54 protein-coding genes and 1 pseudogene (2 of these 55 running past the window's edge) are annotated in these 55,725 nt (G+C 72.5%); 25 read left to right on the top strand and 30 right to left on the bottom strand.

Annotation, left to right across the window (positions count from 1 at the left end):
- The 4 genes from ABD665_RS01870 to ABD665_RS01885 form a co-directional block, all read right to left on the bottom strand.
- Positions 1 to 668: the 5' portion of a Gfo/Idh/MocA family oxidoreductase gene (locus tag ABD665_RS01870; protein WP_204912500.1), read on the bottom strand. It extends 379 nt beyond the left edge of the window; the window shows 668 of its 1,047 coding nt (coding positions 1-668); the start codon lies at positions 666 to 668; its stop codon lies off the left edge, out of view.
- Complete coding sequence (locus tag ABD665_RS01875; protein WP_204912499.1) at positions 665 to 1,567, bottom strand: TIM barrel protein; 903 nt, start codon at positions 1,565 to 1,567, stop codon at positions 665 to 667. Before ABD665_RS01875 ends, ABD665_RS01870 begins: the two co-directional genes overlap by 4 nt.
- Complete coding sequence (locus ABD665_RS01880) at positions 1,560 to 2,561, bottom strand: Gfo/Idh/MocA family protein (RefSeq protein ID WP_204912498.1); 1,002 nt, start codon at positions 2,559 to 2,561, stop codon at positions 1,560 to 1,562. Before ABD665_RS01880 ends, ABD665_RS01875 begins: the two co-directional genes overlap by 8 nt.
- 113 nt (positions 2,562 to 2,674) lie before the next feature.
- Positions 2,675 to 3,910 (bottom strand): phytanoyl-CoA dioxygenase family protein, encoded by a 1,236-nt coding sequence (locus ABD665_RS01885; RefSeq protein WP_204912497.1) that lies wholly within the window; start codon positions 3,908 to 3,910, stop codon positions 2,675 to 2,677.
- A 155-nt stretch (positions 3,911 to 4,065) separates the two neighbouring features.
- On the opposite strand from ABD665_RS01885, the gene ABD665_RS01890 reads away from it, so the two are divergent.
- Entirely contained in the window at positions 4,066 to 5,097 is a 1,032-nt protein-coding gene (locus ABD665_RS01890; RefSeq protein WP_204912496.1) for a substrate-binding domain-containing protein, read from the top strand.
- Between the two features lie 9 nt (positions 5,098 to 5,106).
- Here ABD665_RS01890 and ABD665_RS01895 read toward each other — a convergent pair whose 3' ends face one another.
- From ABD665_RS01895 to ABD665_RS01910, 4 genes are all read right to left on the bottom strand, one after another.
- A complete protein-coding gene (locus ABD665_RS01895) occupies positions 5,107 to 5,748 on the bottom strand; it encodes a DUF1345 domain-containing protein (protein WP_344740853.1) in 642 nt (213 codons plus the stop codon).
- 106 nt (positions 5,749 to 5,854) lie between these two features.
- Positions 5,855 to 7,015, bottom strand: coding sequence for an alcohol dehydrogenase catalytic domain-containing protein (locus ABD665_RS01900; RefSeq protein WP_204912495.1), 1,161 nt, complete (start codon positions 7,013 to 7,015; stop codon positions 5,855 to 5,857).
- 43 nt (positions 7,016 to 7,058) lie between these two features.
- Positions 7,059 to 8,234, bottom strand: coding sequence for an alcohol dehydrogenase catalytic domain-containing protein (locus tag ABD665_RS01905; RefSeq protein ID WP_204912494.1), 1,176 nt, complete (start codon positions 8,232 to 8,234; stop codon positions 7,059 to 7,061).
- The gene (locus ABD665_RS01910; protein WP_204912493.1) at positions 8,231 to 8,719 is read right to left on the bottom strand and encodes an SRPBCC family protein; all 489 of its coding nucleotides are present in this window, start codon (positions 8,717 to 8,719) and stop codon (positions 8,231 to 8,233) included. The genes ABD665_RS01905 and ABD665_RS01910 overlap by 4 nt, the downstream gene beginning before the upstream one ends.
- Before the next feature lie 244 nt (positions 8,720 to 8,963).
- On the opposite strand from ABD665_RS01910, the gene ABD665_RS01915 reads away from it, so the two are divergent.
- Together ABD665_RS01915 and ABD665_RS01920 are read left to right on the top strand one after the other, a co-directional pair.
- Positions 8,964 to 9,869 carry a LysR family transcriptional regulator gene (locus ABD665_RS01915; RefSeq protein WP_204912492.1) on the top strand — a complete coding sequence of 302 codons (906 nt, stop codon included), beginning with the start codon at positions 8,964 to 8,966 and terminating at the stop codon, positions 9,867 to 9,869.
- Between the two features lie 82 nt (positions 9,870 to 9,951).
- Positions 9,952 to 11,607, top strand: a complete 1,656-nt coding sequence (locus ABD665_RS01920; protein ID WP_204912491.1) for a bifunctional 3'-5' exonuclease/DNA polymerase — start codon at positions 9,952 to 9,954, stop codon at positions 11,605 to 11,607.
- Between the two features lie 43 nt (positions 11,608 to 11,650).
- Here the strand turns inward: ABD665_RS01920 and ABD665_RS01925 are convergent, their stop codons facing one another.
- The 5 genes from ABD665_RS01925 to ABD665_RS01945 form a co-directional block, all read right to left on the bottom strand.
- Positions 11,651 to 12,787: an NAD(P)-binding domain-containing protein gene (locus ABD665_RS01925; protein ID WP_344740862.1), complete on the bottom strand. Its 1,137-nt coding sequence runs from the start codon at positions 12,785 to 12,787 to the stop codon at positions 11,651 to 11,653.
- Positions 12,788 to 12,829: 42 nt separating this feature from the next.
- On the bottom strand, positions 12,830 to 13,567 hold the full coding sequence (locus ABD665_RS01930; protein ID WP_204912490.1) for a DUF5995 family protein: 738 nt from the start codon (positions 13,565 to 13,567) through the stop codon (positions 12,830 to 12,832).
- Positions 13,564 to 16,137: a DUF4062 domain-containing protein gene (locus ABD665_RS01935; RefSeq protein WP_204912489.1), complete on the bottom strand. Its 2,574-nt coding sequence runs from the start codon at positions 16,135 to 16,137 to the stop codon at positions 13,564 to 13,566. The genes ABD665_RS01930 and ABD665_RS01935 overlap by 4 nt, the downstream gene beginning before the upstream one ends.
- Positions 16,134 to 17,021 carry a hypothetical protein gene (locus ABD665_RS01940; RefSeq protein ID WP_204912488.1) on the bottom strand — a complete coding sequence of 296 codons (888 nt, stop codon included), beginning with the start codon at positions 17,019 to 17,021 and terminating at the stop codon, positions 16,134 to 16,136. Before ABD665_RS01940 ends, ABD665_RS01935 begins: the two co-directional genes overlap by 4 nt.
- 196 nt (positions 17,022 to 17,217) lie before the next feature.
- Positions 17,218 to 17,961: an alpha/beta fold hydrolase gene (locus ABD665_RS01945; protein WP_204912487.1), complete on the bottom strand. Its 744-nt coding sequence runs from the start codon at positions 17,959 to 17,961 to the stop codon at positions 17,218 to 17,220.
- A gap of 284 nt (positions 17,962 to 18,245) precedes the next feature.
- Here ABD665_RS01945 and ABD665_RS01950 point away from each other — a divergent pair, with 284 nt between their 5' ends.
- Both ABD665_RS01950 and ABD665_RS01955 read left to right on the top strand, forming a co-directional pair.
- Entirely contained in the window at positions 18,246 to 18,431 is a 186-nt protein-coding gene (locus tag ABD665_RS01950; protein ID WP_204912486.1) for a hypothetical protein, read from the top strand.
- A 409-nt stretch (positions 18,432 to 18,840) separates the two neighbouring features.
- On the top strand, positions 18,841 to 19,245 hold the full coding sequence (locus tag ABD665_RS01955) for a MarR family transcriptional regulator (RefSeq protein ID WP_204912485.1): 405 nt from the start codon (positions 18,841 to 18,843) through the stop codon (positions 19,243 to 19,245).
- Between the two features lie 31 nt (positions 19,246 to 19,276).
- On the opposite strand, the gene ABD665_RS01960 is transcribed toward ABD665_RS01955, so the two are convergent.
- Together ABD665_RS01960 and ABD665_RS01965 are read right to left on the bottom strand one after the other, a co-directional pair.
- Positions 19,277 to 19,912, bottom strand: coding sequence for an isochorismatase family protein (locus ABD665_RS01960; protein WP_204912484.1), 636 nt, complete (start codon positions 19,910 to 19,912; stop codon positions 19,277 to 19,279).
- A gap of 73 nt (positions 19,913 to 19,985) precedes the next feature.
- The gene (locus tag ABD665_RS01965; protein ID WP_204912483.1) at positions 19,986 to 20,897 is read right to left on the bottom strand and encodes a LysR substrate-binding domain-containing protein; all 912 of its coding nucleotides are present in this window, start codon (positions 20,895 to 20,897) and stop codon (positions 19,986 to 19,988) included.
- An 88-nt stretch (positions 20,898 to 20,985) separates the two neighbouring features.
- Here ABD665_RS01965 and ABD665_RS01970 point away from each other — a divergent pair, with 88 nt between their 5' ends.
- Positions 20,986 to 21,822, top strand: a complete 837-nt coding sequence (locus ABD665_RS01970) for an SDR family NAD(P)-dependent oxidoreductase (protein WP_204912482.1) — start codon at positions 20,986 to 20,988, stop codon at positions 21,820 to 21,822.
- Positions 21,823 to 21,832: 10 nt separating this feature from the next.
- On the opposite strand, the gene ABD665_RS01975 is transcribed toward ABD665_RS01970, so the two are convergent.
- Complete coding sequence (locus tag ABD665_RS01975; RefSeq protein ID WP_204912481.1) at positions 21,833 to 22,627, bottom strand: transglycosylase family protein; 795 nt, start codon at positions 22,625 to 22,627, stop codon at positions 21,833 to 21,835.
- A 209-nt stretch (positions 22,628 to 22,836) separates the two neighbouring features.
- Between ABD665_RS01975 and ABD665_RS01980 the strand changes: the two genes are divergently transcribed.
- The 4 genes from ABD665_RS01980 to ABD665_RS01995 all read left to right on the top strand — a co-directional run bounded on the left by ABD665_RS01980 (position 22,837) and on the right by ABD665_RS01995 (position 27,473).
- Complete coding sequence (locus tag ABD665_RS01980) at positions 22,837 to 23,721, top strand: aldo/keto reductase (protein ID WP_204912480.1); 885 nt, start codon at positions 22,837 to 22,839, stop codon at positions 23,719 to 23,721.
- Positions 23,722 to 23,866: 145 nt separating this feature from the next.
- Positions 23,867 to 24,259, top strand: a complete 393-nt coding sequence (locus tag ABD665_RS01985; protein WP_204914496.1) for a DUF2510 domain-containing protein — start codon at positions 23,867 to 23,869, stop codon at positions 24,257 to 24,259.
- 475 nt (positions 24,260 to 24,734) lie between these two features.
- Positions 24,735 to 26,237: an integrin alpha gene (locus ABD665_RS01990; protein ID WP_204912479.1), complete on the top strand. Its 1,503-nt coding sequence runs from the start codon at positions 24,735 to 24,737 to the stop codon at positions 26,235 to 26,237.
- 336 nt (positions 26,238 to 26,573) lie between these two features.
- On the top strand, positions 26,574 to 27,473 hold the full coding sequence (locus ABD665_RS01995) for an excalibur calcium-binding domain-containing protein (protein ID WP_204912478.1): 900 nt from the start codon (positions 26,574 to 26,576) through the stop codon (positions 27,471 to 27,473).
- A gap of 157 nt (positions 27,474 to 27,630) precedes the next feature.
- On the opposite strand, the pseudogene ABD665_RS21645 reads toward ABD665_RS01995, so the two are convergent.
- Positions 27,631 to 27,954: pseudogene (locus ABD665_RS21645) on the bottom strand (DUF2750 domain-containing protein); the annotation flags it as partial.
- 107 nt (positions 27,955 to 28,061) lie between these two features.
- Positions 28,062 to 28,622, bottom strand: coding sequence for a hypothetical protein (locus tag ABD665_RS02000; protein WP_204912477.1), 561 nt, complete (start codon positions 28,620 to 28,622; stop codon positions 28,062 to 28,064).
- A 296-nt stretch (positions 28,623 to 28,918) separates the two neighbouring features.
- Here ABD665_RS02000 and ABD665_RS02005 point away from each other — a divergent pair, with 296 nt between their 5' ends.
- The 3 genes from ABD665_RS02005 (at position 28,919) to ABD665_RS02015 (ending at position 31,110) form a co-directional block, all read left to right on the top strand.
- Positions 28,919 to 29,380 (top strand): DUF2550 family protein, encoded by a 462-nt coding sequence (locus ABD665_RS02005; RefSeq protein WP_204912476.1) that lies wholly within the window; start codon positions 28,919 to 28,921, stop codon positions 29,378 to 29,380.
- A 133-nt stretch (positions 29,381 to 29,513) separates the two neighbouring features.
- On the top strand, positions 29,514 to 30,122 hold the full coding sequence (locus tag ABD665_RS02010) for a hypothetical protein (protein ID WP_204912475.1): 609 nt from the start codon (positions 29,514 to 29,516) through the stop codon (positions 30,120 to 30,122).
- 130 nt (positions 30,123 to 30,252) lie between these two features.
- Positions 30,253 to 31,110, top strand: coding sequence for a phosphotransferase (locus ABD665_RS02015; RefSeq protein WP_204912474.1), 858 nt, complete (start codon positions 30,253 to 30,255; stop codon positions 31,108 to 31,110).
- 123 nt (positions 31,111 to 31,233) lie between these two features.
- Here the strand turns inward: ABD665_RS02015 and ABD665_RS02020 are convergent, their stop codons facing one another.
- A complete protein-coding gene (locus tag ABD665_RS02020; protein ID WP_204912473.1) occupies positions 31,234 to 31,560 on the bottom strand; it encodes a hypothetical protein in 327 nt (108 codons plus the stop codon).
- Between the two features lie 398 nt (positions 31,561 to 31,958).
- On the opposite strand from ABD665_RS02020, the gene ABD665_RS02025 reads away from it, so the two are divergent.
- Complete coding sequence (locus ABD665_RS02025; RefSeq protein WP_204912472.1) at positions 31,959 to 32,396, top strand: Rid family hydrolase; 438 nt, start codon at positions 31,959 to 31,961, stop codon at positions 32,394 to 32,396.
- A gap of 297 nt (positions 32,397 to 32,693) precedes the next feature.
- Here ABD665_RS02025 and ABD665_RS02030 read toward each other — a convergent pair whose 3' ends face one another.
- Complete coding sequence (locus ABD665_RS02030) at positions 32,694 to 34,535, bottom strand: WD40 repeat domain-containing protein (protein WP_204912471.1); 1,842 nt, start codon at positions 34,533 to 34,535, stop codon at positions 32,694 to 32,696.
- 607 nt (positions 34,536 to 35,142) lie between these two features.
- On the opposite strand from ABD665_RS02030, the gene ABD665_RS02035 reads away from it, so the two are divergent.
- On the top strand, positions 35,143 to 36,093 hold the full coding sequence (locus ABD665_RS02035; RefSeq protein ID WP_204912470.1) for a hypothetical protein: 951 nt from the start codon (positions 35,143 to 35,145) through the stop codon (positions 36,091 to 36,093).
- An 89-nt stretch (positions 36,094 to 36,182) separates the two neighbouring features.
- Here ABD665_RS02035 and ABD665_RS02040 read toward each other — a convergent pair whose 3' ends face one another.
- From ABD665_RS02040 to ABD665_RS02055, 4 genes are all read right to left on the bottom strand, one after another.
- On the bottom strand, positions 36,183 to 37,151 hold the full coding sequence (locus ABD665_RS02040) for a hypothetical protein (protein ID WP_204912469.1): 969 nt from the start codon (positions 37,149 to 37,151) through the stop codon (positions 36,183 to 36,185).
- A 98-nt stretch (positions 37,152 to 37,249) separates the two neighbouring features.
- The gene (locus ABD665_RS02045) at positions 37,250 to 38,161 is read right to left on the bottom strand and encodes an excalibur calcium-binding domain-containing protein (protein ID WP_204912468.1); all 912 of its coding nucleotides are present in this window, start codon (positions 38,159 to 38,161) and stop codon (positions 37,250 to 37,252) included.
- Positions 38,162 to 38,291: 130 nt separating this feature from the next.
- Positions 38,292 to 38,870, bottom strand: a complete 579-nt coding sequence (locus tag ABD665_RS02050) for a hypothetical protein (protein ID WP_204912467.1) — start codon at positions 38,868 to 38,870, stop codon at positions 38,292 to 38,294.
- Between the two features lie 333 nt (positions 38,871 to 39,203).
- Positions 39,204 to 39,836, bottom strand: coding sequence for a DUF2625 family protein (locus ABD665_RS02055; protein ID WP_204912466.1), 633 nt, complete (start codon positions 39,834 to 39,836; stop codon positions 39,204 to 39,206).
- Between the two features lie 271 nt (positions 39,837 to 40,107).
- On the opposite strand from ABD665_RS02055, the gene ABD665_RS02060 reads away from it, so the two are divergent.
- Positions 40,108 to 40,533 carry a hypothetical protein gene (locus ABD665_RS02060; RefSeq protein ID WP_204912465.1) on the top strand — a complete coding sequence of 142 codons (426 nt, stop codon included), beginning with the start codon at positions 40,108 to 40,110 and terminating at the stop codon, positions 40,531 to 40,533.
- Between the two features lie 91 nt (positions 40,534 to 40,624).
- Here the strand turns inward: ABD665_RS02060 and ABD665_RS02065 are convergent, their stop codons facing one another.
- Entirely contained in the window at positions 40,625 to 41,155 is a 531-nt protein-coding gene (locus ABD665_RS02065; protein ID WP_204912464.1) for a hypothetical protein, read from the bottom strand.
- 99 nt (positions 41,156 to 41,254) lie between these two features.
- Between ABD665_RS02065 and ABD665_RS02070 the strand changes: the two genes are divergently transcribed.
- Complete coding sequence (locus tag ABD665_RS02070; protein ID WP_204912463.1) at positions 41,255 to 41,863, top strand: hypothetical protein; 609 nt, start codon at positions 41,255 to 41,257, stop codon at positions 41,861 to 41,863.
- Positions 41,864 to 41,900: 37 nt separating this feature from the next.
- Here ABD665_RS02070 and ABD665_RS02075 read toward each other — a convergent pair whose 3' ends face one another.
- Positions 41,901 to 43,139, bottom strand: a complete 1,239-nt coding sequence (locus ABD665_RS02075; RefSeq protein WP_204912462.1) for an MFS transporter — start codon at positions 43,137 to 43,139, stop codon at positions 41,901 to 41,903.
- A gap of 267 nt (positions 43,140 to 43,406) precedes the next feature.
- On the opposite strand from ABD665_RS02075, the gene ABD665_RS02080 reads away from it, so the two are divergent.
- Together ABD665_RS02080 and ABD665_RS02085 are read left to right on the top strand one after the other, a co-directional pair.
- Positions 43,407 to 44,684, top strand: a complete 1,278-nt coding sequence (locus ABD665_RS02080) for an MFS transporter (RefSeq protein WP_344740875.1) — start codon at positions 43,407 to 43,409, stop codon at positions 44,682 to 44,684.
- A gap of 267 nt (positions 44,685 to 44,951) precedes the next feature.
- Positions 44,952 to 45,245, top strand: a complete 294-nt coding sequence (locus ABD665_RS02085; protein ID WP_204912461.1) for an antibiotic biosynthesis monooxygenase — start codon at positions 44,952 to 44,954, stop codon at positions 45,243 to 45,245.
- 67 nt (positions 45,246 to 45,312) lie between these two features.
- Here the strand turns inward: ABD665_RS02085 and ABD665_RS02090 are convergent, their stop codons facing one another.
- On the bottom strand, positions 45,313 to 46,302 hold the full coding sequence (locus ABD665_RS02090) for an alpha/beta hydrolase (protein ID WP_344740876.1): 990 nt from the start codon (positions 46,300 to 46,302) through the stop codon (positions 45,313 to 45,315).
- 173 nt (positions 46,303 to 46,475) lie between these two features.
- Positions 46,476 to 46,691: a hypothetical protein gene (locus ABD665_RS02095; protein ID WP_204912460.1), complete on the bottom strand. Its 216-nt coding sequence runs from the start codon at positions 46,689 to 46,691 to the stop codon at positions 46,476 to 46,478.
- 186 nt (positions 46,692 to 46,877) lie between these two features.
- On the opposite strand from ABD665_RS02095, the gene ABD665_RS02100 reads away from it, so the two are divergent.
- Entirely contained in the window at positions 46,878 to 48,743 is a 1,866-nt protein-coding gene (locus ABD665_RS02100; RefSeq protein WP_204912459.1) for a SpoIVB peptidase S55 domain-containing protein, read from the top strand.
- An 81-nt stretch (positions 48,744 to 48,824) separates the two neighbouring features.
- Here the strand turns inward: ABD665_RS02100 and ABD665_RS02105 are convergent, their stop codons facing one another.
- A complete protein-coding gene (locus tag ABD665_RS02105) occupies positions 48,825 to 49,742 on the bottom strand; it encodes an NAD(P)-dependent oxidoreductase (protein ID WP_204912458.1) in 918 nt (305 codons plus the stop codon).
- Entirely contained in the window at positions 49,739 to 50,707 is a 969-nt protein-coding gene (locus tag ABD665_RS02110) for a TIM barrel protein (RefSeq protein ID WP_204912457.1), read from the bottom strand. Before ABD665_RS02110 ends, ABD665_RS02105 begins: the two co-directional genes overlap by 4 nt.
- A 267-nt stretch (positions 50,708 to 50,974) precedes the next feature.
- Here ABD665_RS02110 and ABD665_RS02115 point away from each other — a divergent pair, with 267 nt between their 5' ends.
- The 5 genes in view from ABD665_RS02115 to ABD665_RS02135 are tightly spaced (each overlapping or abutting the next) and all read left to right on the top strand, a layout consistent with a single transcriptional unit that may run on beyond the window.
- Positions 50,975 to 51,898 carry an SMP-30/gluconolactonase/LRE family protein gene (locus ABD665_RS02115; protein WP_204912456.1) on the top strand — a complete coding sequence of 308 codons (924 nt, stop codon included), beginning with the start codon at positions 50,975 to 50,977 and terminating at the stop codon, positions 51,896 to 51,898.
- Positions 51,895 to 52,737: an IclR family transcriptional regulator domain-containing protein gene (locus ABD665_RS02120; protein ID WP_204912455.1), complete on the top strand. Its 843-nt coding sequence runs from the start codon at positions 51,895 to 51,897 to the stop codon at positions 52,735 to 52,737. The genes ABD665_RS02115 and ABD665_RS02120 overlap by 4 nt, the downstream gene beginning before the upstream one ends.
- Positions 52,734 to 54,278, top strand: a complete 1,545-nt coding sequence (locus ABD665_RS02125; protein ID WP_204912454.1) for an ATP-binding cassette domain-containing protein — start codon at positions 52,734 to 52,736, stop codon at positions 54,276 to 54,278. Before ABD665_RS02120 ends, ABD665_RS02125 begins: the two co-directional genes overlap by 4 nt.
- Positions 54,275 to 55,444, top strand: coding sequence for an ABC transporter permease subunit (locus ABD665_RS02130; RefSeq protein WP_204912453.1), 1,170 nt, complete (start codon positions 54,275 to 54,277; stop codon positions 55,442 to 55,444). Before ABD665_RS02125 ends, ABD665_RS02130 begins: the two co-directional genes overlap by 4 nt.
- A protein-coding gene (locus ABD665_RS02135; RefSeq protein ID WP_204912452.1) for a substrate-binding domain-containing protein crosses the window boundary here: on the top strand, positions 55,441 to 55,725 show its 5' portion. The gene runs 921 nt beyond the window's last position; 285 of the gene's 1,206 nt are visible here — the first part of the coding sequence; it begins with the start codon at positions 55,441 to 55,443; the stop codon falls past the right edge of the window. Before ABD665_RS02130 ends, ABD665_RS02135 begins: the two co-directional genes overlap by 4 nt.

Genomic DNA, 55,725 nt, shown 5'->3' on the forward strand with positions numbered 1-55,725 from the left:
CCCGGCGTGCCCTCGCCCTCGACGGCGCGCGCGGAGACCGGCTCCGCGAACCCCCCGAGCTCGGCCGCCACGGTCGACATCACGTTCAGCGCGTAGCAGCCGAGGTCCATCAGGACGCCGCCGGCGAGGGGCAGCGACCAGCGCAGGTCGTCCTCACCCGGGGGCGGCATGACCATCTGCACCCGGACGGTCCGCAGCGTCCCGAGCTCGCCGCTCGCCATGACCTCGAGCAGCCGCGCGAACACCGGGTGGTAGCGGTGGTGGAAGGCGTCGAAGACGACGAGGCCTGACGCTTCCGCCGCCTCGGCGACGGTCCGCGCCTCCTCGGCGTTGCTCGCGAACGGCTTCTCCGTCAGCACGTGCTTGCCCGCCGCGAGGGCGGCGAGGTTCCAGGGTCCGTGCAGGCTGTTCGGCAGCGCGTTGTAGACGACCTCGACCTCGGGGTCGGCGAGCAGCGCCTCGTAGTCGGCGACGACGCGCTCGACGCCGTGCTCGGCGGCGAACTCCTCCGCCCGCCGCGGGTCGCGGGCGGCCACGGCCACGAGCCGGGCGCCTCCGTCGTGGGCGGGGACGACGAGGGACTCGACGGCGATGCGGCTCGCCCCGAGCAGGCCGATCCGCAGCGGTTCGTCGGCCGTGCTGGTGGAGGCCGTGCTGGTGGTGGTCATGCGGCGATCCTCTCGTCCGCCTGCGCGATGCACGACGCGGCGGCCTCGCGGGCCTCGCGGAGCACCACCTCGACCGGCCGCCTGCGGTCGGTCTCGGACATGTGCTCGATGCCCCAGACGCCGTCCCAGCCGAGCCGCCGGACGACCTCGACGAAGGAGACGACGTCGAAGTCCCCGGTCCCGCAGAACAGCCGGTTGTCGAACGTGTCCTCGATCTGCGTGCCGACCACCTCGGCGGCGCCGTCGTCCAGCTCCACCCCGAACAGCCGCTCGGGCGCGAGCCGGAGCAGGGCGTCGTACGGGGTGCCGCCCCGGTAGGCGTGCCAGACGTCGAGCATGAGCCCGCCGTTGGCGTTCCCGACGTCGGTGACGAGGTCGATCGCCTGCTCGGTGGTGCGGATCGGCGGCGGCGAGAAGGGCGTGTTCTCGTACGCGATCCTGACCCCGGCCTCGCGGCCCGCGTCGGCGAGCGCGTCGAACCCGGCGCACAGCTCGTCGTAGGTCACCGGCTCGCCGTCGTCGTCGGCCCCGATCTTGATGTTGTCCACGCCGAGCACTGCGCAGGCGTCGAACAGGTCCTGCCGGAGCGCGTCGGACCGGGCCCTGCGCTCACCGGTGGTCCACCAGTCGACGACGCGTTCCAGCTGGACCGTCGTCAGCCCGTTGTCGCGCAGCAGCTGCGCCACCGTCGGCAGCCCCACGGTCTCGCGCGCCACCCGCAGGTCCGCGTGCGTCAGCCCGAAGCCGGTGTAGCCGGCCCGGGACACCGCCTCGATGCGGGTGCGGACGTCCAGCGGGCTCGTGTCGGGCCCGCGCAGCGGCATCACGTCGCCGGCCGAGGTCCAGCAGGCCGCGACGAACTCCAGCGGGGTGGGCACGGCGGCGCGCCCGTCAGCCACGGACGTCGTCGAGCCGGACGGGACGGTGCTCCTGCAGCGAGCGCGCGGCCGCCTCGGCGACCCAGCTCGCCTCGAGGCCCTCGGCGATGGTGCACGGCGACACCCGGCGACCGGCGGCCACGTCGAGGAACGTCGACAGCTCGACCTGGAACGCCGTGGCGAACCGGTCCATGAAGAAGCTGTGCGCCGGGCCGGCGGGGAACGCGAGGTCGGGGTCCGCCGAACGGAACGGCAGGCCGTCGTCGAGCCCGGCGGAGATCGACCCCGCGGAACCGTGCAGCTCGAGCCGGACGTCGTAGCCCTGGCCGTTGTAGCGCGTGTTCGAGACGACGCCGAGCGTGCCGTCGTCGAAGGTCAGCAGCGTCGACGCGGTGTCGACGTCGCCGGCCTCCACGAAGAGCGCGTCCCCGCGGTTGCCGCCGGTGGCGTAGACCTCGACGACGTCGCGCCCGGTCACCCAGCGCACCGCGTCGAAGTCGTGGATCGCGCAGTCGCGGAAGATGCCGCCCGAGCTCGCCACGTACGCGGCGGGCGGGGGAGCCGGGTCCATCGTGGTCGAGCGGACCGTCGTCAGCCAGCCGAGCTCGCCGGCGTCGAACGCGGCCTTGGCGGCGACGAACGCAGGGTCGAAGCGGCGCGGGAAGCCGATCTGCACCGGCACCCCGGAACGCTCCACCTCGGCGACCAGGTCCGCGACCGCGTACGGGTCCTCGGCGACCGGCTTCTCGCAGAAGGTGGGGACGCCGGCGGCGACCGCGGCCCGCAGCAGGGCGAGGTGCGTCGTCGTGGACGACGCGATCACCACGCCGTCCAGCTGAGCAGCGAGCAGCGCCTCGGCGTCCACGACCGGCGTCGCCCCGAGCCGCTCGGCCGCCGCCTCGGCGACCCCGGGCATCGCGTCGGTGACGACGAGCTCGTCGACGAGGTCGTGGCGGTTCAGGGTGTCCGCGTGGAACGCCCCGATCCGGCCGAGCCCGATGAGTCCGATGCGCATGGGTGCTGTCTCCTTCGACGACGTGCTGGTGGTGGGTGCTGCTGGTGGGGCAGCCGTGGCCGAGCCCGGACCGCCGGAGCGGTGCCAGGCCCGGACGGTCGGGGTCTCGTCGGTCAGATCTCGTCGGTGCGGTGCCGGGTCGCGTACGCGTCCAGTGCCGCCGACAGGCGCTCATCGTCCCAGTCCTCGTCCAGCGCCTGCTGCAGCAGGGCGGACTGGGCCAGCGGGGTCAGCCCGCCGACGTTCTCGTCGAGGTCGAGGTTGCTGGGGAACGGGTAGCCCTCGGCGGCGCTGGCGAGGGCGTTGGCCAGCGACGCCGGGTCGGCGCCGGCGGAGCGGCGGGCGCGGAGCACCGGGTAGACGGCCTTGGACACCTTGGTCCGGTCGACGGTCTCCATCGCCCGTCCGAAGGCCGAGCTCACCTGGAGCAGGTTCGCCATCCGCTGGACGTCGGCGGAGACGTTGTTGCCGGCCCCGTGGAACAGCGCCGGGTTGAAGAAGGCGGCGTCGCCCTTCTCCAGCGGCAGCTGCACGTGACGCTCGGCGAAGAACGCCCGGAACTCCGGCAGCCGCCAGGCGAGGTAGCCGGGCGCGTACTGGTGGGAGTACGGCAGGTACATCGTCGGGCCGCTCTCGACCGGCATGTCGGAGTGCGCGACGGCGCCCTGCAGGGTCAGGACGGGGGAGAGCAGGTGCACGTGGGCCGGGTAGCCGGCGGCGACCTCGTTGGACAGGAAGCCGAGGTGGTAGTCGCGGTGCGGGTCCTGGGCCTTGCCGCCGGGGCGGACGACGTTGACCTGCGAGGTCACCTGGTAGCCCGGGCCGAGCCAGGCGGTGCTGATCAGCGCGAGGATGTCGTTGCCGTAGTAGTCGACGAACGTCCCGGGGTCCCGGACGGCGAGCTTCTCCAGCGCGTTCCAGACGCGGCTGTTGGCGCCGGCCTTGGCGAAGTGGTCGTTGTGGCCCCCGCCCGCGGCCTTCTCCGCCGCGATGATCTCGTCGAAGCTCGCGGTGGCGCGGTCGACGACGGCGGTGTCGGGGAACGCGCCCTTGAAGGCGACGACGCCCGGACCCTCGGTCAGCGCGCGGACCAGCTCGGCCTCGACCTCGATGCGGTCCTGCTCGGAGGTGATCGAGGCCCGCAGCGCGGCCGCGTCGTAGACCAGCACGTTCAGCTGGACGTCCGCGGCGTGCGGGTAGTCGGCCAGCTCGGTGACCTGGTCGACGAGGGCGGCGAAGTCCTCGACCCGGCAGTCGGCCTCGGTGAAGCGGCCCGGACGCGCGGGGGCCGGGCTGCTGGTCGCTGCGGTGCCTGGGGCGGCGCTGCGGGGTGCGGCGGTGGTGGTCATGGCTCCTCCTTCTGCGGGGCCTCCGGCCGGTCGCCGCTCGTCGCGGGGAGGGGAGGTCCAGGGCTGTCGTGGTGCTCTTCTGTCCGCGACACTAGTAGAGATCGAGGGGGCGTAGACCTCCGGAAACCATCAAAAAGACCTCAGAGGACGGGCCCGTGCACCGCTACCGGATCCAGGAGATCGCCGACCAGGCGGGCCTGAGCCAGGCGACCGTCGACCGGGTGCTGAACCAGCGCGCGGGGGTCCGGTCGAGCACGGCGGACCAGGTGCGGCGGGCCGTCGAGGAGCTCGACCGGCAGCGCGACCAGGTGCAGCTCGGCGGGCGGACGTTCCGGATCGACCTGGTGATGCAGGCTCCCGCGCGGTTCAGCTCGTCGGTGCGGGCGGCGCTGGAGGCCGAGCTGCCGGGGCTGCGGCCCGCAGTCATCCGCAGCCGCTTCCACCTTCGCGAGGAGGGGCCCGTCGCGGACCTGGTCCAGGTCCTCGACGACGTCGGCCGGCGCGGCTCGGCCGGGGTGCTGCTCAAGGCCCCCGACCACCCGGCGGTCACCGAGGCGGTCGTCCGGCTGCACGGGCAGGGCATCCCGGTGGTCACCCTCGTGACGGACCTCCCGCTCAGCCCGCGCGTCGCGTACGTCGGCATCGACAACCGCGCCGCGGGCGCGACTGCCGCCTACCTGGTCGCCCTCATGTCGCAGGACCCGTCGGCCCCGGTGCTCGTCACGCTGAGCAGCAGCAGCTTCCGCGGCGAGGAGGAGCGCGAGAGCGGGTTCCGCTCGGCGATGCGCACGCTGGCGCCCGACCGCACGGTCGTCGAGGTCTCCGAGACCGACGGGCTCGACGCCTCGATGTTCGCGGCGGTCGCGCGGGTCCTGGAGCTCCACCCCGACCTCGGCGCGGTCTACTCGATCGGTGGCGGCAACACGGCGACCATCGACGCGTTCCGGCAGGCCGGGCGTACGCCGGCGCCCTTCATCGCGCACGACCTGGACGGGGACAACACGACCCTGCTGCGCCGCCAGGCGATCACCGCCGTGCTGCACCACGACCTGCGGGCGGACCTCCGGAGGGCGTGCCAGCTGGTCCTGCAGGCCCACGGCGCGCTCCCCGGACCGCCGCGGACGACGCCCTCGCAGGTGCAGGTGATCACGCCGTTCAACCAGCCCGCGCCGGGCTCCTCGGGCTGAGCGGGAGCCTCACCCCTGGCCGAGGTTCGTGACGAGGTTGATGGCCACGGCGATCAGGACGGTGCCGAAGAAGTAGGACAGCAGCGCGTGCGGCAGCGTCTTGCGGCGCGCCGCGGTGCACGCGGGCTCGACGTCGGAGACGGCGTACGACATCCCGACGGTGAAGGCGAGGCAGGCGAAGTCGCTGTAGGTCGGCGGTGCGTCCTGCTTGACGTCGAAACCCTCTTCGTGGAGGTCGACGTAGTGCAGGCGCGCGTACTTCAGGGCGTAGACGGTGTTGACGAGGGCCCAGGCGACCATCGTCCCGAGCACGCCCAGGACGACCAGGGCCACGGACGTCGCTTCCGTCGCCCCGCCGCCGGCCTGCGCCAGGGCCACGACCACGGCGACGATGCTGGCCAGGCACGCCACGACGATCGCGTCGTCCGTCACGCGCGAGGAGGACTCCTCGCGCGCCAGCCGCTCGGTGGTCCCGGGGTCGGCCGGCCAGCAGGTCCGCCAGACCGCGACCAGGGCGACGACGCCCGCCGTGCACCAGCCGACGAGCGGACCGAGGTGGGGCTCGACCAGCACCGCGGCACCCACGCCGGCCACGACCCCTACCGCGAGGCAGCCGAGCGCCGGGCGGGCCGACAGCAGCCGGTCGGTCATCGTTCTCCTTCCGTGGGTGCAGGCGTGCACCTGGACCCCTGCCCGGCCGCCGAGGGGGCGTCGACGGCGGCCGGGCAGGGCAGCTCAGGCGTTCGCGGTGCCCGTGTCAGGCCCGCGCGTGGACGTCGCCGGGGTGCAGGACGATCTTGGTCCAGCCCGGCTCGCGGGCGTCGAAGTGCTCGTAGCCCTCGGGTGCCTGGTCGAGCGGCAGCTCGTGGCTGACGATCCACGACGGCGTCGCCTTCCCGCCGGCGATGAGGTCACGCAGGGCTCGGTTGTACTTCTTCACCGGGCACTGCCCGCTGCCCATCGTCTGGCCGCGGAACCAGAACTGCCCGAAGTCGAAGGCGACCTCGCCCTGCTTCGCCAGCTCGTCCTTCGCCCCGGGGTCCTGGGGGACGTAGACCCCGACGACGCCGATGGTCCCGGTGAAGCGGACCGACCGGACGAGGTTGTTCAGCGTCATGTTCGGGTGCTCCTCGCCCTGCGGGTCGTGAGCCTGGTACCCCACGCACTCGCACCCGTTGTCGGCGCCCAGCCCCATCGTCAGCTCGTTGACGGCCTCGACCGGGTCGACCTTCGAGTCGTCGATGGGGATGGCCCCGATCTCCGCCGCCTTCGCCAGGCGGTCGGGGTGCCGGTCGACGACCATGACCCTGCTCGCACCCTTGAGGACGGCGGAGTACGCGGCCATGCAGCCGACCGGACCGGCACCGTAGATCACGGTCTGGTCGCCCGGCTTCACGTGGGCCAGCTCGGTCGCGTGGTAGCCGGTCGGGAAGATGTCGGCGAGCATCACGTAGTCGTTCTGACGCTCCTCGGCGTCCTCGCCGAGCCGCAGGCAGTTGAAGTCGCCCCAGGGCACGCGCAGCAGCTCCGCCTGCCCTCCGGCCCACGGGCCCATGTCCGCGAACCCGTACGCGGCCCCGGCCCACTCCGGCACCGGCTGCGCGGTGAGGCAGTAGTTCGTGAGCCCGCACTCGCAGTTCTTGCAGTGCCCGCAGGCCACGTTGAACGGCAGGACGACGAAGTCGCCCACCTGCACCTTGTCGACGCCGGACCCGACCTCGACCACCTGGCCGAGGTTCTCGTGGCCGAACCAGCGACCCGGCTCGAAGTCGGTGCGGCCCTCGTACATGTGCAGGTCCGAGCCGCAGATGTTCGTCGTGGTGATCCGCACCAGGACGTCGGTCGGCCGCTCGATGCGGGCGTCCGGGACCTCCTTGACGCTGACCTTGCGCGGTCCCTCGTAGACCACGGCCTTCATGGGTGCCTCCTCCGGGTTCGGGTGGGTCGGATCGTGGTGATCATCAGGAGCCGGGGCGGAAGACGGCGCGGACGCAGCCGTCCTCCTTGTTCTTGAACATGCGGTAGCCCTCGGGGCCACGGTCGAGGGGCATGACGTGGGTCGCGAGGTGCTCGGTGCTGATCTCCTCGGCCGCGATGCGGTCCAAGATCATCGGGATGTAGCGGTGCCCGTGCTGCTGCGCGCCGCGCACGGTCATGCCCTTGTTCATGATCGCGCCGAACGGGAACTTGTCGACGAGCCCGCCGAACACGCCGAGCGAGAACAGGCTGCCGCCCTTGCGGCAGGCGTAGATCGCCTCCCGCAGCGCGGTGGGCCGGTCCGACTGCAGCCGCAGCTGCTGCTTGAGCTGGTCGTACAGGTACTGCGGGCCGGTGCTGTGCGCCTCCATCCCGACGGCCTCGATGCACACGTCCGGCCCACGCCCGCCGGTGCGTTCCTTCAGCTCGGCGATGACGCTGTCGGAGGTGTAGTCGAGCGTCTCCGCACCGATGTGGCGGCGGACCTGCTCGAGCCGTTCCGGGAGCCGGTCGATCACCACGACCTGCTCCGCTCCCAGCAGCATCGCCGCCCGGGCCGCCATCTGCCCGACCCCGCCCGCACCCCAGACCGCGACCGTGTCGCCCGGCGTGATGCCCGCGAGGTCGGCGCCGGTCCAGCCGGTCGGGGCGGCGTCGGAGGCGAACAGCGCCGCGGTGTCGGAGACTCCGTCGGGGACGGTGAACGCGCCCTGGTCGGCGTACGGGACCCGCACGTACTCCGCATGGCTGCCCGCGAACCCGCCGAGCGCGTGGCTGTAGGCGAAGCAGCCTCCGATCGAGGAGCCCCACAGCCCCTCGGTCAGCGCCGGGTTGGGGTTGCCGTTGTCGCACAGGGACCAGAGCTCCCGCTTGCAGTACCAGCACTGCCCGCAAGCGATGAACGAGCAGACCACCACCCGGTCGCCCACGCGGTGGTTCTGCACCGCGGAGCCGACCTCGACGACCTCGCCCATGAACTCGTGGCCGAGCACGTCGCCGGCCCGCATCGCCGGGATGTAGCCGCCCAGCAGGTGCAGGTCCGACCCGCAGGTCGTGGTCAGCCGCACCTTGAGGATGACGTCGCGGTCGTTGAGGATCTTCGGGTCGTCGACCGTCTCCACGGCGGTCTCGTTGACCCCCCGCCAGGTGAGCGCCTTCACAGCAGTCCCTCCCCGGGAGCACGGTCGGTGGCCATCTCGACGAACGCCCCGGTCGGGGTCGCCGTCCGTCGGCCGTGCGGAGCGGGATCCACCCGCAGCACCTCGCCGACCTCGATCAGCTGCTTGGCCTCGCGCAGGGCGGCCCGTACGCGCTGGCGCGGGTCCTTGCCGGCCACGCGGGCGGCCGCCGCCACCGGTCCCGTCGGCTCCGGGCCGCGCAGCCGGGCGCGCAGCTCGGTGCCCTTGTCGCCGGGCGCCGGGCGGACCTCCACCTCGACGAGGTCGCCGAGCGCGGCCAACGGACCAGGAGGGCCGTCCGGCATGACCTCCTCGGGGCTGCGGTTCACGGTGACCGCGCGCCACCGGGACCGCGGGCCGCCCTGCTCACCGCTGCCGGCCGCCGCCTGGCGCTGGAGCCGGCGGACGACCACCACCGCCCCGCCGCCGACCGCCAGGGCGACGGTGCCGAGCGCCCGGGCGCTCATCGGCGACCACCCCGGAACCCCGTCGTCCTCCGGACCACCCCAGGTGGTCCCGCGTCCACGACCCTCCGCATTGCTCCTCCTCGAGACAGACAACCGATCAGGCGAGGCGGGTCGGGAAGCGTGTCGGGTCGGCACGCGGCTCGCTCCGTCCTCGTCGTCGTCCTTCCCGATCGCGGCGGACGGATGCGCCCGGGGACGGACGAGACCTTGTCCACCCGTGAGCCCAGGACTAACGTCCCTGGCCATGGAGCTGAGACAGCTCCGCTACTTCGTCGCGATAGCGGAGGAGCGCCACTTCGGCCGAGCCGCCCGGCGGCTCCGGATCGCCACGCCCACGTTGTCCCAGCAGCTCCGCGTGCTCGAGCGGGGGCTGGGGGTGGTGCTGGTCGACCGGGCCCGGCCGGGCCTCGTGACCCTCACGCCGGGCGGCGAGGTGCTGCTGCGGCACGCGCGCGTCCTCCTCACCCGGGCCGACCGCGCGCAGGACGAGGTGCGGGCGGCGGACGCCCGGCCGGAGCAGGTCCTGCTCCGGGTCGCCTTCGGGACCGAGCACGTCCTCGCCGCGCAGCTGCAGCGGCTGACCGACGACCCCGCCTTCGACGTCGTCACGCTGGCCAGCTCGAGCAGCGACGCGCTGCTGGCGGTGCGCGCGGAGAGCTGGGACGCCGCCGTGGTGTGGGACGGGCAGGGGGTCGGGGACGGGCTGACGACCGCGGTGCTTCGCCACGTCCCGGTGCACCTGGCCGTGCCCGCGGACCACCGGCTCGCCACGCGGTCCCGCGTCGAGGTGGCCGAGCTGGCGGGGGAGACCGTCGCGATGTTCCCCCGGACCCTCTCCCCGCATGTCTGGGACGTGATGCTGCACCACGTCCTGCCGGACGGGGCGGCACGGGCAGGTCAGGTGGTCACCGAACCGCTGACCCTCGGGCCCGTGTCGGTGCTGCGGTCGGTCGCGGCAAGGAAGGGGGTGGCGCCCGTCATCGCGCCGCTCGCCGAGCACGCGGACCACGACGGGACGGTCCTGCTCCCGCTCGACCCGCCGCTCCTGATCCCGCTCGAGCTCGCCTGGCGCGAACCCGTCGGAGCCGCCCTCGGTCGCGTCCTCGCCGTGCTGCGTTCGACGAGGCGCACCCAGCCGCCGGACGTCTGACCGCGCAACCACCTGGAGCGTGGTCGGAGCGCGGAGGTGCCACGGCGCTCGTGGTGTCGGTGCGGCGCACTACGGTCGCGGCGTGGACGTCGCCCTCGCTGCCGCCGGTGAGGCCGTGGAGGTCGCCGTGCTCGACCGGTCGGGGCGGACGTCCCAGGGGCAGCGGATCGCCTGGACCGAGCTGCCCGCCCGCGTCCGGGAGCTGGAGGCGCAGGGGCCGCGCTGGGTCTGGGCCGACACGGGTCGGGTCTACCCGGCGCTGCTCGACGCGGGCGTCGCCGTCGCCCGGTGCCAGGACCTGCGGCAGTGCCACGCCGTCCTCGTGCGGTCGACGTACGCGACCGTCCCGCTGCCGTCGGTGGACGACGCCCGCTGGGGTGCCCAGGAACCCGCCCCGGACGCCGAGCCGACGCTGCTCGACCTCGCCGACACCGGCGACACGCTCGCGCTGGTCGACGTGGTGGAGGAGCACCGGGCGCAGCAGGCGACGGTGGCCGCTTCGCCGTACGCGGCCCGGCTCCGGCTCCTGCTCGCGGCGGAGTCCGCCGGCGCGCTCGTCGCCGCCGAGCTGACCCACGTGGGCCTGCCGTTCGACGCCGCCGAGCACGAACGGCTGCTCACGAGCCTGCTCGGGCCGCGCCCGCTGCCCGGCGTCCGTCCGCGCGCGATGGAGGATCTCGCCGACCAGGTCCGCGACGCGCTCGGTGCACCGACCCTGAACCCCGACTCCGCGCCCGACCTGCTGCGGGCACTGCACAGCGCCGGGGTCGCGGTGGAGACGACCCGGCAGTGGGAGCTGAGCCAGGTGGAGCATCCCGCCGTCGGTCCGCTGCTCGAGTACAAGAAGCTGGCCCGGCTGCACGGGGCGAACGGCTGGTCGTGGCTGTCGGCGTGGGTCGTCGGAGGACGGTTCCGGCCCGGCTACATCCCGAGCGGGGTGGTGACGGGCCGCTGGGCCGCGCGCGGCGGCGGGGCGCTGCAGCTGCCCAAGCAGATCCGCGGGGCGGTGGTGGCCGACCCGGGCTGCGTGCTGGTCGTGGCCGACGCGGCTCAGCTGGAGCCGCGGGTGCTCGCGGCCATGGCCCGCGACGAGGCGATGGCGACCGCCACGCGGCGCGGCGACCTCTACTCCGCCCTCGTCGACGACGGCGTCGCCGACACCCGCGCCCACGCGAAGGTGGCCATGCTCGGCGCGCTCTACGGCGCCACCTCGGGGGAGTCGGGGCGGCTGATGCCCCGGCTGGTCCGCAGCTATCCGGCGGCGACGGCGTACGTGGAGCAGGCGGCGCGGGCGGGGGAGGCCGGCGAGGTCGTCACCACGTGGCTGGGCCGCAGCTCACCGGCCCCGTCGGAGGCGTGGCAGGAGGCGCAGCGCTGGTCGGCGCTGCCCGAGGCCGGGCCGGACGAACGTCGCCAGGCGCGGACGCAGGCACGCGACTGGGGGCGGTTCACGCGCAACTTCGTGGTCCAGGGCACGGCCGCCGAGTGGGCGCTGTGCTGGCTCGCCGACCTGCGGCGGCAGCTCGCGGCCCTCGGTGACGTCGACGCCCGCCCGCCCCGGCTCGTCTACTTCCTGCACGACGAGGTGATCGTCGAGGCACCGACCGCGCTCGCCGGGGCCGTCGCCGACGCCGTCCGGGCCTCGGCGCGTCGGGCCGGGCAGCTGCTGTTCGGCACGTTCCCGGTCGAGTTCGCCCTCGACGTCGCCTGCGTGGACCGCTACTCCGACGCCGGCTGAGGTCGGGTCCAGGGACGTCGGGTCCACGCCGTACCGGCCCCGCTCAGGCCGCGCCGCGCCCGTCCCGTACGCCGGTGTCACGGAGGTACCGGGACAGCGTCGCGACCGCTTCCCGGCCGGCGCGGTTCGCGCCCACGGTCGACTGTGAGGGTCCGAAGCCGACCAGGTGGACGCGCGGCTCGACGGCGACCTGCGTCCCGCGCAGCGTGATCCCGCCGCTCGGGTTCCGGAGGCCGAGCGGGTCGAGGTGGCGCAGCGCGGCCTTGAAGCCGGTGGCCCAGAGGATCACGTCGAGGGGCGTGAAGGAGCCGTCGGCCTCGCGGACCCCCGCGGGCTCGATCGCCGTGAACATCGGACGCCGGACCAGCACGCCGCGCTCCCGGGCGGCGAGGACGTACGAGGCCCAGGGCAGCCCGGTGTAGGAGACGACGCTCCCGGTGGGCCGGCCGGCCTCCGCGTCCGCGGTGACGGCGGCGATGATCCGGCGGCCCTCCACCTCGGGCCGGAACTCGCCGTCGAGGAAGACAGGCTCCCGGCGGGTGTACCAGAGCACGGTCGCGCTGCGCGAGATCTCCTCGAGCTGCTGCACCGCCGAGATGCCGCCGCCGACCACGGCGACCCGGAGCCCGGCGAGCTCGTCGGCCGACCCGTAGTCGCGGGTGTGGAGCTGCCGGCCGAGGAAGGTGTCCTGGCCGGGGTAGCGGGGGAGCACCGGCTCGTCCCACGTCCCCGTCGCGTTGACGACCACGCGGGTCCGCCAGCGTCCGGCGTCGGTGTCGACGAGCAGGTCGCCGTCGGGGTCGGCGTCGGCGCGGGTGACGGACGTGACGTCCACCGGTCGGAGGACAGGCAGCCCCCGCTCGCGCTCGAACGCGGCGAAGTAGCGGGGCACCGCGGTGCGGCTCGGCTCGTCCGGGTCGATCGGCGGCGTCGGGAAGGACGGGAGCTCGAAGATCCCGTTGACCGTCGCCATCCGCAGCGACTCCCAGCGGTGCTGCCAGGCGCCGCCCGGACCCGCCCCCGCGTCGAGCACGACGAAGGTCCGGTCGGCGCCCGGTTCGGTCAGCGCGCTGACGAACCCGCGCCGCTGCAGGTGGTGGGCGGCCGACAGCCCCGCCTGCCCGGCACCGATGACGACAACGGTCGCGGACCGCTCGCCCACGGCACCGTCCGTCCCCACCGGCCCATTGTCCCCGGCGCCACGGCGCGCGGGCCGTCCGGCTCAGGCCGGCGGCAGCTCCACGCCGAAACCCCGGACGGCCACCCGCGGCAGGACCCAGCGCGGGTCCAGGAGCTCGGTGACCTTCGCCGACGACAGCGCGTCGAGGTCCTGCAGGCGCGCGGCGTACGCCTCCGGCCCGCCCCGGCGCCCCTCGGCCAGGACGAGCACGTTGCGCCAGGCCTGCTCGCGGGCCCGGGGGAGGAAGCGGTGCGTCAGCCGGGTGTTCACGGGCACGAGCGCCCGGCCGACCAGGCCCCCGTTCAGCCGCCGTCCCTCCGCCGCCGTCTGCGCCGCGAGGACCTCGTCGATCCGCGCGTGGTCCCGCCGCCGGGAGGCCAGCAGGTCCTCGGAACCGAGGTCGGCGTCGTCGAGGACGGCGAGCAGGGCCTGCGGGAGGTCCCAGTTCACGTGGGCGTTGAGCTCCACCAGGACGTGGACGAGGGGCGGCAGGGCCGGGTCCGCGCCGAAGGCCAGCCGCCACGGCCGGGGCGCGCCGTCGCCGGACGCGTCCGCGTCGTGCGCGGCGAGGAACAACCCGGCGAAGGTCACGTCCCAGCCGCTGACCCAGCCGCCGTCCTCGAACCCGCCCGCGGCGACGGCCCGCCCCACGGCCTCCGTGATCCGCAAGTACGTCTCGAGGAACGTCCGCCGGTGGGCCGACGCCGGCGGCAGGTCGTCAAGGCGCCGCCGCAGCTGCGCGACGACCTCCGCCACCCCGGGATTGACGATCGGCGTCACGCCGTGGCCTCGACCGCGTACGCCAGGCCGCGCAGCATCGGCATCGCCCGCCCGCGGGCCACCGCGGCGTCCCACCCCGCCGGACCGAGGGCAGCACGTACGCCAGCCTCGAGCGCGGCGGCGCCCGGCTGCAGGGCGGGCCAGACGCTCACCCCGACCAGCTCCCGGGTGCGGGTGGCGACCGCGAGCAGCTCGGCGGCAACCTCGGGCCGCCCCTGGAGCAGGGCGACGGCCGCGAACCCGCCGAGGCAGTTCGCGGAACCCTCCGAGTCGGCCAGGTGTCCGTGCACCTCGGCCGCGGCCACCAGGTTCGTCCGCGCCCCCGCGAGGTCGCCGCCCGCCAGCGCGTCCAGCCCCAGCAGGTCGAGGAGCTGGACCTCGAGGTACTCCGATGCGATCCGGCGGGCCGCCGCCAGGGCCTCGGTATGGGTGCGGACCGCCCCGACGGGGTCGCCCGACGCGAGCGCGAGCTGGCCCTGCACCGACATCGCGAAGGCCAGGCCCCAGTCGTCGTGCAGCCCCCGGAACAGCGAAACCGCGTCCGTCACGAGCGCGCTCCGCTCCTCGGGCGTCGTCTGCACGCGGGCCAAGGCAAGGCCGGCCAGCGCGAAGGCCCGCAGCCGCTCGACGCCCGGCGCGTCGAGGCACGCGAGCAGCTCGTCGAGGAGCGGCTCGGCCTCGGTCAGCCGGCCCTGGCTGATCCGGAACATCCCGCGTGCCCACAGCAGCGAGGCGCGCGGCACCATCGCCAGCCGGTGCGCGGACGGCAGCCCGGCGGCGCCCTCGGCGAGGGCGCTCATCTGCAGCAGCAGCCCCCGGCCCCACCAGTAGGGGAACAGCGGTGCCGCGATCCGGACGACGGTCTCGGCGTCGTCGTCGGCCACGGCCCGGTTGGCCGCGCCCAGCACGTCCTCCAGCTGGGCGTCGACCAGCTCCGCCCAGACGGCGTTGTCCGCCCCGAGCAGCTCGGGCCCGGCCTGCTCCGCGAACCGCACGAGGTGGTCGGTGAGCCGGGCCAGCGTGGCCTCGCGCTCGCCGCGCTCGACCAGCCGCTCGGCCGCGAAGCCGCGGACGGGGGACAGCAGCCGGAACCGCAGCTGCTCGGCGTCGGTGTCGTCCAGGACCACGAGGCTCTCCGACACGAGACCGGCGAGCGTCTCCTCCACCGGGAGGTCGCCGTCGGCCGCGCCGACCGCCTCGGCCGCGTCGATCGTCCAGCGACCGGAGAAGACCGACAGCCGGGCGAGCAGGGTGCGCTGGGCCTCGTCGAGCAGGCTGTGGCTCCAGTCGAGCGTGGCCCGCAGCGTCCGCTGCCGCGACGGCACGTCGGCGAGGTCGGCGCTGAGGTCGAGCGAGCGGTCGAGCCGGTCCCGCAGCCGCATCAGCAGGGTCGCCGGGCTCAGCACCCGCAGCTGCGCGGCGGCCAGCTCGAGGGCGAGCGGGATCCCGTCGAGCAGACGGCACAGGGCGGCCACGGCGTCGGCGTTCGTCGGCGTGAGCCGGAAACCGGGCCGGACCTGGCGGGCCCTGGCCACCAGCAGCTCGACTGCGGCGGAGGCGGCCACGTCCTCGACCGTCACCTCCGCACCGGTCGCGGGGACGGCCAGCGGCACCACGTTGAGCACGTGCTCGCCGCGCAGGCCGAGGACCGTACGGCTGGTCACGAGGAGGGTGAGCCGGCGGCAGCCGTCGAGGAGGCGGGCCAGGTCCGGGGCGGCGTCGACCACCTGCTCGAAGTTGTCCAGCACCAGGAGGAGGTCGCGGTCGCCCAGCCGGTCGACGAGCACGTCGAGCAGAGGGCGGCTGCCCTCGCGGCGGACGCCGAAGGCCGCGGCGACCGCGTCCACCACGCCGGCCGCGTCGGAGACGGAGGTGAGGTCGACGAACCAGACCGTCTCCTCGTCAACGCCCGGCGCGAGCACCGCGGCCTGGAGCGCCAGCCGGGTCTTCCCGATGCCACCGGGGCCGACGAGGGTGACGAGCCGGACGGCGGGGTCGGCGAGCCGGGTCAGCACCTCCTCCACCTCGGCGTCCCGCCCGACGAGCGGCGTCGGGGGCACCGGGACCCGCCCCGGGCGCAGGGGCTCCACCGCGCCGTCGCGGGGCGCCTGGCTGGCGGCGAAACGTTCGGTGAGCAGCACCGCGAGGTCGTCGCCGAGCAGCTCGGCCAGCTCGTCGGCGTCGGTGAAGCGCTTGTACGACGCCTCGTCGTCGTCGCGGATGCGGTTCAGGAGCTCCCGCAGCCGCGGCTGCTGCTCGACGCCGCTCTTGACGTAGATCAGCTTCGGCCGGTCGCCGGACAGCCGGTACTCGTCCTCGAGGCCCGAGATCTCCTCGTCCGGGGCGACCCAGCCGTAGCTCCCCGCGTACACGCCGACGAAGACGTCGCTCTGGTCGAGGTAGGCCCGGTAGAGGTCGCGCGGCGCGTGCGGGCGGGCGCCGAGCTCGAACATCACCGGGGTGAGCCGCAGCTGCGTGATCACCGCCTGCACGGCCCGCCGCTCGAGGGCCAGCTCCTGCAGGGTCGAGGAGACGAAGACCCGGAGACGTCGGTCCGGCGTGGTGATCATGGGGTCTCCCGAGCGGTACGACGGTGGCGGGCCACGAGCGCGAGCCCGGTGACCCCGGTGCCGAGCGCCACGACGAGCGCGACGACGTAGACGGTCGCCGCCGCGGAACCCCGGGCGAACGCCTCCCCGTAGAGGACGAGCGCGAGGAGCTGGAGGAGGCCGAAGACGACGTACGCGACCGCCGGGATCCGGACCCGGGCGACGTCGCGCTCCCGCAGGGAGAGCAGCGCGGCGACGGCGAGCGCGGCCAACCACGCCGCGATCATCCGCGCGGTCAGCGGCGTCAGCGTCCAGGGCCACCAGCGCGCGGCGGCCGCCGGCGCGAGGAACAGCCCGACGGCCGCGACGCCGAGCACCAGGCCCTGCAGCCCGAGCAGGCCCAGCAGCCACGCGGGCAGGGTCCGGGGCGTGCGCGGGGACGTCGGGCCCGGGTGCGGGACGCGTGACTGCCGGACGACGACCACGAGCAGCGCGACCGGGACCACGAGGTAGACGACGAGCCAGACCCAGGCGGCGCCCACGGCCGCGAGGCCGGGCGCGTGGAAGTGGAAACGGTCGAGGTGCAGCAGCGTGGCCACGAGGGTCAGCGCGGCGAAGACGAGGACCGTGACCAGCGGGGTGCGGGCGTCGAGCCAGGACCGCGACCGCAGGGCGAGCACGGACAGCACGCACCCGGCGGCGTAGCTGGCGCCGAGGAACGCCGCCGACAGCGGCGGCTGGATCGTCCAGGAGAAGAGCGTCGCGGTCCGCCGGGCGAGGACGAACAGCTGGTTGGTGGCGACGAGGGTGAGGCAGACGAACGCCACCAGCAGGACCCGGGTGCTCGGCCGCAGCCGGTCGGGTCGGGCGTCCTGCGCGGGAGCGCCGACGTGATCAACAGCCATGATCAACAGCCACGGACGCCCCTCGTGTGCAGGTGGACCTCGTCGTCACGGACCGACCCCGGTGACACGTCACCCTATCGAGTCCGGGACGCCTGTCGCCACGCCCGAGGGCGCGCTCGAGACCGCGGAGGCGAAGATCCCGACCAGGTCCAGGACCGGCACGGCTCGTCGCCCCCGCGGCCGCGTCGGCGTCCGGTCAGGCCGTGGCGCGGGCGGCCTCGACGATCAGGTCGGCCACCACCCCCGGCCGGGAGACGGCGACGGCGTGCGACGCGTCGACCTCGGTGACCCGGGAGCCGGCCCGCTCGGCCATGAAGCGCTGGGCGTCGGCCGGCACGGCGAGGTCCTGCGTCGTGACCAGCGTCCAGGAGGGGATCGAGCGCCAGGCCGCCTTCTCCGCCTTGCCCTCGAGCGCGTCGGGGGTGATGGGCCGCTGCGTGACCGCCATCAGCTCGGCGACCTCCGAGGGGACGTCGGCGGCGAAGACCGCCCGGAACTTGTCCGGGTCGATGTAGAGGTCCGTGCCCGACCCGCCCTCGCCGTCGGGCAGCGGCACGGGGACCAGGGCCGGACCGAGCTCGTTGCCCGGGAACTTCCCGGCCAGCTCGCCGGTGCTCTCGCCCTCCTCGAGCAGGAAGCTGCCGAGGTAGACGAGCGCGCGGACGCCGGGGTGGCCGTCGGCCGCCTCGCTCATCACCGAGCCGCCGTACGAGTGGCCGGCCAGGACGACCGGGCCCGTCGTGCGGTCCAGGACGCTGCGGAGCTGGGCGGCGTCGGTGCGCAGGTCCCGGAGCGGGTTGGCCGCGGCCAGGACCGGGTAGCCCTCGCCCCGGAGCTGCTCGATCACCCCGTTCCAGCTCGAGGAGTCGGCGAAGGCGCCGTGCACGAGCACGACGGTGGGGCGGTCCTCGGTGGTCGCGTCGCTGCTGGGGTCGGTCATGGTCGTTCCTCTCGGGTTCGCGGCGACCGGCCGGTCGCTCTGCGCTGTTGCTCCGAGCGTAGAAATTCCGACCCTCCGTCCGCGTACGTCACATGACGGTCGACACGGCCTAACCGCGGGCGACCCGCGCTCGTGATCGACCCCGGGCCGGCCCGGCCGCGGCGCTCCGGGGCGGGGCGCCCGACGGTGCGACACTCGCGTCCTCGACGGCCGGCGACCGGCTCCCGGGCTCGCTCCGGACGCACCCGCCGGACGTCCCGTGGCTCGACCGAGGGAGCAGGCCCATGACCACCGAACCGCCGCAGACGCCCGACGTCGACCTGCCCGGGCAGCACCAGGACGGGCCCGACCTGGACATCGAGGTCGAACCCGAGCCCGACCGTGAGCCGGCCGAGGCACCCGAGCCGGACGACGCGTCGGCGGACGACCCCGCGCTCGGGAACACCCTGATCAGGCCCGAGAACTCCTAGGGCCGAGCGTTCCCGGTCACGCGACGGGCGTCCCGCTCAAGCGAGCGCCAGCACGAGACCGGCCGCGACCAGCAGCAGCGCGGTGACGCCGGGGACCTGGAGGGCGTACGAGCGCTTCGCCCTGATCGTAGGCCGGAAACGGAACTTTTCGTCCGATTCGTCTACACGTGGAGAGGGGTCGTGCGCGCCCGAGGGTTCGCGCGGCACGGGACGCCGCCGGACGTGCCATCCTGAGCGAGCCGGGCCCTCTCGGGCCGCAGCCGCCGGGCGGCGCTTCTTTCGGTCCTCGTCCCGCGTCCGCGCAGCCGAGGCCCGGGGGCTCGAGGACATCTTCCGCGCTCGTCCCGACCCAGGAGAGACCATCGACGACAGCAGCACCACCAAGGACCAGGCGATCCGCAACCTGAGGATGCTGATCCTCGCCGGCGAGCGCTACCGGCAGGTCCTCGCCGAGGCCATCGGCCTGGGCACCACGGAGAGCCAGGCGCTCTCCTACCTCGAGGTCCACGGCAGCACCGGCCAGGCCGAGCTGGCCCGCGACCTCGGCCTGACGAGCAGCGCCCTCACGGCGCTCGTGGACCGGCTCGAACGCCACGGCGTGGCCGAGCGCGTGGCGGACCCGCAGGACCGCCGGCGCAGCACGATCCGGGTCACCGAGCACGGCGCCACGCTGGTGACCGAGAGCCACGGCTGGCTCGACGCCACCCTCGACCGCGTCGAGCCGGACGCCCTCGGGCTCGTGTCCGCCTCGCTCGCGCTCATCGCCGAGGACCTGTTCGCGCGGAAGTCGAGCCACCAGCCCGAACCGGTCTGAGCCGGCCCGGTCGGGTCGTGACCTCGGTGGGTCAGCCCGCGAAGGCGGTCCGGCCCTGGGTGGCCGAGGTGCCGAGGTCGCTCTTGGGGAGCGGCTCGCCGGAGCCGACGGCCGCGGTCCAGGCCTGCGTCGTCGCCACGGCGGCGAAGTTGGAGTGCAGCAGGACGAGCAGCGTCTCGTGGAGCTGGTCGGCGGAGACCTTGCCCGCCTCGTTCGCGAGGTGGATCGCCCCGGTGGCGTCGGAGAGGACCTCGGCCTCGAGCCCGAGCTCCTCGGCCCCCACGGCGGTGGCGAGGTCGCAGTTGTTCGTCATGTAGCCGACGATCGTGATGGTGTCGACGTCGCGCTCGGCCAGCCAGGCGGCCACGTCGGTCCCGGCGAAGACGCTGCCCTTGTCCTTGGTGGCGCGCTTCCAGGAGGGGTCGAGACGCCGCTCGACCTCGGGGTGCAGGGCCCAGCTGTCGCTCCCGACGGCGAACACCGGCGAGCCCTCGGGCGCCTGGTGCTGCACGACGACGACCGGCAGGTCCGCCTGCTTCGCGACGTCGAGAGCCGTCACGACGTTCGCCAGGGTGGCCTCTCGCGACGGCGCCTGGATCTGCAGGATCCCGTCGAAGTACTCCTGCTGGACGTCGACGACGACGAGGGCGCGGCGGGGTGCGGTCATGGTGGCTCCTGGTGCTCGGTGGACGAGCACCCATCATGGCCGCGCGTCCGACCGGCGCCTCCCGAGCGGGCCTTCAGCGCTCTCCCAGCAGCGCGGAGGCGCAGTCCACGAGCTCGTCCACGACCACGCCCGCCGCGGACGGCTCGGGCTCGTCGCGGACGAGCGCCAGAGCGCGGCGTCCCGCCCAGCCGGGGTCCCGGAACGTGATCACCTCGACCCCTCGCGGGACGGAGAGCGCCGCCAGCGACGGGATCAGCGCGACACCGAGCCCGGCCGCCACGAGCCCCAGGCGGGTGGCGAGGCTCGGAGCGGCGTAGCCCACGACCGGGTCGGTCAGGGTCGGCCACGCAGCGAGCTGCGGGTCGGTGCGGAGCCCCTCGCCGACGACCCACACCTCGGCCTCGAGGTCGGCCGGCCCGACGCTCTCCTTCCCGGCCAGGCGGTGCCCGCTCGGTACGGCGAGCCGCATGCCGGCGCCGGGCAGCGTCCGGGCGACCAGTCCGTCGAGGTCCTGGTCGGGCAGGCCCGCGCCGACGGCGACGACGGCCACGTCGACCCGCCCCGCGCGCAGCTGCCGGAGCAGCGCCGGGGTCGACGCCTCGCGGAGCTCGACCCGCATCGCCGGGTGCGCGTGGGCCAGTCGCCGGACGGTCTGGGGGACGAGGACGCTCGCGGCCGTGGGGAACGACCCCAGGACCACCCGTCCGCCCAGTCCCTCGCCCAGCGCGGCCAGGTCGCGCGTCATCCCGGACAGCTCGGCCAGGACGGTGCTCGCGCGCCGGACCACGTGCATCCCGGCCGGCGTCGGCGTCACCCCTCGCGCCTCCCGCCGAAACAGGGGCAGGCCGGCGGCAGCCTCCATGGTCGCCACCTGCCGGGACACCGCCGACTGCGTGTAGCCGACCCGCTCGGCCGCCGCGGTGAACGAGCCGGTGTCGGCGACGGCCTGGACGACCCGCAGGCCCGCGATCGTGAACTCCGGCACCCCGGCACGCTCTCACATGAGCGCTGCTCATGGGAACCATCGAGTAGTGTCGCTTGTCGAATGGCTTCACCACGCCCAACCTGGAGCCATGTCCGTACGAGCAGCAGCGCAGCCCACCCCCGCCCGTCCCCGCACCTGGTTCGTCACCGGCTCGTCCCGAGGGTTCGGCCGTATCTGGGCCGACGCCGCCCTGGGACGTGGTGACCGCGTGGTCGCGACGGCCCGCGAACTGGATCGGCTGGAGCCCCTCGTCGAGCGCTACGGCGACGCGATCCTGCCGGTCCGGCTGGACGTGACGGACCGCGACGCGGTCCGCACGGCGGTCCAGGAGGCCGCGGACCACTTCGGGTCGCTCGACGTCGTGGTCAACAACGCCGGCTACGGCCACTTCGGCCGCGTGGAGGAGCTGTCCGAGGCCGACGTCCGCGACCAGCTGGAGACGAACTTCTTCGGAGCCCTCTGGGTGACGCAGGCGGCGCTGCCGATCATGCGCGCGCAGCGGTCCGGCCGGATCCTCCAGGTCACGAGCGAGGGCGGCGTCCGCGCCTACCCCGGCATCGGCGCCTACCACGCGTCGAAGTGGGCGCTCGAGGGTCTGTCCGAGTCGCTGGCCCAGGAGGTGGGGGAGCTCGGCATCCACGTCACGAACGTCGAGCCCGGCCCGTACGCGACCGACTGGCTCTCGAGGGGCGCCCGCCACAGCGAGGAGCTGAGCGCCTACGACGCGCAGCGGGCCGCCGACACCCAGGTGTGGGAGGTCGGCGACCCGGAGCACACGGGCGACGCGATCCTGGCGCTCGTCGACGCGGAACGCCCGCCGCGCCGCCTGCTGCTCGGGCGCTCGTACGACGCGATCGCCGCCATCTACGCCGAGCGGCTGCGGACCTGGGAGGAGTGGCAGCCCGTGGCGCTGGCGGCGTTCTAGCTGCGGGCGGTCAGGGCTTGCAGCTCCAGGGGCTGAAGCCGCGCTTCTTGTACAGGCGGTTGGCGACGTGGATCTGCTCGCGCTTGCTCGCCTTGTTCGGGTACTTGGCGAACCTGTTGCCGCCCGCGGAGCGCCACGTGGACAGGCTGAACTGCAGCCCGCCGTAGTAGCCGTTGTGGGTGTTGATGCTCCAGCGGCCGCCCGACTCGCACTTGGCGATCTTGTTCCACTGCTTCCAGCGCGACGAGTCGAGCTTGCTCGTCCCCACCTTGACGATCTTGTTGCGCACCTTGCGGTTCGTCTTCTTGTGCACGTCGGTCGTCGCCACGCCGTTGACCGTGGTCGTGGTGTAGGTCCGGGTGACCTTGCCGGTGCGACCCTTCCGGACGGTCTTCTTCTTGCCCTTCATCATCGAGCTGGTCTTCTTCTTGATCGTCTTGTACTTGACGGTCGACTTCTTGATCGTCTTCGTGACGCTCACGACGTCGACGACCAGCGACATGCCGTCCGTCACGGCCGTCTCCGGGGCGGGCGACACCCGGTCGTCGCCGTCGACCACGAGGCCCAGCTGGGTGATCGCGTCGGCCACGGTGCTCGCGCCGGTCACCTTCACCGTCGACTCCTGCGCGGCGTAGCGCAGGTGGATCGACGTGGTCCGCACCGGGCTGCCCGTCGGGGACGGGGACGTGCTCGGCGTCGGCGACGGGCTGGGGGAGGGCTCCGCGTACGCCGGCGCCCCTCCCAGGCTGCCCGCCAGCAGCGCCGTCGTTGCCGCAGCAGCGATCCAGGTCGCGATTCGTCGCATCGATCCATCCCCAAGGGCCGTGAGCCAGGCGGTCGAGCAGGTGAGAGCGACCGCAGAAGAGCCTGAGCGTGCCCTTCAGATAACGGTTTGGCAACTACAGCGTGGCGGGCTTGAGACCGAAGCCGGCCGTAGAGAGCGATACCGGAGGCCCTCGTGCCACCGGCGACCTGCGCCGGAGGTGCGCGGGCGGGGTCCGTAGGGTCGCCCCCATGCAGACACGCGCACTCGGCAACGACACCGTCGGCCGCGTCGAGGTCGGGGCGGTCGGGCTCGGCCTGATGACCTTCGACCAGACCGGCCACCAGCCGCGCGAGCAGCTGCTCGACACCGTGCGCGCCGCCCTCGACGCCGGCGTCACCCTCTTCGACACCGCCGACGCCTACGGACCCGGCCAGCAGCTCGGCGCAGAGGCCCAGGGCGAGAACGAGAAGCTCGTCGCCTCGATCCTCGACGAGCTGGGCGTCCGCGACCGCGTCCTCCTGGCCACGAAGGGCGGTGCCTTCCGCACCGAGGGCGGCGGCTGGGACCACGACGGGAGCCCCGAGCACCTGTACCGGGCGGTCGACGCCAGCCTGTCGCGGCTCGGGGTCGAGCAGATCGCGCTGTGGCAGCACCACCGTCCCGACCCCAAGGCCGACTACGCCGAGACCATCGGTGCGCTGACCGAGATCGCGGCCAGCGGCAAGGTGCGGATGATCGGGCTGTCCAACGCCGACCCCGGCCAGATCCGGGCGGCGCACGAGTCGTTGGGCGACAGCCTGGTGAGCGTGCAGAACCAGTTCAGCCCGAAGTTCCGCAGCAGCCGGCCCGAGATCGACGTCTGCGCCGAGCTGGAGCTGGCCTTCCTGCCCTGGAGCCCGCTCGGCGGGTTGTCGGACGCCAAGGAGCTGGCCACCCAGCACCCGGCCTTCCAGCAGGTGGCCCAGGCCCACGGCGTGAGTGCCCAGCAGGTGGCGCTGGCGTGGGAGCTGGCCCAGTCGCCCGTCGTGATCCCGATCCCGGGCGCCAAGCGGCCGGAGTCGATCCGCGACTCCGCAGCCGCCGCTGACCTCGAGCTGGCTCCGGACGAGCTGGCCGCGCTCGACCAGGACTGAGCTACGACGGGTCGGCGCGCTGGGTTCCTGTCGAGCCCAGGGTGAGCGAGGGCCTGTGCGTCGGTCCGAGCAGGAGAACCCGGCCGCGAGGTCGGGCTTCGTCCTAGCATGACGAGCGAGCACACGTACGTCGGAGAGGCAGGTCGTGGCGAGTCCACCAGCGGGTTGGTACGACGACGGCTCGGGGAACGGGCGGCAGCGGTGGTGGGACTGCAGCCGCTGGACCGACCAGTACCAACCGCCACCAGCGGGCGGCGGCATCGGCGGAGTGGTCCGTCGGATCGAGCACGCCGCCGTGGCAGGGCCCCAGCCTCGTGCGGCGAAGCAGGGCGCCAGCTACGTCGTGCTCCAGGTCATCCTGAAGGAGAAGCTCTGGGGCACGGGCTCGGGGAACCTCACCGAGCTGGAGAACGTCCTCAATGCTCAAGCGGCGATGGGGTATCGACTGCACACGATCACCACGGCGTCGTCGGGCAGCAAGGGCGTCGGAGGCGGAGACCGGATTCAGGCCACGATGGTCTTCGAGAGGATCTCGTAGGGGCGACGCTCCTCGCACGCTCGCCGCCTGAGCGACGGCTGCTCGGCGCTCCAGATCCTCGCGCCGGAATCTGCACGGCGGCCATGACGGCGTCGTACGAGGTGCCTTCGGGGTCAACGGCGTTCTGAGGTTCATCGGGCCGAGGCGCATCTCGTACGGACCGCACCCTCACACCCTCGGGAACCGCGCATGACGACGGTCTGGCGGGAACGCAGGTTGCGCGCGGCGACCAGCTGGTTCCACGCAGCGGCACCCAGGGCGGCGTCGGGGGCTCGTGTGCAGCCGCGCTGAATCTGGTGACCCGGGACAGCCGGTCTCTCCCCTGGTAGGAGGGTTCGGTGGCCGGGGTCGGAGCCGATCAGCCGCCCAGCGCTCTCCTCGGCTCTCGCTGCCGGCTCCTCGAGATCCCCGAACCGGTTGCGAAGAGGACCCTGAGGCCTGAGGGTGAGCATGCCCGTCTCGCTGAGGAGAAGCTTTGCCCGGTCGCCCGTTCCCCCTGGTCGCCTGCCTGCTGCTGACCTCGCCCCTCCTGCTGATGTCCAGCGCCCCTGCCGCGGTCGCGGCGACGAGCACGGCCAACCCGTACGACTTCGACGGCGACGGGTATCCCGACCTCGTGGTTGGTGCGCCGTTCCTGCGGGTGGGCACCCTCGACGCCGGTGGTGTCGTGGTGCTGCCCGGGTCGGCCTCCAGCCTGAAGAAGCAGGCCCAGGTGATCTCGGCGGCGACAGCCGGGGTGATCGGTGACCCCGCGAACAACGCGCAGCTCGGGCACGCGGTCACGAGCGCGGACTTCGACGGCGACGGGTTCGCCGACCTGGCCGTGGGCGTGCCGGTCGACTCCCGGCCGCTGTACGCCGCCGGTGCGGTCACCGTCCTCTACGGCTCACCGGAGGGGTTGCGCGGCAAGCGATCGCTAGAGCTGCTCCAGCCCGGCGGTCCGCAGGGGGACGCGACGTTCGGCGCCGCCCTCGCTAGCGGCGACCTCGACGGCGACGGCCGGGCCGACCTCGCCGTCGGTGCGCCCGGCGTCTCGGCCGGCGCGCTCGGCAGCGGGAGCGTGTTCGTCTTCTCCGGCAGCCGGGGCGGGCTCTCCGCCGACCGGGCCGCGGCGCTGCCGGGTCGACGGTCGAGCCCTGGGCCCGGCGCCGACGAGGACGAACGGTTCGGCGCCAGCCTGGCCGTGGGAGACGTCGACGCGGACGGCCGGCCGGACCTGGTCGTCGGAGCACCGGGCTACGCGATCGAGGGTGGCGGTGGTCTGCCCGGCTCGGTCAGCGCCTGCTACGGCGCCCCCGCCGGCCCGACCGGCTGCACACAGCTCGACCGCCGCCCTCAGCTCGCCGGGCTGGCCTCGGTGGCCGTCGGCGACGTCACCGGGTCGGCCCGTCCCGAGGTCGTCGTCGCCGTCCCGTCCGCCGACCTCGAGGGCTCCCGTGGCGGCACGGTCGACCTCTTGACCCTGTCCGGGCCTCGGGCCGCGACGACGGTCACGCGTGTGGCCCTGACTCAGCGCAGCAAGGGCGTGCCGGGCAGCGACAAGGCGGGTGACCGGTTCGGCAGCTCGGTCGCGCTCGGCGACCTGGACGCCGACGGCCACGCCGACCTGGTGATCGGCGCCGACGGCGAGAAGGTGGGCGGCCACGTCGGCGCCGGCCGGGTGACGGTCGTGCACGGCGGCGCTCGCGGCTACCGCACGTCGGGGAACCGGGTCTACGACCAGAACACGAAGGGCGTCACCGGCACGGCGGAGAAGCACGACTCCTTCGGCGAGGTCGCCCTGCTCGACGTCGACGCCGACGGGCACCTGGACCTCGCGGTCGGAGCGCCGGGCGAGAACGACGCCGCCGGCGGGGTCACGTTCCTGCGCGGCTCGGGATCGGGTTTCAGCGCGAAGAGGTCCCAGGCCTTCACGTTGAAGGACCTCGGGTACGCCTCGCCGAAGGGCGCCGGGCTCGGAGAGGCCCTGGGCCGCTAGGTCCAGACGGTCGCCTCGAGCCACGAGGCGTTGGGCGCCCCCTCGCGGTCCGGAGAACGTGAGGTCGTCGCCGTACCGGCTGTACGTCAGCCCGGCCGCCGCCACCGCCAGGCCGACGAGGCCGGTCGAGGGTGACGTTTGGAGACGACTGCAGGAGCTGTCCCGCACGACGGTGGCCTTGCAGGCTCCGCACGACGGTCGACCTGTGTGCGCCCGTTCAGCCCTGTCGCCCGCGGCGGCGGAGGGGTCCGACCATGGCCACCTTCGCGGTTCCCGCGTCGGCCCCTGAGGCTGCTCTAGGTTCTCCTTCACCACCCGGACCGAGAGAGGGTCTTCATGTTCAAGCGCCCAGCGCTCCTCGCGGCTCTTGCTGCAGCAGCCCTTGCACTGGTGATGGTCCCTTCGACGGCCACGGCGGCCCCCGAACCGGACCCGCACGATCCAGCGTCCATCGTCACGGAGGAGGCTCCGTACATCCAGGACACCAGGGTCGCTGGCGTGTCCTTGCGCTACACCTGCCACGGGCCCGACACCGTCATCAACGTGTCGCTGACCGTGGAAGGTGTGGAGGCCAAGGGAAGTGCACCGGTGGTGTGCCACGGCGACACGGACGCTCCCGTGGGGGTGCGGCTGGACGCACCGAAAGGTTCGAGCGGCTTCCCGGTCGGAACGTGGAATGCAGTCCTGGTGACGACCATCCCTGACCAGGTGACCCGAGCCTTGTTCCAGCAGGTCACCGTGCGCGCGCCGCTGCTGAAGACGGTGAAGCTCACGATCAACGCTTCGCCGGAGAAGGTTGGCCAAGGAAAGAGGATCACCGTCGAGGGCACGATCAAACGCGACGGCAAGAGGTGGCCCCAGGCGCAGGCCGACCTCCGCTTCAAGGTCGACGGAGGCAACTACCGGTACGTGAGGACCGTCACCGCAGACGCCAGAGGCGTCTTGAAGACCACCCTGCCGTCCACCACCTCGGGGTCGTTCCGGTACGCCTTCACGGGATCGCTCACGCTGGCCGAGGCAACCTCGCACGGGGATCACATCGTCGTGAAGAAGCTCAAGCCGAAGTCCTACGCGAGCTGCTCCGCGCTCAACGAGATCTACGCGCACGGGGTGGGCAGTGCGAGCGCGCGCGAGAAGGGGCTGGGCGTGAACGACTGGACGCGCGACACGAAGACCTACAAGAAGAACAAGAAGCTCGACCCCGACAAGGACGGCGTGGCCTGCGAGAAGCGCTGACCCCACGCGAGACCCCTGCCGAGATGTCGGGCAGGGGTCTTCGCATCACCAGGCCTTCATCTCGGCCTGATCGCGCCGTACGACCGTCGGCTTGCGAACGACCGTAGATCAACAGCTTCCCACCAGGTGCCGAGCCCCGAGCGTCGAGGTTCCGCAGCAGATCCCTTGTCGAGATGTCGTATCCGGTCGCCCGCCTGCCGCTCCAGTTCAGGCCGACGAGGAGATCGTCGCGTTCAAGATCGGGGAGCCACTCGTCGCGCCAACGCTCGAGCGGGATCTCCTCCACCTCGAAGGTGGAGTAGGCCGGCACGTTGTCGATGATGCGCTGCGCTTGCGACCGCATGGACCAGAACGGCATCGCTCGCGGGCCTGACGATCCGAAGGGCGCGGGGTAGCCGCCGTCGTCGAACACGGTGTAGACGAACTGGTCGCGAAGCGCCTCGCGGTAGAAGGCGTCCGCCTGGGGAGCACTCACGCTCACGAGTCGAGCGTGTCAGGGATCTCCGCTCCGGCCTGCCTCGACCGAAGAGAACGCGTCGAAGCGCATGGCGCTAGGCGTGCGTGCCCCGCGCGACGGTCGGCTGACGGCTACTGCTTGGTGTCGTCCTGAACCGGGATGGAGCCCAGGTGGTGGGCAGCCCGAGCGATGCGACGGGCAGACGCGTTGAAGAAGCTCGGCACCACCGTGAGGTTGGTTCCGTATCGGGCCTGGCGAACCGATTCCCAGCTGCTCAGCTCGTGCTTGAGGCCACCCGGAGGAGGCGGCATCCGCACGCCTGGCCTTGGCACGAACGAAACGACGACGCCGTTCTGGAGCGTCGTCAGCCAGCTCAGTGCTCGACTGCCACGGACCTGGAACGTGCTCACGACGACCTTCTCGACGTCAGCCCAGCTGACGCGCGGGTGGCCCCGGACCTCGAGGCCGGCTCGGTCCAGGACCATGACCGGGCCCTGGCGGTTCCGGGACCAGCTGAAGAGGAGCTGGACCACCAACCCGAGAACCAGCCCGGCAACTGCGACGAGCAACAGGACCAGTCTCCCGCTGACGAGGCTGGAGAGCCCTAGGAGCACGACCGGAAGAGCGACGAGTGTCCAAGGCCGGAGGGGTACCCACGCCGCGCGTAGCTCGAGCGACTCGTCATCAGCCATAGCGCTGATCCTGCAGCCATCTGCCGAAGATCGCTGCCACAGTGTCGGATGCCGTGTGCCCTCGTGGCACGGTCGGCCTGCGTGCTCCGCACGCCGGTCGCCTCGCTAGGGCGCTCGTTGCGAGACCAACCCCAAAGCGTCGGCGCCTGTTCACCGAGCACAGTCGCCGAACCTGTCCTGGTGTCGTCGACCTTGGTCTAACGTCATCTGCCGTGACCCCGAGTCAGGGTTCGAGAACCGGTGGACCACAGCTCCTGCCGCCGAGTCTCGTCCTGCTGCTCGTGACGTTCGTGTGCATGGCCGGTCTGCTTGTCGCCCTGATCTCCGGGGTGGCACGCGGTCGGTGGCTCGTCCCGATCATCGCGGTGCTGTTCGTGGCCTCGGTCAGTGCCGTCGTGGTCGGTCTCGTTCGGCGGCGTGACGACGCTCGCGATCGGCACCAGGTCGACTGCAGCCTGAGAGTGGTCGAGGGCGCGGTCGACGGCCTGACGTCTCGATGGCGCAGTGGTGCGGCCGTCATCGAACAGGGCGAGATCCGCTTCCGACGCATGGTGGGCGGTGTCCGCTTTCTTCCGGGTCGCCGGGTCGACCTCAAAGGCGCTCGAGTCGGACTGCGTCTTGGGCCTACGACGTGGGCTGAGGTCCGCTCGGTGGCGCTGGGTAGCGAAGTCGTGCAGCTGACCACGGCAGACGCGGTGATCGAAGCCGCCTTTCCGCCGCGCGTCATGCAATGGGTCGTTCAGCAGCTGAACGGCTAGCGGGTACGCATTCGCACGGCGATCCCACCGGGGCCTCAGCAGGAGAACAGAGTCCGGTGCCCACGACAGGCGTCCTGCGTTCAGTCGCTGTGCCTGCTGCCAGGTCGGTGGCAGCATGAGGGTGGAGGCCGGGATGGAGCGGATCTGGGCAGCGTTGATCAGTCTCGGCCTGCTCTTCTGTAACGGCTGCGCCGTCCTTGGATCTGCGGCTGATCCGTGTGGCACTTCTCCGGGTGCGAGCGCGTTCCCTGGCGACTCGCTCGAGGACTGGGTGACGTACGGCGACCATCTGGTGGTTCTTCGCGGGATCGACGAGGTCGACCAGGACGGTCGTCAAAGAGTCCGGCTTCTCCAGGAGCGCACGCTCTGGTCCAGAGAGCAAGCACCCGCGGCGCCGCCCCAAGAAACGTTCGTGCCTGCTCAGAAGAGTCACGACGCGGCTGCAGCCAAGCCCGGCCATCGCTATCTGCTGGTGGGTACGTGGTGGGACGACCGGCAGGACGGGCGAGCGGAGTGGGTCCACCTCGAGCTGCTCGCGTTCGACGATGGGGTGGCCGGACGAGGAAGCGCTGGATGCCCGCCCGATCCCGCAGACGCTGGCTCCGGAAGGGCGGCCGTCTGGGGTCGTTCCCAGACCGAGATCGCCGGTCTCTTCAGCCGGACCCCACCAGACCCCGCCTCCGTGCGCTATCAGAACCTCGGACCGGATGAGCGCTGGCAGCGCGTCGCAGCCGCCCGATGACCCGTTCCGACACCTCCGTCAGCAACCGCTGAGCAGGGTCGGGCTCGTCGGTCGGTCTGCGTGCTGCGCGCGACGGTCGGCCTGTTCCTGCCCCGCACGACGGTCCGGGCTGCGGGGCAGACTTCGCGTCGTGGTCTACGAGGAGCTCGCGGGCGAAGAGGACGAGGTCGAACTGCCTCGTGGCGACGTGACCGAGCGCGTCGTACGCGTGGGGTCGACCGTTCGCCGACCGGTCCACCCACCGAGCGCAGCCGTGGCGGACTACCTGAAGCACCTCGAAGAGGTTGGCTTCGGCGGTGCACCCCGCTTCCTGGGCCGCGACCGAGCAGGTCGTGACGTCCTGGACTTCCTCGCGGGGGAGGTCGCCGGGGATCCTCCGCAGGCGTGGGCGGCCGACGACGAGCTGCTGGCCAGCGTCGGCCGGCTCCTCCGGCAGCTGCACGACGCGTCCGAGGGCTACGCGGCCGACCGCGGTTTCGCAGCGCCGCCCGGTTCGCGATGGTTCCGCTGGCCGTCCCCATCGAGCTCAGAGTCTTCCGCAGTGGTGGCCGAACCGGCGCCGGAGCTGGTGGCGCACAACGACGTCACCCCGCAGAACGTCGTCGTGCGCGACGGCCAGGCCGTGGCGCTGATCGATTTCGACATGGCGGGGCCGACCGCGCGCGTCGAGGACGTCGTCAACACGGCGACGCACTGGGTGCCGTTGCGGGCCCCCGTCGACACGTGGCCCGGGTGGTCCAGAACGAGGCAACCCGTGCGGTTGCGGCTCTTCGCCGATGCCTACGGGCTCACCGCCGCGCAGCGGGCTTCGCTGGTCGACGTCGCCCTGGCCCGTGCCGACCGCATGTGGCTGTCCATGAGAGGGGCGGCCGAGCACTACGGCGGCGGGTGGGCGCAGATGTGGCACGACGGCGTCGGCGATCTGATCAGACGCCGACGCGCCTGGTTGGTGGACCGCTCAGACGATCTCCGGGGTGCGCTCGAGTGAGCGGCGGCGGGTGCTCGTTCTCGCTGAACGCCCAGCCCCTGGCGTACGTCCGGCGCGGTGTGCAGCTCCGGTGCACCTGACCTTCCGGCCGGCGCCGAACGTCCGGTGACCTGACCGCTGCGGTCAGCGGGTGACGCGGAACGTCGTGCAGGCCGGGCTCGTCACGGTCCCCGAGAGGACGTCAGGATCCTGACCCGGCAGCTCGGCGGCCAGGCCGACCATCACGTACCCCGACGGCTTCTCGATCCAGGCCTTCGGCAACAAGGTCAGCGACCGCGGATCGAGCCGACCCGTCATCGAGTACCTGCCGTTCGGAACCCCGGGGTTGCTCTCGATGGGCCCGAAGCCGAGAACCGCCGACACCGCCCCGCCGCCCACGTCGGCGATGTCGAGGTTGAAACCCGTCAGGCCCTGACCGCAGGTGTACGTGCCCTTCCACCGACCAGTCACGTCACGACTGGCGGGCGACGCAGAAGCGGCCGGCGTCGGGGTGGGGTCACAGCTCGAACCGAAGACCAGGTCGCAGGACCCACGCGCGCTCAACGTCGGGTTCGGTGTACCCGGAGCGGGCGAGTCGGGCAGACCTCCTGCCGCAGCGCACCCGCCCACGCTGCCCGCCGCCACGAAGGCGACTCCGACCAGAACCGCCGAGGGCCTTGACCAGCGGCGATGCACGCGGTGACCCTAACAAGGGAGGGGACCAGCTGAGCCCTACCAATCTGGGTGGCCGCAACCACGACACGGAGGGTCGTCCCGCGACGCGGCGAGGGAGTCAGGCCGGAGCTGGGCTGGTGGCGCGGGAGAGGTATCGCCTTGCTGGCCGGCGAAGCAGATGCCACCCTCTCGAGATGTCGCCGTCGCCCTCGACCGTGCGGCTGCTCCGCAGCAGCCGACTGAGCACCCAGGTTCCCTACGCCTACGCCGCCACCACCGATGCGCCCGCGAGGCTGGTCTTCACCGCCGGCGCCTGCCCCCTCGACGAGGAAGGGCGGACCGTCGCGGTCGGCGACCTCGTCGGCCAGACCGAACAGGTCTTGATCAACCTCCGCGCAGCGCTGCACGCTGCCGGTGCTGATCTTGTGGACGTCCTGATGATCACCGTCTACGTGGCCACGACGTCCCGCGAGGACCTGGCTGCGGCGTGGGAGGTGGTGCGACGTGCGTTCGGCGACCACGATGCGCCCGGGACGCTGCTCGGCGTGACGGTGCTCGGCTGGCCGGACCAGCTGGTGGAGGTCGAGGCCGTGGCCGTCGCGCATCCCGACGCCACAGAGCCGCAGAGCTGACCTGGGGACGTTGTTCACCGGTCACAGGTGGTGCGTCCCGTCCGTCTGGTTCACGATGGTTCGATGAGCGATCGGGGTCCGACGACGACCGGCAGCCGTCTTCGACTCGTCCTGGGCCTCTCGGCCGTCCTCCTCGTCCTGGCCGGGGTGGTTGTGTGGTTCCTCTGGTGGGAGACCACGAGACCGTCGCCTGGGTTCGAGGGCTCCGCGGTCGGGCTGGCGGTACCAGCACCAGCCTTCGACCAAGCCTTTGATGAAGGGCTGGCGGCAGCTGGATCTGCTGCGTAGCCGCGGCCCTCAACGCCCGGTGGCCTTGGGTGCCGGCTTTGCCTCCAACCGGTAGCTGCGGGTGTCGCTCTGCGCGCCGGTGACGTGGTTCGTGGCGCTGAGGTCCAGGAACCGGACGGCGGTGTAGTCCTTCGGCGGGGCGAACGTGCAGTCCGAGACCGTCGCCCCGGCGGCGAGGCGGCGACGTTCGCACGACCATCCGCGCGGTGGCGAGGCGACCGGCGTGCCGTCGGCCGTGCGCCACCGGAAGAACGGGTTGACCGGGGTTCCCTGCAGGTCGGAGGCCCCGAGGACGACGTGGACCTGCTGGCCGACCTCGACGGTGAATGCGGTGCCCGTCGACGGCGTGACCGAGCTCCAGCGGGGCTTGTCGTCGACGTCCGGCACGGGGGTCGGATCGACCAGCAGCAGCCGGTCGACACCGGCGGCGGTGGACTGGCGGATCACCAGGAGCTCCGAGCCGGCCGGCGCGAAGTCCTCGCCGTGCCCCTTCACCGGGCCGAGCAGGATGTGTCGGCGCAGGTCGGCGACGTACTCGACCGTCGCGTTGCCTCTCGGTCCCTTGTAGACGACGCCGAAGCGGCCCGACGCCGACGACGGCAGCGGGTCGTGCTCGAACTTCTGCGGGACGTAGTAGCAGGCCGCCGGGCTGGGCGGCCCGAACAGGCTCACCGTGTTGGTCGCCGGCGACCACTGACGCACCGAGGAGCACCCGCCCGGGCCGATGCCCATGTAGGACGAGCCGTTCTTGGTCCAGTAGCCGTCGATGGCGCCGGGGTACCGGGTGCCGCGATAGGTGGCGAGCGCGTCGGCCCCGGTCGCGACGTTGCGGTAGTGATATGCGTACGGCGCGCTGCGGTAGAGCAGGTACTTCCCGTCCGGTGAGGCCCAGACCGCGTCCTGCGTGGGGATCTGGACCGCCTTGCCGGTCTGACGGTCCCAGAGGAAGGCACCGGGGTACGCGTAGTAGCCCACCACCCGCCGAGCGTCCCCGCCCACGAAGAAGGTGAAGAAGGGGAAGCCGTACGTCTTCGGGAGCGGGACCACGGAGCCGTCGCCGAAGTCGTAGACCACGGGTGTGGAGTCCGACCAGGCGTTCACGATCACCGCCGAGCCGTCGCCCGACCAGTTCGCGCTGTCGTTGTACACGTGCGGGGCGGACAGGACGTGGCAGGAGGTGCCGGAGCCGAAGCACCCCTCGTGGGTGTAGTCGGGGGCACCGCTGTACACCTCGCCGACGAAGCGGTGGCCCGACGGGCTCCAGGACAGGAACCGGACGTCCTGAGTCGCCGACAACGGGAGGCTCGACCGCGCCGCACGGTCGTAGGTGAACGAGGCGGACTCCGAGGAGTCCACGGGCGGCGCCGGGTGGAGGTCGGAACGCCCGATGAAGGACAGGTACGCACCGTCGGCGGAGAGACCGGTGACCCTCGTGACCTGGGCGTCGGGCGCCAGCACCGAGACCTGACGGCTACCGGCGTCCCAGGCGTAGACGGTGATCTCAGGGGCGCCGGCGTCCACCTGCCACTGCAGGGTGTCGGTCTGCGCCGCCCAGCGGGTCTGGTTGCTGTCGCAGACCACGTGCGCGTGGACCAGCCCGAGGTCACGACGGCCCGCGACGTCGTAGAGGTGCAGGTCGCACTGGTCACCCGACGGGACGAGGTGGCTGTAGTAGGCCCCGTCGTAGCTGAAGCCCGGTCTGCCGTACTGGCTGTCCAGGCCCAGGTCGGCGACGACGGTCCCGACCCCCGCGTCCGTGACGGGCGCGGCTGCGGCCGTCGGAAGCGGACCCAGCCCCGCACCCGCCCCGCAGAGCAGCAGAGCAACCAACCAACGCCGCCATCTGGTCATGGTCAGCCGCCTCGGGGGGAGAACACGGACGCGTACGCGTGCGCGTCGCCTCATCGTGCGCCCGGACACCCGCAACGTCAACGGTCTGGGGCAGCTGCGACTCGGGCGGCACGAAGACACACGGAATGGCGCGGGTCAGAGCACGCAGCTCAACAACGGCCAGTGGCGGAAGGTCCTGGGCTCATGACGTGGAGATGGGTCAGGCCGGTACGACTGCGAGCGTCCTTCGCGTCTACCGGGCTCCAGCTTCTCCATCGCTGACCATCGGCTGATCGTTCGGACACTCCTCACCGCCTTCGACGGAGTCCTCGCCGCCATGATCATCGTCAGCCTGGTTTGCGGCGAGGTCTGGTGGCAGCTCTACTTCCAAGCGTGCTCTGGCCCTAGCTGGCCTCTAGGGCAGGTTGGCTCCCACCAGGGACCGTCATCCGGTGGTGGTCAGATCAGGGCGTCTCAAGTTCTGTCGCCGACCCCGGTGGTCTGCACGGTTCTTGGACGCGACGTCCGTGCCAAGGTGTCTCGACCACCCGCACGGTCTGTCGCCTCGTGGATCACCAACTGCAGTCGTAGGAAGATCACCCCGCGGGATGACGCCAGGGGCGTCGACGTGGCCGAGCCTTCTCGAGTGAACTCTTCACTCCGACGCCGAGCACCATGTCGATGCGTCGGCCTTGCCGCGACGCCACGTCTCGAAGGGAGCCCCGCCGGCTCTGGTCGGCGATGCGGAGCGTCGTTGCCGCTCGGAACTGTGCCGACGAGGGCGCGGGCGGCACGAGTGGCGAGAGGCCTGGCCCTTCTTCTCAGCGCAGCGCTGGTCGCGCTGGTGGTGGGCATGACCTCGGGGTGCTCCGTGCAGACAGGTCTGCCCTCGGGTGACCGGGCGGCGAAGGCGGAGCTGAAGCGCCTGCAGGTCTCGGTCTTCAACGAGGCCTCGTCGAACTTCCGCCGGGGCTTCGACCCCGTCGTGCTGGCCCGGTGGGCGACGAACGACTCCGGGACGAGTCCGCAGGGTGCGGAGGACCACACACCGTTCGACGACCTCGTGGAGGCGCTCTCGTGGTCGAGCACCGACGGCGCCGACGGCGTCGTCGACCTACGGATGTCGGTGACGACGATCGGCTACGAAGACCACACGTTCGGAGGCGAGTCCTACGGCCCGGGTTCGGCGCAGCGGTGCGTGCGCATCCACGTCGGTTCCGCTGACGAGTCGGTCGTCACCGTCGACTGCGGCGGCCGCACGCCCGTGGCTGTGCCCGCGGCGGCGAAGCCGGCCGGTCCGTTGGACGAGAAGAAGCTGCTCCACGTCATGGGTGGCAAGAGCCTGCCGGCGATCGAGGCGGCCGCGAGGAAAGCCTTCCCGACCCAGTCGGTGACCGCGTCGACGCTCGACGGGTACTGGGTGGTCGTCGTCGTCCGCGAGGCTCCCGACCTGGCGTGCATGGGCGGATCGCGTGACCCGGACGGGAAGGTGAAGGTGTCGACGGCGCCGAGGATCCGCCCCGGAGAGGGCGATTGCGGCGCGGACCGGTTCGTCTACGGCCCCGTCTACGGCCACTGACCGTCGATGACAGGTGCGTCGTGCTCAGGCGACACGACAGCGGACGGCCCACCGTCGGTTCTTGCTCCTCGCGGTCAGGCGCCGCGCTGTCAGCGGGGCGACTTGAGCTTGCTCGTGATCCGTCGGGCGGCCGACCGGGGGCGCCTGGTGCGGTGCTGGAGCGGTGACGGGACGCCGCTGTTCGGGTCGGACACGACCCCGTCGCGGATCTGGCCCAGGAGGTCGACGACGACGTGGGTGGTGGCGGAGGCGTAGACCCGGATGAAGTACGTCGGTCCGCCCTCGGGTGTGTCCAGCAGGACGGCGGGGGTGACGGTGAAGTTCGCGACGGTCACGCCCTTGGTGAAGTGCACCGTGGACTGCCGTGCCGGGATGTTGGACGGCGCCGGGGTGCCGGCCGGGTAGACCGCGAGGTAGCCGTTCGCCGTCGAGCCGGAGCTGTGCACGTTGACGAACACGGCCCGGATCGTGAAGCGGTCGATGGTGCCGACCGCGACGTCGACGTACCGTCCGGCCTTCAGCCGGCCCGAGGAGTCGAAGCTGCTGGTGGGCTGGATGGTCCCGGGGAACGCCTTGGTCGTGTCGAGGATCCGGTACGGGGCCGTGACGTACGGCTGCTGGACGAGGTCGATGTCGTCGAGGGTCGCGAGCCCGACCGCGAATCCGTCGGGGTTTCCGGGCTCGTCGGCGCGATAGACCGGGCGTTCCTTGAGCGTGAAGAAGGAGCCCGCCTCCGTCCGGTAGCCCACCTCGGTCTCGAAGTCGGTGTCGTCGGGCGACGGCTCGATATAGAGCGCCGGGCCTTTGCTGTTGACGAGACCGAGGGTGGGCCGGTTCGGCGGTTCCTCACCGGTGGTGCGGTACTCCAGCTGTGTGTACCTGGCGGTGAGGTTCGCGCCGGAGCCGATGATCAACGGGTCGCCCGCCGCCGCCGCGGCCGGTCGCGTCCCGGCCGCGCCGAGAGCGAGGGCACCGGCGGCCGTGCCTGCCGCGAGCGCCGCCCCGCGTCCGAGGAGGCCCCGCCGACCCACCGTCTCGGGGGTTGATTCGTCGCTCATCGTGCTCCTCGTCTCAGGGGAAGCCAGGTGCGCCGTGCACCTGGTGCTCGTCTTCGGTCCACGTCCCGGCGCGAGGGTTCACGCCGTAGGCCTGCGGACTACGCCTTCTCGCAGGCGACGCCGTCCTTGTCGCGGTCGAACTTCTTGTTCTTGTTGTACGTCGGCGTGATCCTCGTCCAGTTCTTCACCCCGAGTCCGACCTCGGTCGCCCCCGACCTGCCCACGCCGTGCTTGTAGACCTTGGTGAGGGCCGCGCAGCTCTTGTAGGTCTTCGGCTTCGGCCGGACGAGGACGTGGTTCGGGACCGACGTGGACGGCTGCAGCGTCCCGTTCCCCGGGAAACGCAGCCGGAAGTTGCCGGACGTGCGCGCCTTGACCTTCGTCTCGACCCGGCCGTCGACGTCGCTGCGCACGGTCTTGAGCTTGCCCCAGCTGCCGCCGTCCGGACGGAACTCGAGCGCCAGCCTGAGCGCGGCCGGCTTCTCGAAGCCGCCGACGCGGACGGAGCCGGTGATCATGATCTTGCGGGTCTTGGCCACCTCTGCGGGCGAGGCGGCGGAGTAGAGGAAGACCTCCGACGCCGCAGTGGGACCCTCGACCTGCTTCACGACCGTGTCGAGGATGGCCTGGCCCGGGATGCTCGCGTGGACGGCGACGTCGTAGGTCCCCGGCGGGAACTGCGGAGACTGGTCGGCGACGTCGAGCCGCACCGAGGTCTGGAGCTCGTTCGCTCCCTGGCAGGGGATCGCCGTGCTGCCGCTCGCCTGCACGTCCCCGACGGTGGCCGTGACCTCCATGCTGGTGGGGTCGCCGTAGCAGGCGTAGCTCAACGTGATCGCCGCGGTCGCGGGATCGTAGATCACCAGGCCCTGGTCGATGAGCACGTACGCCTCGGCGTGGGCCGCGGCCGCGGCGGTGGGCTCCTCGGCGACGGCGGGCGTGGCCAGCGCGAGCAGGCCCAGGGTCACCGCGGCGGCGAAGGTCGACAGGGTGAAGCGTGTTGCGGGCACGGCTGCTCCAACTTCTGGGAGGAAGGTCGGGAGGCAGGCTAACCGAGTTCTCAGGTTCGGCCGAGGGCTCGATCCCCTTGACCTCGATCGAGCGCTCCACGGTCGGACGTCCCGAGGATCCGACACCCGCCTACACGATCGCGTCCTCCAACGCGGTGGGGTCTCCTCCGCTCAACTCGCGAGCGCTGTCGATGATCTGCGCGTCGTAGTCCGACCGTCTCGATGGATCAGCTTTCCAGCTCTCCACGGCGTGCAGCAGATCTCGGGCGACGTCCAGGGACGGACCGCCACTGCTGCGACGCCAATGCCCGTACCAGGCCAGGCAGGAGGCGGCAACGACGGGCGGCACCTGTCGGCGGAGCAGCCGGCGCGCGTACACCCGATCAAGAAGGGTGAGGGCTCCGGTGGTGTCCGCCGTCCCGCCGAGCTCCACGACCAGCTCATCCCGCAGGAGGAGCAGGGCGGGGTCGAGCACGTCGGTTCCGGCGATCCGCGCGCGCAGCCGACCGCTGAGCCCAGCCTCGACCTCGGAGCGCGCCACCTCGGGCAAGGACTCGACGGCGGCCTCCGGCAGACAGGTGTGAGCTGCTTCCACGACCAGGGCTCGTCTGCCGTGCCGGCGGAGATCGGTGTGGTCTGGAACGTCGATCCTGACCCGGGCCAGCCTTTGCAGCGACCGCGCCGTCCCGACCTCCAGGTTCAGCCACATGAGCTCAGCCTCACCGCACACGAGCGCGTCGCCATCGGGCCAGTGCCCTGACCCGACCCTGAAGGCCTTCCTTGTCGTCTGTGCGCGCTCGCCCGAGGCGCGCCGACCCGGTGATGGTGCGCCCTGCCCGCAGCTGGGGGCGGTCCCGTTCAGCCGGGCCAAGTCCAGGAGCTCGCGTCGCTGCGGTGCGATGCGGGGCTCCCGCTCCCGATCTCGTCGTGCCCGGTCACGTCCTGCACGCACCGCACCCCAGGGGTGCTGGGAAGGCGATGCTGCGGCGCGGCTTGACGCGCCCTTCCTCAAGGGCGCCACGAGAGATGAACAGCGACCCCGCTAGTAGGTGGCGAGAAGTTCCGTCATGGGAACGGGCTTGCGCGAGCTGCGGCTGATGTCACGGCCCTCTTCCGAGGAGAGCGGTGGGTAGACCCACAACCCAGTTCCCGTTGGCAGGGCCGCGACTTCTTCCTCCCAGCCGCTCCAGCGCAGGTCCGTGTAGAACGTCGAGAACCCGCCTGCGAGGAGCGCATTCACGAACTCGGTGTGACCCACTCCCGTGCTGTCCCAGCTCAGGCTGTCCGGTGCCCAGTAGCAGACGTCACCCAGGGTGAAACCGAGTCCTCCGCCGTCGATGGCGAACACTCCTCCGAGGACGTCGAAGGCGACGACGAGGTACGGCGGAGGCAGGCTTTCGGCGGTCGGGGAGGCCAGTCGGTTGATGGCGGCCAGGTCAGGGAGACCTGTGGTGCCTCCGCCGAGCACCTTGACCCAGCCGTGGTCGACCTCCAGGCCACCGCTGTTGAAGGCGAGCGCTCCGAGCGTGGACCTGGTGGTGACCTGCAAGCGGTAGAGCGTGTTCCGCCTGCCAGCGAGGGTGCCCTGGTGGAGCTTGACGGGCACGCTCGCACCCGTGATCCGGCCGAAGAGCACCGGCCAGGCCGGGTCGGGCACGGCCGAGAGCTCGTCCACACCTCGAGGAAGCATGCGGCCATCCTCGTCGGCTTGTCGGGCAGGCGCGTCCCGCACGACAGGACGGGCTGCGTGCTCCGCTCACGAGCAGCTTGTCGCGAGCCCGCCCCAGCGGTGCACCGCTTGCTCGTCGTCCGCGGTCGGGGCGACGAGCGCGCAGGGGTGCACCCTGGGCTCGTGCAGACACTGAGCGAGCGTTTCGCGGCATCGAAGGGTGCGCCCTCTCGAGCTCGACGGTCAGACGGTCTTCGGTTAGTGGGTTCCCGATGCTGTGCCTGCTGAGGTGTCGGTCCGCTTCGAGTCACGCCAGGGCGACCGACGTCAAGGGATCGCCCTGAGCTGCGACGGCGGCCAGCTGGCGGTGGAGGTCGACGACGAGACCGTCCTTTCTCCCAAGCTGGCGATCTGGGCTGATACCGCCCCGGAGGAGACGAGGGTCGTCGTCCGGCCCCGACCGAGGGCAGGGGTGCGCCGGCTGGGGATCTACAACATCTGGGAAGGCAAGTGGGGGCAGACCGACGCCTGGATCGGGAACGCCGGCATGCTAGTGGAGAGACGGGGGTCCGGGCTCGAGTACGACGTTCGCCTGCGCTGCAGCAGCGGTTCCGGCGCTGCCGACTTCGACGATCTGGTTGTCCGTGTTGCTTGCCGTGGCGCGGCCTACACGGGCAAGAAGGAACCCCGGGCACCCGTCTGACCCGGCTGCTCGTCGACGCCGAGCCGCCTCGACTTGGTTGCCTCGCGCAACGGCCGGTATGCGTGGGTCCCGCACGAGAGTCGGCTCACGGTTACTTCGAGCGATCTAAGACGCAGGCGGGTGGCGTCGCCCCAAAGGACGTATTGGCAAGGCCTTGGACGTAGGTGAGACCCCACGTTCCCCACACCTCCAGCTGCTCGCGCTCCTCGGCCGATGCGGCGTGGTCCGGTCGTCCGTTGATGAGCACCTGCACGCCTGGGCCGGCTCGGTGAGACAGGTACGCCAGCCCGGAAGGGACCGTCACGAGCCGACCGACGATCCCGCGCCCGGCACTCGTGAGCTCGATCGACGTGACGTGTGCCGTGCCGCAGCCTCGCAGCGCGGTGCCTTCAAGGACGTGGGCGTCGGGAAGGTCCGGTCCGTGCCAGTCGAGGAGCCCGGCGACGAACAGACGACGGCTGCCGGCGTGCTGAGGCAGCGTCACCTCGGACGGAACGCCGAGCACGACCCCGGCGGCGAACAGCCCGTTGTCGAGCGGGATCGGCCAGAACTGTCCGGTGAGCAGTGAAGCGTTAGACCTGGGCACGAACGGAACAGGTTTGTCAGCTCTGTTGCTGGGCACGACCGACCCTCCCTCACGGGTCGCTGCGGCCGTCCCGCCGAAGGGTCGCCGGGACCAAAGGGGCTGCGCGTTCGACGCCGGTGACTGATCATGAGCGACATGTGCGCACCGGCAGCGTGGTTCGCTGCAGAAGAAGTCGTTGACGAACGCACTCATGAGTTCGTCGCGACGGTCGCGGCCGCAGCTGCCAGCTGGACGTTCACCGACCTCGTCCCGGGGGACACGTCGTCGACGCTGGGACCACCCGGTGCGGGCGCGAGGGAGGTCGCCGTCCACGTACGGGTCCCGGGTCTGACGACGGAGCGGCGCTTCCTGCAGGTCTTCTACGACCCGGACGTCGGAGGGCTCCCCACGCTGACGTCTCGCTGGGGCTCCGGTCCCGCCGAGCTCACCGGCTACGAGGACTGCTGCGGACCTCCGGACGAGGACACCGACCTCTGGGTCAGCGGGGTAGAGGCGACAGCGGAGCAGTGCGGCCGATGGGCAGCGGCATGGTTGGAGCGCCAACTGTGCCGCCCGGTCGTACGTCGCGAGTGGGACGCGCCGGCCACGGGCTGGTCGACGCTGATCCCGCGCCGACGTCCGGGGTCGCCCGCCCTGGTCGAGTGGACGGTGGGCGACCCGGAGGGGGCGTTGGACCTCCGCGGCGAGATCCCCTGGGACTGGCTCCGTCGCCAGCCGCCGACGCGTGAGGTGCGGGAGCGCTGACCGAGCCGGGGCCTCGCCAGGCCCCGGCTCGCTCCGGTCAGGCCGGAAGCAGGCGGCGGGTCGAGGCGAGGAGCGCACCGCCGAGGATCACAGCGACCCCGCCGGCGAGGAAGACGGTGTGCACGTCGGTCCGGTCCAGGAGCAGACCTCCGAGCGCGGCGCCGAGGGCGATGGCGAGCTGGAAGGTCGCGACGACCAGGCCGCCCGCGGCCTCGACCCGGTGCGGCTCGGCCCGGGAGATCCACGTCTGGGACGACGTGGGGACGCCGCCGAAGCCGAGACCCCACAGCGCCACGGCGACGAAGACGAGGATGGGCGAACCGCTCGACAGCGAGAACAGGACGATGCCGGCCGCGACGAGCACCGGGACCGCCGCGAGCGCGAGACCGAGGTGGCGGTCGGCGACGAGGCCGGACAGCACGTTGCCGACGAGGCCGCCGACCCCGTAGACGGCGAGGAGGACGGCGATGGTCGCGGGCGTGAGCCCGGAGACGCCCTCGGCGGCCGTACGGATGAAGGTGTAGCTGCCGAAGTGGCCGGCCACGAGGACGGCGAGACCGATCAGCCCGAAGAGCACGACGCGCGAGCGGAGGACGTCGACCAGCGTCCGGAGGCCGCCGCTGGCCTTGGCCGGGACCGAGGGCATCAGGACGACGAAGAGGACGATCGCGAGCGCGGTCGCCGCGGCGACGGCCCAGAAGACCGCGCGCCAGCCGGCGAACGAGCTGACCAGCGCGCCGAGCGGGACGGCGGCGACGGTCGCGCCCGCGACGCCGATGTTGACGACCGACATCGCGCGCCCGAGCTTGTCGGCGGGGACGAGGTGCGAGGAGACGGCGAGGGCCATGGACCAGGTGCCGGCGATCGCGATGCCGAGGACCAGGCGGGCGACGACCACGATCGCGTAGCTCGGCGCGACGGCCGTCAGCACGTTGGACAGCAGGGCCAGGACGAGCAGGCCGAGCAGGAGGCGCTTGCGGTCGAGGTTCGGGAAGAGCGGGCCCATCGCGGGGCCGGCGATCATGCCGATCAGCGCGGTCGCGGTGACGACCTGCCCGGCGACGCCCTCGGTGATGCCGAAGTCGCCCGCCATCAGGGGCAGCAGGCTCGCGGGGAGGAACTCGCTCGTGACGAGGGTGAAGATCGCCACCATCAGCGCGACGACGCCCGGCCAGCCGGACCGCAGCGGGGCCGGGGCGGCGGAGGTGCCGACAGTGGGGGCGGAGTCGGTGGTGTCGGTGGTGTCGGCGACGGAGACCGGTGCGGTGCTCGTCATGGGTCCAGCTCCTCAGGTGTGCCTGCCGCAGGCGGGATGCCTGGTCAGAACGACGGGACGTGGTGCCCGGCGGTCGTTGGCGGGCCGTGCAGAGGGCCTGAGGACGGGGGAGCGGTGCTCGGTCCCGGGCAGGACATCGAGGGCGACAACAGCGCGACCGCCCGTTTGCTTCCATAGCCGCGCACCGCGTTTCCGCGCGGTCGGGCAAGATGTCCGTACACGTCGTCGCCTGCGACCTCGCCCCGGTCAGGCCTCTCGAAGATCCCGGTGCCAGCACCGTCCAGGAGCACCCCTCTGACTGCCACAGCCCCGCCGCGCCGGTTCGCCGCGCTCCGCGACCGGTACTCACGGCCCTACCTCTTCACCGCGGGCCTGTCGATGATGGGCGACAACATCGAGCACGTCATCACCTACTGGGTGCTCTGGCAGACCTTCCACTCGCCCGCCCTCGTCGGCTTCCAGGTGGTCAGCCACTGGCTGCCGTTCCTGATGCTGTCGGTGTGGTTCGGCGGGCTCGCGGAACGCTACGACTGCCGGCGGCTGATCCAGATCGCCCAGGGCCTGTTCATGCTCGTGTCGGTCTGCTGGGGCCTGCTCTTCTTCACCGGCACGCTCGACGTGTGGGAGGCGTGCGTGCTGCTGGTCCTGCACGGCTGCGCCGGCGCCCTGTGGGCCCCGGCCGAGCAGCTGCTGCTGCACGACTTCGCCGAGCCCGCCGACCTGCCCGGTGCCGTCCGGCTGAACGCCACGTTCCGCAGCCTCGGCATCCTCGCCGGGCCCGTCGTCGGCTCGGCGCTGCTGCTGGGCCTCGGCGCGGAGTGGGGGATCTTCGCGAACGTGCTGTTCTACCTGCCGATGACGCTGCTGATGCTGCGCACCCCGTACACGGGACACACCCGCAGCGGGTACGTCCACCGGGTCCGGCTGACCCTGATCGACGGGTTCCGGGTGCTGCGCTCGGTCGGTGACGACCGCGTGCTGGTGTCGATGATCGTGCTCGCGGGCCTCGTCGCGCTGTGCGTCGGCGGTTCGCTGCAGGTGTCCATCCCGTCCTTCGCCGACTCGCTCGGCACGGGCAGCGACGGCCTCGGCTACGGCCTGCTGCTGTTCGCGAACGGGGCGGGCGGCGTTCTTGGCGGGTTCCTGCTCGAGGCGACCGGGGTGATCAAGCCCGACGTCCGGGCCGTCGTCGTCGCCACCGTGCTCTTCGGGGCGACGACGCTGGCCGTCGCCGTCACGCACAGCTACGTCGTCGCGGTCATCGCGCTCCTGGTCGGCGGCGTCGCCAACATGACGAGCACGTCCATCGGCCAGGCGGTCGTCCAGCTCCGCGCACCGGTCGAGCAGCGTGGCCGGGTCGTCGGGGTCTACAACATGTTCGGCAGCGGCCTGCGCACGGGCAACGGCGTCACGCTCGCCCTGCTCGGCGCCGCGCTGGGCGTCGCCACCGCCGTCGCAGTGGGCGGAATCGTCCTGGTGGCCGGCACGCTCGTCGTCGCCCTGGTCATCGCCCTGCGCCAGCGCGCGGCGGCGCGGGCCGGCTGACGCGGAGCGCGGGCCTGCCAGGGACGAGGAGGACGCGCTAGGCCGACAGGATCCGCTGCAGGCTCTCGACGAACCACGGCTCGATGTCCGTCCCATGACGGGCGACGGAGGTTCCCGCGGTCGCGTACGAGGTCCTGCAGGACCGACGCCGCGCCTGCTGGTCGGTGGACCAGTCCTCCCACCTCAGTCGTCGGGCGGCGCGGCACCCGGCCGGGCGACCCCGGGCATCGGTCGGACGAGCGGGGAGCGGGTCGTACCGTCGTGCCCATGGCCATCACCTCGCTGCTCGACATCCACCTCAGCCCCGACGCCCCGGCCGACGCGGAGGAGCGGGTCACGTCGATCCTGTCCCAGACCCGCGCCCGGCCCGGCTTCGTCTCCGCCGACGTCGTCCGTGACGTGACCGACCCGCGGCACCTCGTCGTGGTCGAGGTGTGGGAGTCGTTGGAGGCCGACGACGCCTACCGCGCGTGGCGGGCGACGCCCGAGGGCGCGAGCGAGCTGGGCGAGCTCGCCGGGGGCCGGATCACGCTGACGCGCTGCGAGCCGACCCCCATCTGAGGGCTGGCGCACGGGGGCCTGTCGCCCGTGGTCTGCGGGCGGCTGACGAGCGGGCTCCCGGACCCCCTCAGGCTGCCGGCCCGGGCCCTGCCTCGCCGAGGAGCCGATCCGTCCAGCGGGCGAGCGCCGCGACGGCGGTCCGGGAGACGGTGGCGTCGGGGACGAGGCTGGTGAAGCCGTGGAACGCACCGGGCCAGACGTGGAGCTCGGCCGGGACACCGGCCTCCCACAGCCGGCCGGCGAACGCGACGGTCTCGTCACGGAACACCTCGTTGCTCCCGCAGTCGATGTAGGTCGCAGGGAGCCCGGACAGGTCCGTCGCCCGGGACGGAGCGGCGTAGACCGACACGTCGGTAGTGCCCGCACGGCCGCCGAGGTAGGCGTCCCAGGCGAAGCGGGTGAGGCTGCGGTCGGCCACACCGACGCCGTCGATCTGGCGGGTGGAGACGGTGACGTCGCGGTCGTCGAGCATCGGTGAGACGAGGATCTGCGCCCGGACGGCAGGACCTCCACGGTCGCGGGCGAGGAGTGCGGTGCCCGCGGCGAGCCCACCGCCTGCGCTCTGGCCGACGAGGACGATCCGGTCGGCGTCGATGCCCAGCTCCTCGGCGTGGGCGGCGGTCCACAGCAGCCCGGCGTAGCAGTCCTCGACGGGTACGGGGTCGGGGTGCTCGGGTGCGAGCCGGTAGTCGACGCTGATGAGGACGACGTCGTGGTGGAGCAGCCAGTCGTCGTAGGAGTCGAGGTTGCCGAGGTGGTGGCCGAACATCATCCCGCCGCCGTGGATGGCGTAGAAGCACGGCGCCGTACCGGTGCGTCCGATGCGTTGGATGACGGCCAGGCTGATGGGTTCGCCCCCGGAGCCGGGTGCGGTGACGCTGCGCCGCTCGAGCCCGCGGCTGTGCAGCCGTTCGTCGAGCTCGTCGAGCGTGCTGCCCAGCCGGCGCATGAACGGCAGCATGTCGTTCGTCAGAGAAGGTCGACCCTGCTCCTCCGAGGCGACGAGGAACGGGACCAGCTCGGGGTCGAAGGGCGGGCGGGCAAGGATCTCGGACACGGCTCACTCCTGGATGATCAAGAAGTGGCAGCCCGGGCGGGCTGCGTGTAGCCGCGGAGAACGACGTCTCGGCGTTTTGCCTTCACGAGCACCCTACCGTCGTCCGGCGCCTCGGAGCGAGCACGTCGGAGCGCTGCGCCGTCGTCTTCGTCGTCGTCGTCGAGGAGGCCTCGTCAGGGTCGTCCGGCACGACGCCGTGCGGCTCGGCTCCGTGCCAGGCCGAACGACGTCACCGTGCAGAGGAGCATCAGCCCGGCGACCAGACCCGCGAGCCAGGACGGGTCGTCGACGAACATGACGGTCGTGACGACGAAGAGGACCGCCGCCACGACGCCGGTGGTGTAGTCGCGCCGCGGGCTCGGCAGCCGCTGGAAACGGGCAGGGCTCACCGGGCGACGGTAGCCCGGCGGCCGAGCCCGTTGCGGTGCTGCGGGTGACCGTCTGACCGCTCCAGACGAACCTGAGACAGTTCTCACCGAACCCACACAAATGGCCCTCCGCTCCACTAGCGTCGGCGCGTCGCCCGGCAGATCGCCGGGAGCCGGCCAGCAGGCCGACGACGGAGCGGGGGAGCGATGACGGTCGTGCAGGGCACGCGTACGCGACGGGGCACGGCTCTCGGGGTGGCAGCGCTGGGCGCGCTGCTCCTGGGTCAGGCGGTCGGCCCGGCGCAGGCGGCACCGCTAGCCCCACCCGGGGAGTGCCCGGCGGCGCTCACCTCGGCGCAGGCGACCACCGGCCTCGTCGGCGAGGGCCTGACCGTGGTCAAGGGCCGGACGCCCGAGCCCTTCCGGGTGGAGGTGCTGGGCGTGCAGCCCGACGGCATCGGGGCCGGCCGTGACCTCGTGCTGATCAAGGTCTCGGACCTGCCCGGCGGGCACGTGGTCGACCAGGGTTCGGGTATCTGGGCCGGGATGTCCGGGTCGCCCGTCTACGTCGGGGGCAAGCTCCTCGGCGCCGTCTCGTACGGCTTCACCTCCTCGCCGTCGCCGATCGGCGGGCTGACCCCCGCGTCCGACATGGCGGCGCTGCTGGACCTCGGCAGCACGAAGGCCCGCACGGCTGAACGCTCCTCCGAGAGCTCGCCGAAGCTGACCGCGTCGGTCCGTCGCGCGGTCGCGGCGCGTGCCGGTGCTGCCGTCCCGTCCGGCTCGCTCGAGCGGCTGCCCAGCCCCCTCACGGTCAGCGGGCTGTCGAGCGCGCGGCTCGAGCGGCTGCAGAAGGACGTGACCACGGCCGACCTGCCGCTGCGGGTGTTCGCGGGCGGACGCGCGGCCGTGCCGACGGCGGCGCCCACCGAACGCCCGGTGCCCGGCGGGAACTTCGCCTCCGTGCTGTCGTACGGCGACGTCACGAGCGCCTCGATCGGCACCACGACCTACGTCTGCGGGGACCAGGCGCTCGCGTACGGGCACCCGGACCGCTTCGCCGGGCCCGCGCGCTACGGCGCCAACGACGCCGACGCGGTCGCGATCGTGCAGGACGACGTCTTCGGCTCGTTCAAGATGGCGGACCTGGGCGGCTCGTTCGGCACCGTCGACCAGGACCGGCTGAGCGGCATCCGCGCGGACCTCACGAAGGTCCCCTCGACGACCCCGGTCACCACCACCGTCCGCAACGCCGACACCGGCCGCTCGCGCACGGGGACCACGGGCGTCGTCGACCGCGACCTGCTCCCCGGCCTCGTCCCGTACGCGCTGTGGGCGAACGTCGACGCGACCTTCGACGAGGTCGGTGACGGCCGGCTGACGGACGGGTGGACGATCACGGGCACCCGTGGCGGCGGCAAGGCGTTCACGGTGCACCGCAACGACACGTGGGCCGACCGGACCGACGCCTCGTTCGAGCCGGCCGTGGCCCTCGCCGACGCCGTCTACGCGCTCACGGACAACGAGGAGGAGCACGTCACGATCACCTCCGTGATCTACGACGCGACGGTCTCCACCACCTTCCGCCAGCTGCGGCTGACCAAGGTCGAGGTGTCGACGGACGGCGGGAAGACGTGGAAGAAGGACGCCGTCCGCGTCAAGGCCGGCAAGAAGCTCACCGTACGGACGACCGTGAAGCCGTACCAGGGCTCGAAGTCGATCAAGAAGGTGATCACGGTCAAGGTGCCGAAGGCGGCGAAGGGCCTGCAGGCGAACCTGTCGGTGTTCGGCGGGGCGTCGCTCGACGGCGAGGGGGGCGACGACACCGCCTGCCTGCTCGAGGACAGCTGCGACTCCGACGAGGACAGCAGCCTGAGCACGGTGATCAAGAGCATCCAGTCCGCCCCGCGCAACGACGAGCTGGTCGTCGAGCTCCAGGCCGGGTCCGACGACGAGGCCAAGGGCGACGACGACAGCGACGGCAAGGGCGACACGCTCGTGCTGACCCACCGCGAGCTGCGGCAGGCCGAGGTCGTCACGGGTGCCCGCAGCGTCGCCGTCGAGGTGCGCTGACGGCGGGGCCTGGCTCCTGCGCCGGACGGCTCCGGCCGCACGTCCGGCCGGGTGGAGCCGGGACCGTGGCCCCACCCGTCCTCAGAAGCCGCTGCCCGGGTCGATCCGGCCCAGCGTCGGCTCGCCGGCCATCACGCGGCGGACGTTCTCGCGGACCCGCTCGGCAAGGGTGGGCCAGTAGGCGTCGTCCGGGTTGGCCGCGTGGGGCGTGACGATCACCGAGGGCAGCGACCACAGCGGGTGGCCGGCGGGCAGCGGCTCGGGGTCGGTGACGTCGAGAGCAGCCCCGCCGATCCGGCGCTCCCGCAGGGCGGACACCAGGTCGTCGGTCACCACGAGGTCCCCCCGGGCGACGTTGACCAGCCAGGCGTCGGCGCGCATCAGGTCGAGCTCGGCCGCGCCGATCATCCCGTGGGTCGCCGGGGTGGAGGGCGCGCTCAGGACGACGTAGTCGGCCTCGGGGAGCACCTCGCGGTAGGCCGCGCGGGGGACCGTGCGGTCGGCGCCCGGGAAGTCGCCCGAGTCGCTCACCGCCAGCAGCCGGCAGCCGAAAGGCTCGAGGAGCACGGCCAGCGCCCGCGCGATCCCGCCCGCCCCGACCAGGGCCACGGTGCTGCCGGCGAAGAGCCGGGTCGCCTTCGGCGTCCACCGCTCCGCGCGGGCCAGGGTGTGCAGGCCGCGGGCGGCCAGCAGCATCAGGGCGAGCGCGTGCTCGGCGACCTGGGGTGCGTACGCGCCGACCGAGCTCGTCCAGAGCCGCTCGTCGGTGATGACGCCGGTCCCGGTCCAGCGCTCGACCCCGGCGTGCGGCAGCTGGACCCAGCGCACCCCGGGATGCAGCATCGTCACGATCTCGTCCGGGTCGTCGCTGCCGTGGTAGACGATCGCTTCCGCGTCCGCCAGCCCGACGAGCCGACCACCGCCGTCCAGCACGGCCTGCTCGAGCAGCGGCCGCCGGCTCGGGCCCACGTGGACCGCGAGGCCCCGGTCGCCGCTCACGCCGGCTGCTCCGCGCGCAGGTCGTCGAGCAGGCCGAGGAGGTAGTCGCGTCCGCGGCGCTGCATCTCGACGGCGTCACCGCCGTAGTGCTCGACGACGAACGGGCCCCGGAAGCCCGCCGCCAGCGCCTCGCCCACGAGCAGCCGGTAGTCGATCATGCCCTCGCCGAGGACGGTCGGTGCGACGGCGTACGGGCCGTCCACTCCGAGGCTGGCCCGCGTGTAGTTCTTGACGTGCCAGAGGTCCAGGTGGGGGAGGGCGCCGCGGAAGGTCTGCAGCCAGTGCTCCCGCTGCGGGGTGACGGACCGGAACGTGTTGCCCAGGTCCGGGTTCACGCCGAGGTTGGGTGCGCCGACGGCGGTCATGATCCGCTCGACGTCGGCGGCCGTGCAGACGAGCGTGTCCTCGTAGAGCTCGATGCTCACCTGGATGCCGCGCTCGCCGGCGTACGCGCACAGCCGGCGCAGGCGGTCGGCGGCCAGGTCCCAGACGGCGTCGGAGCGGTCGGCCGGCTCGACGGCGACCTCCCAGAACATCCGGTCGAGCTTCTGCTCGGGCACGAGGCGTGGGTGGAAGCCCACGCCCAGCAGCGGGACCCCCAGCTCCGCGGCGGCGTCGACCGCGCGCAGGGAGTAGTCGAGGTGCTCGTCGGCGCGTTCCGGGTCGACCAGGCTGTGGCGCGAGATGTTGAGGCCCAGGGCCCTCACGCCGGCGTCGGCCAGGACCTCGCCGAGCGCCTGCCGCTCCGGGCCCGACATGGTGGGGATCGGCAGCCAGCCGTCGGTCAGGTCGACCTCGGTGAACCCCGCCCGGACGAGGCGGTCGACCTGCCGGCGCCAGTGCCGAGGACCCAGCGCGTGGTGGTCGGTCGTGACCCCGGGGCTCTGGTTGACCAGGGCCAGCACGCTCCCGCCGACGACGAGCTCGTCGGATCCGGGCTCGCTCGGGGGTGGTGGGGCGCTCATCGGTCGTCTCCTCGTCCGCGGCCCTCCCTGAGGACCGCGGGGCGGACCTGGGGCCGGTCGGGGCCGACCCTAGGCATCTCCGCGGGCTCCTGGCTACGCGTCGGGACAGCTGGCTGAACGGCGACTTTCCTGCGTCCGTTCAGCATGTCGAAACCGAAGCGCCCTTTCGCGCCGCTCAATCCGGCTCGTGTTCAGCCTGTCGAACATCGCGCTTGTCGGCTCTCAGAAACCCGTGTTCTCCTTCGACGTCGACGAGGAGGTCGCAACGTGGTGGACGGGTTCGGGCTGCACGGTCTGGTGACCGAGGATGCAGCTCCGTCGAAGGTGGCTGACGGTTGCACGTGGTCCGAGGGACCGCTCTGGCTGCCCGCCGAGGGCGTCCTTCGGTGGAGCGACATCCCCAACGACCGGATCATGGTCTTCGACCCGGCCACCGGGCGGACGGCGGTCCACCGGGACGGCGTCGAGTTCACGAACGGCCGGGTCCTGCTGCCCGACGGCGGAGTGGTCCAGTGCTCGCACGGCCGCCGGGCGCTCGAGGTCGAGGTCGACGGCGCGGTCCGCACCCTGGTCGACGCGTACGCCGGCCACCGCCTGAACAGCCCCAACGACGTGGTCGTGCACTCCGACGGGAGCGTCTGGTTCAGCGACCCGCCGTACGGCATCACCGTCGCCGAGGAGGGCCACCTCGGCGTCCGGGAGTACGGCGACCACTTCGTCTTCCGGCTCGACCCCGCGACCGGGAACCTGCGCGTGGTCGTGGCCGACGTCGAGGAGCCGAACGGGCTCGCCTTCTCCCCGGACGAGACCGTGCTCTACGTCTCGGACACCTCGGCGGCCCGGGCGCCGGACGGGCGGGGCAACCACCACGTCCGGGCCTACGACATCGATCCCGCAGCGCCCTGGACCGGGGCCAAGAACGGCCGGCTGTTCGCCACGGTCGACGCGGGCGTGCCCGACGGCTTCAAGGTGGACGAGCGCGGCAACGTCTGGACCTCGAGCGCCGTCGGCGTGCTGGTCTTCTCCCCGGACGGCGCGCACCTGGGCACGGTCGAGATCCCCGAGGTGGTGGGCAACCTTTGCTTCGGGGGCGTGGACGGCCGCGACCTCTACGTCGCCGCGAGCACGGGGATCTACCGCCTGCGGACCGAGGTCCGCGACGCCGGCGCCACCCTGCGGAGCCGGCGGTGAGCGTCGACCCGCGGGCCCGCCTCGCGTGCCCCCCGACGTCCTACGGCCGACCGGTCGTGGCCGAGGCGTACGCCGTCGAGCCCGTGGTCGAGCCGGACGTGCCGTCGCCGGCCGCGTACCGGGCCGGCATGCTCCTGTCGCTGATGGGCCGCAGCCGCGAGGCCCTGACCATCACCCAGATCAGCGCCCAGCTCGGGCTGCCCAAGTCGTCGGTGTCGAACCTGCTCACCAGCCTCGGTGCCGCCGACATGGTGCGACGGGGACCGCGCGGCTGGCACCTGGCCTACCGCGTGCTCGAGCTGAGCCACTCCATGCTGATCTCGGCCTCGATGGTCACCGAGTTCCGTCGGACCGTCGCCGGGCTGCCGCTGCTCTCCGGCGAGACCACCCTGCTGGCCGTCCTGGACGGGCTCGACGTCGTCTACGTGGCCCGCAACGACGGGAGCCAGCCGGTGCGCTTCGTGAACGAGACCGGCTCCCGCACCCCCGCGGTGGTGACGGCCCTGGGCAAGGCCATGCTCGCCGCGCTGGAGCCGGACGAGCTGGAGGCCCGGCTCGACCGGGTGACCCGGCTGCCGCGCCCGACCGAGCGCTCGCACCGGACCACGGCCGCCCTGCGCGCCGACCTGGCCGCCATCCGTGAGCGCGGGTTCTCGGTCGACGACGAGCAGGGCGTGACCGGGGTCATCTGCCTCGGGGTCGCCGTCACCGTGGATCCGACCCCGACGGCGGTCAGCGTCACGATGATCTCGCGGCGGGCCACCCCGGAGTACCGGCCCCGGCTCGTCGGCGAGCTGCGGACCCTGGCGCTCAACCTGTTCCGGGCGGACCAGCTGTGAGCGCGCCGCTGCTCGAGGTCCGGCACCTGGAGAAGACCTTCTTCGCCACCCGGGCCGCCCAGGACGTGAGCTTCGACGTGCACGCGGGGGAGATCGTCTCGCTGCTGGGCGAGAACGGGGCGGGCAAGTCCACGGTGATCAAGATGCTGGCCGGCGTCTACCGACCGGACGGCGGAACGATGCTGCTGCAGGGCGAGGACCTGGACGCGTCCGGCACCCGGTCCAAGATCAGCTTCGTCCACCAGAACCTCGGCCTGATCGAGTGGATGACCGTCGCGGAGAACATCGCCCAGGTCCTCGGCTACCCCCGGCGGTTCGGCCTGATCGACCACCGCGGCGTCAACCGGCAGGCCGAGCGCGTCCTCGAGCAGGTGGGCGGCGGGATCGACCCCGAGGCCCGGATCGTCGACCTGCCCCGGACGGAGCGCAGCCTGCTCGCCATCGCCCGGGGACTCGTCTCCGACCCCGCGCTCCTGGTGCTCGACGAGCCCACCGCCTCCCTGCCCGCGCACGACGTGGACCGGCTGTTCGACGTGCTGCGCCGGCTGCGGGACACCGGGGTCGGGATGATCTACGTCTCGCACCGGCTGGACGAGATCTACCAGATCTCGTCGCGCACCGTGGTGATGCGCAACGGCCGGGTGGTCGCCGAGCGCCAGGTCGAGGGGCTGGGTCACCAGGCGCTCGTCGAGCTCATCGTCGGCCGCGAGACCACCAGCCCCTCCTTCGACCCGCCCGGCGACGAGGTGCGGGTCGCGCTCGACGACCTCGTCGTCGGCGGGGCGGGACCCGTGACCCTGCGGGTCGCGCGCGGGGAGGTGGTCGCCCTCTGCGGCCTGCGCGCCGCGGGCCAGGAGGCGGTCGGTCGCGCGATCGCCGGCGCCCTGCCGGCGGAGTCGGGCACGGTCAGCATCGACGGGCAGGTCCGCCGGCTGCGCTCGCCGAGCGACGCCGTCGACGTCGGGGTCGGCTTCGCCACCTCCAACCGGGAGACGGAGTCGGTGGCCCCGGGGCTGACGGTGCGGGAGAACCTCTTCCTCAACCCCGCGGTCTGGGGGCGCAAGAGCTACCAGTGGTTCGGCCGACGCGGCGAGGGCCGCGACGCGTACGCCCAGATCCGGGCCTTCGGCGTCCGGCCCGACGACCCCGAGCTCTCGCTCGACACCTTCTCCGGCGGCAACCAGCAGAAGGTCGTGCTGGCCCGCTGGCTCAGCGTCGGCCGGGCCGTGATGGTGCTCGAGGAACCCACCATGGGCGTCGACGTGGGGGCCAAGTCCGAGATCTACGCCCTGCTGCGGGACGCGGCCCGGGCCGGCACCGCGACGGTGGTCGTCTCCACCGACATGGAGGAGGTCACCAAGATCGCCCACCGTGCCTTCGTCCTCGAGCGGGGCCGGGTCGTGGCCGAGTTCGCCGGGGCCGACCTCACCATCGCCAACCTCGTCGCCGCCGCCTCGGGCCTCGACCGTACGGATCCTGCGCCCGACGGTCCCGCAGGGGACCCGGCGCCACCTTCCCACCACCGTCAGGAGACGGCATGAGCATGAGCACCTCCGTCAGGTCGACGGCTCTCGAGCCACCCCGCGGGGCGCCCTGGTACCGCAAGCTGACCACCGTCTACGGCCTGGTCGTGCTCACGGTGATCATCTTCGTGATCTTCGCCCTGGCCCGCCCGGACACCTTCGCGACCCTGCTGAACTTCCGGTTGCTGGCCTCGTCCAAGTCGGTGCTGCTGATCTTGGCACTCGCGGTCACGATCCCCATGGTCGCGGGCAAGATCGACCTCTCCATCGGCTACGGCGTGGGGCTCTGGCAGGTGATGGCCCTGTCGTTCCAGCTGATGGGGCTGGACTACCGGATCTCGATCCTGCTGTGCCTGGTCGGCGGCGCCGTGATCGGCCTGCTGAACGCGCTCCTGGTCGAGCTCGCCCAGGTCGACGCGTTCATCGCCACCCTGGCCACCGGGCAGGTGATCTACGCGCTGACCTTCTGGCACACCGGTGGACGCCAGATCACCGACTCGACCGGGTCACGCGCCGCAGCCTTCGACCAGCTGTCGCGCTGGTCCGTGGGCCCGGTCCCCGGGCCGTTCATCCTGGCCGTCCTGCTGGGGATCGCGCTCTGGGTCGTGCTGGACCACCTGCCGGTGGGCCGCTACCTCTACGCGGTCGGGGCCAACCCGCGCGCCGCGGAGCTGACCGGCATCCCGCGCCGCAAGTACGTCGTCGGCGCGATGGTGGCGTCCGGCGTGCTGGTGGCCGTGGCCGGCGTGCTCATCTCGTCGCGCTCCTCGGGGGTGGCCCAGTCCAACATCGGGCCCGAGTACCTGCTGCCGGCCCTGACCGCGGCCTTCCTCGGCTCCACCACGATCCGTCCCGGTCGCACCAACTCGATCGGCACGATCGTCGGGGTCGCCATCGCCACCATCGGCATCTCCGGCCTGCAGCAGCTGCTCCCCGGCCGCTTCTACCTCGAGCCGCTGTTCAACGGACTCACCCTTGTCGCCGCGATCACCATCGCGTCCCTCACCAGCCGGCGCCGGGTCGCGCAGGCCAAGGCCGATCCGGTGACCCCGACCGGGACCGCGGAGGCCGGCGGGGCCCCACCCGACGAGCCCGCCGTGGCGGACCCCGGCCGACCGCCCGCGCAGGACCCGAAGGCCACCGATCTCCCGCTCGACCACATCCCCACCGGAGGAAAGCCATGACCGTGACCACAGCCCGACGTCCTCGGGCCCGCATCGTCGCCGCCCTGGCCGGGGTGACCCTCAGCCTCGCGATGGCGGCCTGCTCCAGCGAGAGCGTGAGCAGCGCGGCCGGCTCGTCCGCGCCCGCCGAGGCGGCGTCGCCCTCGAGCAGCGCCGGCGGCCAGTTCGCCGCGATCCTGCCGGCCGGGGACCCGGTCGCCTTCTCGAAGGACCTGGTGCAGAAGAGCCTCAGCGCCTCCGAGGGCTTCACGCCGCCGTCGACCGGACCCAAGTCGCAGAAG

The sequence above is a fragment of the Microlunatus spumicola genome (assembly GCF_039536445.1).
Taxonomy (GTDB): Bacteria; Actinomycetota; Actinomycetes; order Propionibacteriales; family Propionibacteriaceae; genus Microlunatus; species Microlunatus spumicola.

What these genes read in the sequence shown, in the direction of transcription:
- ABD665_RS01880 (WP_204912498.1), bottom strand. Translation starts at nt 2,561, where the DNA reads ATGCGCATCGGACTCATCGGGCTCGGCCGGATCGGGGCGTTCCACGCG.
- ABD665_RS01885 (WP_204912497.1), bottom strand. Translation starts at nt 3,910, where the DNA reads ATGACCACCACCGCCGCACCCCGCAGCGCCGCCCCAGGCACCGCAGCG.
- ABD665_RS02040 (WP_204912469.1), bottom strand. Translation starts at nt 37,151, where the DNA reads ATGAGCGACGAATCAACCCCCGAGACGGTGGGTCGGCGGGGCCTCCTC.
- ABD665_RS01910 (WP_204912493.1), bottom strand. Translation starts at nt 8,719, where the DNA reads ATGAGCGCCCGGGCGCTCGGCACCGTCGCCCTGGCGGTCGGCGGCGGG.
- ABD665_RS01960 (WP_204912484.1), bottom strand. Translation starts at nt 19,912, where the DNA reads ATGACCGCACCCCGCCGCGCCCTCGTCGTCGTCGACGTCCAGCAGGAG.
- ABD665_RS01955 (WP_204912485.1), top strand. Translation starts at nt 18,841, where the DNA reads ATGCTGATCCTCGCCGGCGAGCGCTACCGGCAGGTCCTCGCCGAGGCC.
- ABD665_RS02050 (WP_204912467.1), bottom strand. Translation starts at nt 38,870, where the DNA reads ATGTGGCTGAACCTGGAGGTCGGGACGGCGCGGTCGCTGCAAAGGCTG.
- ABD665_RS01950 (WP_204912486.1), top strand. Translation starts at nt 18,246, where the DNA reads ATGACCACCGAACCGCCGCAGACGCCCGACGTCGACCTGCCCGGGCAG.
- ABD665_RS01895 (WP_344740853.1), bottom strand. Translation starts at nt 5,748, where the DNA reads ATGACCGACCGGCTGCTGTCGGCCCGCCCGGCGCTCGGCTGCCTCGCG.
- ABD665_RS01980 (WP_204912480.1), top strand. Translation starts at nt 22,837, where the DNA reads ATGCAGACACGCGCACTCGGCAACGACACCGTCGGCCGCGTCGAGGTC.
- ABD665_RS01900 (WP_204912495.1), bottom strand. Translation starts at nt 7,015, where the DNA reads ATGAAGGCCGTGGTCTACGAGGGACCGCGCAAGGTCAGCGTCAAGGAG.
- ABD665_RS01970 (WP_204912482.1), top strand. Translation starts at nt 20,986, where the DNA reads ATGTCCGTACGAGCAGCAGCGCAGCCCACCCCCGCCCGTCCCCGCACC.
- ABD665_RS02110 (WP_204912457.1), bottom strand. Translation starts at nt 50,707, where the DNA reads ATGAGCGCCCCACCACCCCCGAGCGAGCCCGGATCCGACGAGCTCGTC.
- ABD665_RS01915 (WP_204912492.1), top strand. Translation starts at nt 8,964, where the DNA reads ATGGAGCTGAGACAGCTCCGCTACTTCGTCGCGATAGCGGAGGAGCGC.
- ABD665_RS01975 (WP_204912481.1), bottom strand. Translation starts at nt 22,627, where the DNA reads ATGCGACGAATCGCGACCTGGATCGCTGCTGCGGCAACGACGGCGCTG.
- ABD665_RS01995 (WP_204912478.1), top strand. Translation starts at nt 26,574, where the DNA reads ATGTTCAAGCGCCCAGCGCTCCTCGCGGCTCTTGCTGCAGCAGCCCTT.
- ABD665_RS01945 (WP_204912487.1), bottom strand. Translation starts at nt 17,961, where the DNA reads ATGACCGACCCCAGCAGCGACGCGACCACCGAGGACCGCCCCACCGTC.
- ABD665_RS02075 (WP_204912462.1), bottom strand. Translation starts at nt 43,139, where the DNA reads ATGACGAGCACCGCACCGGTCTCCGTCGCCGACACCACCGACACCACC.
- ABD665_RS02030 (WP_204912471.1), bottom strand. Translation starts at nt 34,535, where the DNA reads ATGACCAGATGGCGGCGTTGGTTGGTTGCTCTGCTGCTCTGCGGGGCG.
- ABD665_RS02130 (WP_204912453.1), top strand. Translation starts at nt 54,275, where the DNA reads ATGAGCATGAGCACCTCCGTCAGGTCGACGGCTCTCGAGCCACCCCGC.
- ABD665_RS02085 (WP_204912461.1), top strand. Translation starts at nt 44,952, where the DNA reads ATGGCCATCACCTCGCTGCTCGACATCCACCTCAGCCCCGACGCCCCG.
- ABD665_RS02100 (WP_204912459.1), top strand. Translation starts at nt 46,878, where the DNA reads ATGACGGTCGTGCAGGGCACGCGTACGCGACGGGGCACGGCTCTCGGG.
- ABD665_RS02070 (WP_204912463.1), top strand. Translation starts at nt 41,255, where the DNA reads ATGTGCGCACCGGCAGCGTGGTTCGCTGCAGAAGAAGTCGTTGACGAA.
- ABD665_RS02000 (WP_204912477.1), bottom strand. Translation starts at nt 28,622, where the DNA reads ATGGCTGATGACGAGTCGCTCGAGCTACGCGCGGCGTGGGTACCCCTC.
- ABD665_RS02010 (WP_204912475.1), top strand. Translation starts at nt 29,514, where the DNA reads ATGGAGCGGATCTGGGCAGCGTTGATCAGTCTCGGCCTGCTCTTCTGT.
- ABD665_RS01935 (WP_204912489.1), bottom strand. Translation starts at nt 16,137, where the DNA reads ATGATCACCACGCCGGACCGACGTCTCCGGGTCTTCGTCTCCTCGACC.
- ABD665_RS01940 (WP_204912488.1), bottom strand. Translation starts at nt 17,021, where the DNA reads ATGGCTGTTGATCACGTCGGCGCTCCCGCGCAGGACGCCCGACCCGAC.
- ABD665_RS02005 (WP_204912476.1), top strand. Translation starts at nt 28,919, where the DNA reads ATGGCCGGTCTGCTTGTCGCCCTGATCTCCGGGGTGGCACGCGGTCGG.
- ABD665_RS02025 (WP_204912472.1), top strand. Translation starts at nt 31,959, where the DNA reads ATGTCGCCGTCGCCCTCGACCGTGCGGCTGCTCCGCAGCAGCCGACTG.